Raw genomic sequence first — 57,671 nt, 5'->3', positions numbered from 1 at the left:
GATGAACAGCAGGAACAGCGGCTGGATCAGCATCTGCGCCAGGAAGGGCAGCAGCTCGCGCCCGGTGACGAAGAAGTCGCGGCCGAGCACGGCGAAGAACGCGCGGGCCTGGCCGGGGCTGCCGGCCTGGCCGGTCCCGGTGCCGATCCCGGGCTGCGGGGTGAGCGTCGTGGCGGTCATCGGAGGTCCCGTCCGGTGATGGAGATGAACACGTCTTCGAGGGTGGGCTTGCCGAACGAAATCCCGGTGACCTCGCACCGCTCGCGGCCCAGCACGGCCAGCACGCCGGGCAGCAGCGACGCCGGTTCCGCTTCGGTGTAGAGGCGGAACTGGACGGCGCTCTCGTCGGCCGCGGCCCGGCCGGTCGCGGCGAGCCGCTCGACCCGGACGACGGCGGGCACCAGCTCCAGCTCCTTGCCGACGGCTTCGGCGGGCGCGTCGGCCAGCGTGACGCCCACGGTGAGCGTCGTGTTGCCCGGCAGCGACCGGGTCAGCGCTTCGGTCGTGTCGAGGGCCAGCAGCTTGCCGTGGTCGACGATGCCGACCCGGTCGCACAGCTTGGCCGCCTCGTCCATGTCGTGCGTGGTGACGACGACGGTGACGCCCTCGGCCGTCAGCTCGGCGACGCGCTCGTGCACGAACAGCCGCGACTGCGGGTCCAGCCCGGTCGCCGGCTCGTCGAGGAACATCACCTTCGGCTTGTGCATCAGGGCCCGGGCGATCATCACGCGCTGGGCCTGGCCGCCGGACATCTCGTCCACCCTGGCCTTCGCCCGCGGGCCGAGGCCCATCCACTCGATCAGCTCGTCGGCCCGGCGGTGCCGCTGCGCCCGCCCCATGCCGTGGTAAGCGGCGTGGAACAGCAGGTTCTGCCGCACCGTCAGCGACTGGTCGAGGTTGTTGCGCTGGGGCACCACGGCCAGCACCTGGCGGGCCGCGGTCGCGTCCTTGACGACGTCGATGCCGGCCACCTCGGCCCGCCCGGACGTCGGCAGCGCGCGCGTGGTCAGCATGCTGACCGTCGTCGTCTTGCCCGCGCCGTTGGGGCCCAGCAGGCCGAAGACCTCGCCCGCGGCGATCGTGAAGCCGAGGCCGTCGACCGCAGGCCGTTCTGCTTTCGGGTACCTCTTCACGAGGTCCCGCACCACCACAGCGTCCTGCACGCTGGTCCTCCAGGAAATCACCGGGCGCGCGGCCCGGGAGGGATCGGAAAGTGCGCATACGGGTGTGGGGAAGGGCCGTGGTGCTGGGGGACAACCTCGGCCCTTCCCCACAGGCGGCTGGTTCGAGGAACCAGCGAGCCGGAAAGCGCGCCCGGGCCGCGGGGGCCCGGGCGCGAAGTCGTCAGGAGACGCGCTTGAGGTGCCGCTCGAGCTCGTCGGCCGCGCGGACGGCGCCGCCGGCCGCGCGCACCTTCGCGCCCATCGCCGCGACCGCGGACCGGATCCGCTCGTCGCCCGCGGTGGTCTGCACCGCTTCGCGCAGCAGCTCCGGAGTGGGCTCCTGGCCGGCCAGGCTGGTGCCCAGGCCGAGCTCGGCGACGCGCTGGGCCACCGCGGCCTGCTCGACGCTCTGCGGCAGCGACACCATCGGCGTGTCGAAGTACAGCGCCTCCATCGTCCCGCCCATGCCGGAGTGGGTGATGAAGGCCGAAGCGTGCTTCAGCACCGCCAGCTGCGGCACCGCGGCGTGCGCCTCGACGTTCGGCGGCAGCTCCCCGAGCTCCGCCTGGTCGAGCGTGCCGACCGACAGCACCACGTGCCAGTCCTCGCCCGTGAACGCCGCCACGACGGCCCGGAAGAAGTCCGGGCGGTCGTTGAACGCCGTGCCGAGCGAAACCAGCAGCACTGGCTTGCCGTCCGACGGCGGCTGCCAGTCGCCCTGGAACGTCCGGTCGCCCAGGCACGGGCCGATGAACGCGAAGTGGTCGTCGAACGTTTCACCGTGGTACTGGAACTCCTTCGCCACGAACGCGAGCGCGAACTCCTCGTGGCCGATGGCGAAGTCGGCGGGGGTGATCTCCGGGACGCCGTGCGCCGCGGTCAGTTCCGCGATCTTCTCGCGGAAGGCCACGCGGGCCGGGTGCTCCTCGCTGAAACCGTTTTCTTCCCCGAGGAACTTCGCCAGCGACCACTCGTCGTTGTAGGCGAAGGACGGGAACAGCTCCACCGCGGGCACGCCCCACTTCGCGGCGAGCACCCGCCCGGTCGCGTAGACCGTGCGGTCGTACAGGATCAGGTCCGGCACGTCGTCGGCGAAGGCCGCTTCGAACACCGGGATGGTCGCGGTGCTCTCCATGACCAGCACCAGCGGCAGCCAGGCGGCGAAGTCGGCGGGCGGGTCCTCGGTGCGCGGCTTCGGCGTCAGGGACGACTCGTAGCGCAGGACCCGTGCTCCCGTCGGTGCCACGAGGTCGGCGAACTGGTCCGTGGTGGCGAAAGTGACGCGGTGACCGCGGCGGACCAGCTCGGCGGCCACGTCCAGCGTCGGCATGACGTGCCCGTACGCGGGGATGTTCAGCAGCGCGATGTGTGCCATGGGAAAGCTCCTCGGAGTGCGGTGGTCGGCCGGGGGCCCTCAGGCACGCAGGTCGTGCTTGCGGGTGTAGTAGGCCATGAAGCCGATGAGCCCGCCGAGGACCACGATCCACTGCACGGTCGTCACCAGGTTGATGTCGTCGAGCGGCAGGGAGTAGGCGAGCACGACGCGGACGACCGCGTCGACGATCATGCCGACACCGAAGACCACCGTCAGCAGGCGCAGGCCGTGACGCATCTTGGGCTCGGTGTCCCAGCGGCGCTCCCAGACCTCGGCGCCGGCGCCACCCCGCTTGGTGCGGGCGATGCTGACCCCGGCGTGCAGGAAGAACGGCTTTTCGAAGAACAGCGTGATCAGCATCCAGACGCCGAACATGGCCGTGAGCCAGCCGTCCTTGGCGAAGAAGAACCGGGCGTCGCCGGAAATCAGGGAAACCGCGGTGCCGATGACCATCATCGTCACCATGAAGAGGCCGAGCCCGTCGATCTTGCGGTACCGGGCGAAGACGTACACGGTGCGGACGACGGGGACGATGCCACCGATGATCGCGGCGGTCAACAGCGGGACGCCGTTCTGGCGCAGGATGTAGTAGACGGCGAGGGGGACGATCAGGTCGAATGCGGCGGAAGCGAACAGCGCCAGCCGCGGGTTCCGGGGTTCCGCGTGGGACTGCGTGCCCGCTTGGGTGCGCTGGATGCCGGCTTCGTTCATTGCTGCTCCTGGGTCATCGCGAGTTCGGTCGCGTTTCCGGTGCCATTCGCTTGCGTCGTGGCGCCGCTTGCGTTGACAACGGTAGTGTCGCGGTGCTGGTCGGCGTGAGCCTGTTAGACCGAACATAGGGGTATGGCTGGCTATACCCCTATGTGTGGCCTAAGCCGATTGTCTCCCCCCTCGGGGCGCCGCAGACTGGGACGACCTCGAGTGCGAGCGGACCCGATCGGGCCGCCCGGAGGGGATGGGGGACGCGATGAGCCGACCAGGAACACTCTCCCGTGGAGAGTATGATCTGCCGATGTCGTCGATTCCCCAGCGGAGCGCATCGGCCGTCCGGCGCGGCTTCGCCGGAATGGCACGACTGGTCGTTCTCGTGCTGTTCGCGGCCGCGCAGGTGTGCGTTCTCACGCTGCCCGCGGCGATCTGGCTGCCGGAATACGTCGCGGCCGCGGGGCTGACCGTGCTGGTCGCCATTCCCGCGTGCCGGGTGCTGCCCGTCCTTTCCCGGAAAAGCGCGCCGTCGCTCTACGGCCGCGCGATCGAATCGCCTTACCTCCCGTTGCCGGTGCTGGAACGCACCGAAAACGGGTGGTACTGGAACGGCTACGACTTCCACCGGTCCCGCTGGGTCTCCCTGGCCCAGCGCCGCGGCCGCTGGTTCTTCACCGACCCGGCGACCTGGCGCGACCTGTGCTGGCTGGTGGTCAACCCGCTGACCGGCGGCGTGGTGGCGGCCCTGCCGGTCGCGCTCGCCGCGTTCGGGGCGTTCCTGCTGGTCTCGCCGCTGACCGCGCCGCACCTGGCGACCGGCGAGTGGTACTTCCCGCTGCCCATGGACACGCCGGCCGGGGTCGCCGGGACCGCCGTCGCGGGGCTCGCGCTGCTGGTGCTGGGCCTGGTGGCCGCGCCCGGCGCGGTCAGCCTGCACGAGGCCTGGACGCGGTGGCTGCTGGCGCCCGACGAGCGCACGCTGCTGGCGCGGCGGGTGGAGCGGCTCTTCGCGACGCGGGCCGCGGCCATCGACGCGCAGGCCGCGGAGCTGCGGCGGATCGAGCGCGACCTGCACGACGGCGCCCAGGCGCGGCTGATCGCGATCGGCATGTCGCTCAGCACCGCCGAGATGCTGCTCGACACCGACCTCGACGAGGTCCGGCGGCAGCTGGCGGGTGCGCGTGACCTGTCCGCGGCCGCGCTGCGGGAGCTGCGGGGGCTGGTGCACGGCATCCAGCCGCCGATGCTCGCCGACCGCGGCCTCGGCGCCGCCCTCGAGGACCTCACGATGGACGCGCCGGTGCCCACCGACGTCGAGGTCGGCCTGATCGGCAGGCCGGACGCGGCACTGGAGTCGGCGGTCTACTTCTCCGTGGCCGAACTGCTGGCCAACGCGGCCAAGCACGCGGCCGCCAAGCGGGTGCGGGTCAGCGTCACCCACCGGCCGGGCGTCCTGCGGGTCGTCGTCGCCGACGACGGCAAGGGCGGCGCCGACTTCAGCCGCGGCAGCGGGCTCGTCGGGGTCCAGCGGCGGGTCGCGGCGTTCGACGGCGTCGTGGAAATCGACAGCCCGGCGGGCGGCCCGACCGAAATCACCATCCTCATTCCGTGCGTCCTGCCATCAGCCGAACAGTAAACTGATATCGGGGGATCGAAATGCGTCGTGGGATCGTGGTGTGCCTGTTCGCTCTCGTCACTTCTTTTTCGGTGGCCGGGTGCGACCATTTGATCGATCTGGGCTGTGCGGATCGGTCGTGCCATTTCAACCTCGTCAGCGGTGGCAAGGTCGACCTCGGCGGGCAGGAACTGGAAGTGCAGAAGGTCGACAACAATTCCGTGACCTTCCTGTCGAACGGGATCAGCGTCTCGCTGTTCCAGGGGGTCGACATCAATTTCCTCGGGTACCACCTGCACCTCGGGGAGATCCGCGGCGGCGAAGCCAGCTTGGACGTCACCCGGAATTAGCCGGGAGTTCGTCTCGCGGCCGCTCTGAACCGGTGAAGGCCCTGGTCAAGACAGGGGTTACGGTCCGTGCTGTAGTCACCTAGGTTGGTCGTCAATTGGACCAACATGCGGTGGGGGCGACCCTTTCGCGGGTTTCTGGGGTGACTATGCGTAATGATCTTCTTCGTGCGCGACCACGGTTGCGCACGGCGGCGGTCGTCCTGGCCGGCGTACTCCTGACGTCCGGTCTGGCGGCGGCCGGCGCCGCGGCCGATCCGGCCGCGAAGTTCTCGCCGAGGGTGCGGAGCCTCGTCGGCGAGCTGACCCTCGACGAGAAGCTTTCCCTGGTGCACGGCGGCACGGACCCGAACAGCGTCGGCGAAGCGGGTTACGTGCCCGGTGTGCCGCGCCTCGGCATCCCGTCGCTGCGGCTGGCGGACGGCTCCGCCGGGGTGCGCGTCGACAAGCCGTCGGTCGTCATGCCGGCGCCGGTTTCGCTCGCGTCCAGCTTCGACGAGTCGCTCGCCACCCGCTACGGCGCCGGCGTCGGCCGCGAAGCCCGGGCGCTGGGCACCGACGTGCTGCTGTCGCCGATGGTGAACACCATCCGGATCCCGTACGGCGGGCGCAACTTCGAGACCTTCAGCGAGGACCCGCTGCTGACGTCGCGGATCGCCGCGGCGGAGGTCAAGGGCATCGCGGGCCAGGGCACCATCCCGGTGGTCAAGCACCTCGCCGGCAACAACCAGGAGAACGACCGGCAGACGATCAACGTCCAGATGGACGACCAGACGCTGCACGAGGTCGAGCTGCCCGGGTTCGAGGCGGCGGTGAAGGCCGGCGCCGGCGCGGTGATGTGCTCGTACAACAACCTCAACGGGCCGTCCGCGTGCGCGAACGGCGACCTGCTGACCGGGATCCTGCGGGAGCAGCTGGCGTTCAAGGGCTGGGTGATGTCGGACTGGCGGATGTCGCTGACGCCCGAGTCCCTGCCCAAGGGCCTCGACCAGGAGATGCCGGACGGCACGTACTTCGGCGACCAGCTCAAGACCGCGATCGGCGAAGGCAAGATCCCGCAGTCCGCTTTGGACACCGCGGTCGCGCGCATCCTCGGCCAGCTGGACCGGTTCCACCTGCTCGACAACCCGGCGCGCCCGGCGCGTGACCTGTCCGGCCTGACGGCGACCGCGCAGGACGTCGCCCAGGCCGGCGCGGTCCTGCTGCGCAACGAAAAGGCGGCGCTGCCGCTGAGCACCGCGAAGTCGGGCAAGGTCGCGGTGATCGGTTACAACGCGAAGACGCCGAAGCTCAACGGCGGCGGCAGCTCCCACGTGCTCCCGTCGGCCACGCCGGCCACCCCGCTGGACGTCATCAAGAAGCGCGCGGGCAGCACCACGACCTACACCACGGGCTACGACCCGGCGGGCGAGGTCGTCCCGGCGAACGCGCTGTCCCCGGCCTACACCCAGGGCGGCGGGCTGCCTGCCGGCTCGGAAGGCGTGTTCTACAACGGCACGATCACCGCGCCGGTCGAGGGCGACTACAGCATCCAGCTGCAGGCCACCGGCGGTGGCGGCTTCCTCCAGGTGGACGGCGCCGCGAGCGGCCTGTTCGGCGACTCCATCGCGACCGGCTACACCGGCATCACCGTGCACCTGACCGCGGGCCAGCACTCGCTGCTGCTCTACGGCTTTGCGGACTTCGTCAAGCCGCTGCAGGTGAACCTGCACTGGCTCACCCCGGTCGCGGCCACGGCCAAGATCGCCGAGGCGGTGGCGGCGGCCAAGCTGGCCACGACGCCGATCGTGTTCGCCTACGACGACAGCTCCGAGGGCCTCGACCGCCCGGACCTGTCGCTGCCGGGCTACCAGGACGAGCTGATCGACGCGGTCGCCACGGCCAACCCGCGCACGGTGGTCGTCCTCAACACGGCGTCCGCGGTGAAGATGCCGTGGCTGGCGAAGACGGCCGCGGTGCTGGAGATGTGGTACCCGGGCCAGAAGGGCGCGGAAGCGACGACGGCGCTGCTGTACGGCGACGCCAACCCGCAGGGCAAGCTGACCCAGACGTTCCCGGTGGACGAGGCCCACACGCTCGTCAGCGGCGAAGCCGGCCTGTACCCGGGCCAGGACGGCCAGGTGAAGTACACGGAGGGCGTCGACGTCGGCTACCGCTGGTACGCGGACAAGAAGGTGACCCCGCTCTTCCCGTTCGGCTACGGCCTTTCGTACACGTCGTTCGCCTACAGCGGCCTGACGGCCACGAACGCGTCGGACGGTGGTCTGGACGTGAAGGTGACGGTGCGGAACACGGGAACCCGGACGGGAACCGAGGTGGCCCAGGTGTTCCTCGGCCCGAGCCCGCAGGTGACGGCCCCGCAGGCCCCGACGGCGCTGGGTGGCTACGCGAAGGTGACGTTGACGGCGGGCGCGTACCGGACGTTGACGATCCACGTGGACCCGCGCCAGCTGAGCTACTGGGACTCGGCGGCGAAGGCGTGGAAGCGGGGAGGCGGGACGCGGTCGGTGAAGGCGGGTTCGTCTTCGGCGTCGCTGCCGCTGGGCACGCAGGTCGCGGTGAACTGACGCTGATCGGACGGCCGGTGCTCCCGAACAGGGGCACCGGCCGTTTCGTGTGCGCGCAGGTTGTCGTGAGAGTTCAAGAGCTGTCCTGTAAGTCATCGGAGCCAGAGCACGATGGCGGCGATGGTGAGTTCAGCCTGGTAGCAGGCGGCGCGTTTGGCGTAGCGGGGGCCAGGTCACGGAACTGCTCGAGTCGGTTGAAGCACCGTTCGACCACTTGTCCGTCAACTCACCGCGACCAGCCACCGGGCACAACTACCAGAGCCCGGCTCAACCACTTACAGGACACGCCCTCAGGAGGGTTCCAACCCTCCTGAACACTCACGACAACCTGCACGGCGACCGGGCCCACGCACACGGACGGCCGGCACCCTGGTTCGGGTGCCGGCCGTCCGGAAAAGGATCGTCAGCCGTTCGTCACCGGTAGGTGGCGGAGGCCTCGGATGATCGCCGAGCGCCGGCGGTCGGCCGGGCCCGTCTGACGCAGGTTCGGCAAGCGCGTTGCCAGGACCCGGAACGCCACGTCCGCCTCCAGCCGCGCCAGCGGCGCGCCCAGGCAGTAGTGGGAGCCGCCCGAGAAGGACAAGTTGTCCGGGGTGGTCGGGCGGGTGATGTCGAAAACGTCGGGACGAGACCACACGGCGGGGTCGCGGTTGCAGCCCGCCGTCAGGATCACCACCGCCGTGTCGGCCGGGATCACCGTGTCCCCGACCTCCACGTCCACTGTGGACACGCGGCTGGACTGCTGGACCGGGGCCTCGAACCGCAGGGACTCCTGCGCCGCCTGCGGGGCCAGGTCCGGGTCGGCCACCAGCTTGTCCCACTGGGCCCGCTGTTCCAGCATCGTCTTGACGCCGATGCCGATCAGGTTGACCGTCGACTCCGCGCCCGCCAGCGTCAGCAGCTGGCACATCGACACCAGCTCGTGCGTCGTGAGCCGGTCCTCGGCGCGGGCCGTGAGGAGCTTGCTGACCGCGTCGTCGCCCGGGTGGGCCAGGCGCATCTCCATCAGCTCGGTGAACAGCGCGTCCAGCTCGTCCAGCGACCGCTGCACGCCCGCGATGTGCTCCGCCGACGTGATCTCGTCGAAGATCGTGCCGAACTTCGGGCCGTGCTCCAGGTACCTGCTCAGGAACGGCTCGGGGATGTCGAAGATGGTCGCGACGACCGTGACCGGGATGAGGTCGGCGAACGTCGCCATCAGGTCGAACTCCCGGCTCGTGTCGACCCGGTCGAGCAGCTCGTGGCAGATCGCCGTCAGCTTGTCGCGGAACCCGAGGATCGCCTTGGGGCTCAGGAACGGCGTGGCCAGCTTGCGCAGCCGCGCGTGGTCGGCGCCGTCGGCCCCGAGCATCGAGTTGTCGAACGACGTGATGACCGGGCTGATCGGCTTGCCGTCGGACTTGAGCACGCCGAACCGCCGGTCGCGCAGCACCTTCGTGGCCGTCGCGTGGTCGACCGTCGTCCACGCGCCGAGCTCGCTGCGGTGCAGCGGGCCCTTCGCGCGGATCTTTTCGTAGAGCGGGTAGGGATCCTCCGGGCCGCGCAGCAGCAGCGCCAGGGGATCGCCGAGTTCGCCGAGGGTCCACAGCACCCGCATCTGGGTGGTCATGTCCTCGGCCGTCTGGACCGGCATCGCTTTCCTCCTACGCCTTTCCGGCGGTGATCAGCCCGGCGACACCGCGCACGGTCGGGGCTTCGAACACCTGGGAGATCCGCAGCTTGACGCCGAGGTCCCGGCTGATCCGGGAGCACAGCTGGGCGGCGGACAGCGAGTTGCCGCCCTGCCGGAAGAACGAGACGTCGCTGGCGATCGAGGGCACGCCGATGATCTCGCGCAGGAAGCCCGCCACCGCGGCTTCGGTGTCCGAAAGGGACTCGGCCACCGGGGCGGCCGAGGCGATCCGGCGGCTCGCCGCCAGCTCGGCCAGCGCCCGCCGGTCCAGCTTCCGGTCCTCCAGCACGGGCAGCCGCTCCAGGCGCTGCACCAGAGCCGGCACCAGATAGCCGGGCAGCCGCTCGGCCAGCCGGGTGCGCAGTTCTTCCTCACCCGGGGCTTCGCCGGAACCGGCGTAGAACAGGCACAGGTCCTCGTACGCGCCGTCGGCCCCGGTCACCGGCACGACCGCGCACGCGCCGACACCCGGTACGCGCCCGGCGTTGTGCTCGACGTCGTCGAGTTCGATGCGGTGGCCGCGGATCTTGACCTGGCGGTCCGCGCGGCCTTCGAAGTGCAGCAGCCCGCCGGCGGTCCAGCGCCCGAGGTCACCGGTGCGGTAGACGCGTTCCGGGCCGGACGGCAGGGCGAGCTCGACGAACTTGCGCGCGGTCAGCGAAGGGTCCTCGAAGTACCCGAGCGCCAGCCCCTTGCCACCCAGGCAGATCTCGCCGCTCTCGCCGACGTCGCACAACCGGTCGCCGTCGAGGATGTACGCCTGGGTGTTGGGGAACGGCAGGCCGAGCGGGACCGAATCCGGCGAGGTGCAGTCCTCGGGCCGGACGCGGTGGCAGGTGGCCGCCACGCTCGACTCGACCGGGCCGTACATGTTGTACAGCGGGATGTCCGGGTACGCCTCGAGGAACCGGGCCGCGTGCCGGGCCGAGAGCTTCTCGCCGCCGGTGCCGACGGCCCGCAGGCCGGCGAACGCGTCGAGGTCGTTGTCGACCATGCTGTGGAACACCGCGGTGGGCGGGAAGATCGTGGTGACGCCGTGGATCGCGACCAGGTCACGCAGTTTTGTCGCCAGCTCGAGGGTGTCCTCCAGCAGTACCAGGGTGCCGCCGTTGAACAGCACGCCCCACGAGTCGAGGCCGAAGGCGTCCCACGTCGCCGCGAGCGCCTGCGGCATCACCGCGCCGGAGTCCAGCGGCGTGAACAGCCAGTCGTCGAAGAGCCGCACGTTGCCGCGGTGCGCGGTCACCACGCCCTTCGGCGTCCCGGTGGTCCCGGAGGTGAAGAACACGGCGCACGCGTCGTCCGCGCCGACGTCGACCGCGGCCGGGCGGGCGCCGAGGATCGGTTGCGCCGGCGGTGACCACATCGACGGCCACCGGGCCCCGCGCTCGGCGGCCACCACCGGGCCGCCGAGGTGCTCGATCAGCTCCGCGAGCCGGGTCCGCGGCCAGCGCAGGTCCAGGGCCGCGTAGGCGGCACCGCACTTGAGCACGGCCAGCAGCGTCGCGAACAGCTCGGGGGAGCGGGGCAGCAGCACCGGCACGATCGAGCCGCGCCCGACCCCGCGCGCCTGCAGCTCGGCCGCGTACGCGTCGGCGGTCTCCGCCAGCTCCCGGTAGGTGATGTCGCGGCCCCGGTGGTGCAGCGCGGTGCGGGCCGGCCAGCGGTCCGCGCACCACTCGAACAGGCCGTGCATGGTCTCGGCCCGCTCGAACGGGCGGGGCGCCGGGTTGAAGGACGTCGTCATCGGGTGCTCCCGCGTTCGGTGATCAGCTCCGCCAGCGCGGCCGGCGTCGGGTGGGAGAAGGCGGCGGACAGCTTCAGCCGGACCCCGGTCTTCTTCTGGATCGACTGGACGAGCTGGGCGGCGAGCAGCGAGTGCCCGCCACTGGCGAAGAAGTTCGTGTCCTCGGTGACGTCGTTGCGCTTGAGCAGGGTCGCGAACATCGCCATGACGGCGGCCGTCGTGGCGTCCGGGACGACCTCGGCGGGCACTTCGGCCGGCGGCCCGGCGGTGGCGGCCAGTTCGGCGACCGCCGCCCGGTCCACCTCGTGCCCGGCGGTCTCGGGCAGCGCGTCGACCCGCAGGTACCAGGCCGGGCGTGCCCGCGGCGGCAGCGCCGTCTCGGCGTGCCGCGCCAGGTCGGCGGCCAGCTGCGGCTTGTCCGGCGCGTGCACCACGGCGACCAGCTCGGTCCCCTCGTCGGTGACCCGGGCGGTGACGGCCGCCGCGACGACGTCGGTGTACGCGGTCAGCGCGTCCTCCACCGTCGCCAGGTCGACGCGGGTGCCGCCGAGGAACAGCTGGCGCTCGCGCGGGCCGTGGACGTGCAGGGACCCGTCGGTGCGCCAGTGCGCGAGCACGCCGGTGGCGGTCCCGGCCAGCCGGAGCTCCCCGCGCACGCCCAGCGGCAGCCGCCGCCCGTCCGGGGCGACGACGTCGGCTTCGAGGCCCGCGACCGGCATGCCGTCGCCGAGCACCCAGCGTCCGGCGCCGGAGAACACGGTGTGGACGTCGGCTTCCAGCGCGCGCAGCGTGCGGACGAGCGGGGCGGGCGCGGGTTCGGCGCCGATCAGCGCGGTCCGGCCGCCGGCGGCTTCGCCGAGGTGCTCGACCACGCGGGACCAGACGGCGGGGGTGGCGTGCACGACGCCGGCGTCGTGGCGGGTGAGCAGGCCGGCGAGCAGCCGGCCGTCGGTGCGGGCCGCGTCGGGCGCCACGACCAGCGGGGCGCCGGTGGTCAGGGCCAGCAGCAGTTCGGCGACGGCGGCACCGGTGGCCGGGGAGGTCAGCCACAGCACCGGGCGCCCCGGCGGCACGAGCGCGGCGCTGTGCCGGGCGGCCGCGGCGAGTTCGCGGTGGGTCACGCCGATCAGTGCCGCGCTGTCCGGGGACACGGCCCCGGCGTCCGGCTCGACGGCGACGGTGACCGCGTACGAGATCGGCCGCCACGGGATCGAGGCGTGCGGCGCGGTTTCCGCCGCGCCCAGCACCAGCTTCGCGCCCGACACGACCTCGAGGACGTCGGCCTGGCCCGGGTCGGCCGTGGTCACGGTGGCGCCGGCCAGCCAGCCGCCGAGCACCGCGGCCGCGAGTTCGCGCCCGCGCGGGGCGACCACGGCGACCAGGTCGCCCGGCGCTGTCCCGGCGTCGGCCAGCAGGGTCGTGACGGCCGAAGCGGCCCGCCAGAGTTCGCGGTAGGACGTGGTGCCGTCGTCGGTGACGAGGGCGGGCGCGCCGGGGTTTTCCCCGGCGGTGCGGGCGATCGCGGTGAGCACGGTGTCCGGCGACGCCGGTTTCGCGGGCGCGTCCAGCACCCGGCGGTCGGTGGCGCCCCACGAGTCCAGCTCGCCCAGCGGCCGGTCCGGCGCACCCGCGGCCGCGACGAGCAGGGCGTCGTAGCGCTCCAGCAGCAGGCCGACGTCGTCGCCACCGAGTACTTCGGCGCCGTACACCGCCTTGACGCGGCTCTCGCCGGCCGAGGGCAGGATGACGAACTCGAGGTCGAACTTGCTGTGCCCCGGGTCGATTTCGGCGACTTCGGCGGGCGCGCCGCCGATGCTCGTGGCCGCCCGCCCGCCGAAGGGCAGGTAGTTGAACACGTGCCGGAACATCGTGGTGCGCCAGGAGGAATCGGCGCGCTCGACCTCGGGCAGCAGGACGTCCATCGGCACGTCCGCGTGCGCGATCGCCTCGAAGAACAGGTCGCGCACGCGGCGGCTGAACGTCCGGAACGTCTCGGCCGGGTCGATGCGCACGCGCAGCGGGACGATGTTGACGTGGTAGCCGATCGCGCGCTGGGCCTGCTGGCTGCGCACGTTCACCGGGAAGCCGACGGCGAGGTCGGGGCCGGCACCGTGGGCGTGCAGCAGCAGGTAGTAGGCGGCCAGCAGCAGGACGACGTCGGGGGCCTTGAGGTCCTTCTGCAGCGCGGTGACGACGTCCTTCGCTTCGGGCGAGAACGCGCGGACCAGCTGCTCGCCGCGCAGGGTCGGCTGGGCGCTTTCCTGGCCGCCGCACCACAGTTCGAGGCCGCTCGCGTCGAAGTCGCGCAGGTGCTCGCGCCAGAAGGCGAGGCTCGCCGGCTTCGGCTCGGACTCCGGCCACAGCGGGACGGGCTCGCTCGCGTCGGGGAGGTCCCCGGCGAGCACGGCGTCGTACGCGGCCGCCAGCTCCTCCAGGAAGATCGACATCGAGGTGCCGTCGAAGATCAGGTGGTGCACGGCCACGCCGACGGAGTCGTGCTCCGGGCCGTGGTAGAGGCCGACGCGCAGCAGCGGGGTGCCGTCGAGCGTGAACGGCCGCGTGATCAGCTCGCGCAGCCCGGCGTCGACGTCGGTGGTGTCCTCGCCCTCCAGGCGGAGCGGGAAGGACGGCAGCACCTCCTTCGTCAGCCGGGTGTCGTCGGCGTGGAAGACGGTCCGCAGCGCGTCGTACCGGCGCACCAGCCGCGTGACGGCTTCCTGCAGCACGGCCCGGTCGAGCCGGCCCGCCACCCGCAGCGCGACGCCCGGGACGTTGTTCACGCCTTCGCCGGGGACCAGCCGCTCCAGCAGCCAGAGGCCTTCTTCCTTGCGGGTCGCGGGGATCCGCGCGCCCTCAGTGGTCGGCATGTCCGGTCCCTTCGGGGAGGTCTTCGACGGTGGTGAAGGCGTGCGGGATCGCTTCGGCGGGCAGCCGCGCGGCGAGGTACGCGCGCAGCTCGGCGACGAACGTGCTCGTCTTGGCGGCCCGCGAAGGCGCGTTCGCGTAGGCGGTGAAGGGCAGCCCGGGCGTGGCGGCCGAGCCGGGCACGAGCACCGGCTCGCCGGCCCGGACGTAGACGACGTCGACCAGGCCCGGGCCCTCGGCGGACCAGGTCACCGCGGCCTGGTAGCCGCGGCGCTTGCCGATCTCGTGGAGGTCTTCGGGGTCCGGCGCGGTGACCGCGGCGGGGGTGCGGCCGGTGTCGAGCTTCGCCAGCTCGGCCAGCTCGCGCGCGACCCGGCCGTTCGGCACGCCGGTGATCCGCGCGGACGGCGGCCGGACGTCGCTGAGCAGCGCCTCCAGCGCGCCCGGGTCCCAGGCCGCGGTCAGCGCCGGCTCGACCGTCTCGGCGGGTTCCTTGCGCAGCACGGCGTCGTAGCGGTGCCGGCTGAGCTCGTTGTGGTGGTGGGCCCGCTTGAGCCGGACGTCCGCCGCCGCGATCCCGGGCAGCGTCGCGGCCAGCGCCGGGAAGAAGTCCGGGTCGACGAGCAGTTCCTTCTCTTCCAGCACGCTGTTCTCGACGATCTCGCGGGCCGACTCGGGCGCGGCGGCGAGCTCGTCGGCCAGCACCGCGGTCCGGAACGCCCGCAGCAGCCGCAGGTTCCGCACGTCGCCGACGAACACCGCGCCGCCGGGCGCGAGCAGCGCGGCCGCCTGCCGCAGCACGTCCGCGAGGTAGCCGATGTCCGGGAAGTACTGGATGACCGAGTTGATCACCACGGTGTCGAAGTGCTGGTCCGGCAGGCCGGAGAAGTCGTTGGCCTCGCGGTTGTGCAGCGTCACGTGGGCCAGTGCGGGGTCTTGGGCGACCTGGCCGGTGAGCGTCTCGACCACGGTGGCGGAGAAGTCCGTCGCCACGTACTCCTCGCACGACGGCGCGAGCTTGGCCATCAGCAGGCCGGTGCCGACGCCGATCTCCAGCACCCGGCGGGGCCGCAGCGACGTGATCCGCTCGACGGTCGCGTCCCGCCACTCCCGCATCTGCGCGAGCTCGATCGGCAGCCCGGTGTAGGTGCTGTGCCAGCCCACGAAGTTCTCCCCGAGCCCCCCGGACTCGGGGAGTTCGCCGTAGACCCATTCGTAGATCAGCTGCCACTCGTCGACGCGCTTGCGGTCGTCGCCGTCCTCGGCGACCGGGTCCCGCGGCACGACGTGGGCGACGAGCCGCCCGGTGCCGGGTTCGCGGGTCACGCGGGCGCGCGCGATCCCGGGGTGCCCGGCGAGCGCGGCTTCGGCTTGGCTTTCCGTGCCGGTGCCCAGACCGGTCGGTGACGTCGGCATCAGCTCTCCTGCTGGATTTCCGGAAGAAGGGGGGCGATCAGACGAGCAGGCCGCGGACGGCCTGCGCGACCTCCGGCTGGCTGAGCAGGCCGGAGTGGTCGATGTCGAAGCGGACTTCGCGCGCGCCGATCTCCAGCGCGCCGGGCAGTTCGGCCGAGCGGATCACGTCGACGCCGGCCAGGTCGGCGGGGACGGTCAGCTGCGAGGCCGCCACGAGGTAGGTCATGTAGCTGCTGAACCACGAGACCAGCTCCTCGGCGCGGTCGGCTTCCAGGCCGACGCGCTCGAAGGCGGTGCCGCCGACCTCGCGGTAGATGCGCACGAACTCCTTCGTGAGCGTCTCGAGGTCGTCGTGGGTCTGCTGCGCGGTCTCGCCGGCGGCGTGCGCGTCGCGGACCTCGTCGTCGGTGAGCACGGCCGCGAGGGCGTCCACCACGCGGAAGAAGCCGTAGTGGAGCACGGTGAACCCGGTCGCGGCGGTCGGGTCGAACAGCACGACCCGCGGCTTGTCCTGCCAGGTCGCGATCCGGTCGGCGATGGCCAGCGCGAACACGCTGGACGCGCAGTAGCCGAACACCGCCTTGACCTCGACGCCGCTGGCCCGCAGCTCGGTGGTCCACCGGTCGAGGTAGTCGTCGCCGTTCATGCCGGTTTCGTCGCCGACGGCGGGCGGCAGGCTCTCCCACACGCCGTAGGGCGTCTCGAGGTGGGTCGCGAGCTCGGCGAACCCCGCCTCCGGTCGCCCGGTGACCGTGAAATCAACCGTGATGATTACTTCCTTGTCGTCCGACTGCTCGTCGATCGGGTGCCATGAATGGAGTTCGGCCACGATTTCCCGCCCTGTCTTTAACTAGCGCAGTCCGGCAGAATAAAGATTTCCGCACGTTGAAGTTAGCAGCGGCCGATCGGGCCGGTAACCCCTAGCGCGCCCCTAAGCAAGAGGCTGGTGAGCAGCGGTTTCGGGGGGTTAGGGGTTGGAGCGGTCAGCGGCGTCGCCGTAGTGTTCGGCGAGGTTGGATAAACTCGGGAATGAGGGCGATCGATGGGTGCGGTAACGGTTCTGCCGGACGACGCCCGGTATGCCGATCTCGTGCGCGGGGTGAACCAGCGCTGGGTCGGCAAACCCGATTACGTCTGCGTGGCGACCTCCACCGAAGAGGTCGTGGCCGCGGTCGGCACCGCCGTCCGCGAGGGCAGGCGGATCGCGGTCCGCAGCGGCGGCCACTGCGTCGAGGCGATGGTCGGCGCCCCGGACGTCCAGGTGGTCATCGACCTTTCCGAGCTCAACCGCATCGACTTCGACCCCGGGCGCGACGCCTTCGCCGTCGAGCCGGGCGCGACCGTGGGCCAGGCCTACCGGACGCTGTACAAGCGCTGGGGTGTCACCATCCCGGCCGGCTCCTGCCCGAGCGTCGGCCTCGGCGGGCACATCGCGGGCGGCGGGTACGGCCCGCTGTCGCGGAAGTTCGGCTACGTCTCCGACCACCTGTACGCGGTCGAGGTCGTCGTGGTGGACGCCGACGGCACCGCCCGCGCGGTGGTCGCGACCCGCGACCCCGACGACGAGAACCACGACCTCTGGTGGGCCCACACCGGCGGCGGTGGCGGCAACTTCGGCGTGGTCACGCGCTACTGGCTGCGGATCCCCGGCGTGACCGGCGCCCCGAGCGCACTGCTCCCCACCCCGCCCGCGCGGCTGCTGGTGCAGCAGGACGTCTGGGTCTGGGACATGCTCGACGAAGCCGCGTTCACCCGCCTGCTGCGCAACCACGGCGACTGGTACGAGCGCAACAGCGCGCCCGGTTCGCCCTACGACGACCTCTACAGCGGCCTCTGGTGCGGCACGCGCGCTTCGCAGTTCGTCGCCATGTCGACCCAGATCGACAGCTCCCTCCCGAACGCGGCCGGCCTGCTCGACGACTACGTGGCCGCGATCCGCCGCGACCTCGGCGTCGCCCCGGCGCTGAGCAGCCGCCAGGAGCTGCCGTGGCTGCACTCGACGTCGTGGGGCGGCATCGCCGACAGCGGCGACCACACGCTGAGCTTCAAGATCAAGGCGGCCGACCTGCGCAAGCCCTGCACCGACGAGCAGGCCGGCAAGATCTACCGGCACCTGCTGCGCGAGGACTACGGCAACCACCGCGCCGGTGTGATGTTCGTCGGCTGCGGCGGGCAGATGAACGCCCTTTCGCCGGCCGACACCGCGATCGCGCAGCGCGACTCGATCCTCAAGCTCGTCTACTCGACGCACTGGGACGCCTCCGAGCAGCCCGAGGCGCACCTGGCGTGGCTGCGCGAGTTCTACGCGGACGTCTACGCGGGGACCGGCGGGGTGCCGGTGCCGGACGAGCGCACCAACGGCTCCTACGTGAACAACCCGGACTTCGACGTGCAGGACGAGCGGTGGAACCGCTCCGGGCTGGCCTGGCACGAGCTCTACCACCAGCACAACTACCCGCGGCTGCAGCGGGTCAAGGCGCGCTGGGACCCGGGCGACGTGTTCCGGAACCCGTTTTCCGTGCGTCTTCCTTGAGAGCCGGACGCCCGACCCCGGAGGTACACCAGTGGCCACCCCGACCCTGACGACCGAGCACGAGCACACCGGCAGCGGTCACGACGTCGTGCCCCTGATCGTCTCCGCCGACAGCAAGGCGGGCCTGCGGTCGAAGGCCCACCGCCTCGCGCGCTACCTCGCCGAGCACCCCGACACGCCGTTCGAGTCGTTCGCGCGCTCGGTCGCCGCCGAGGACACCGGCCGCGCGCACCGCGCCGTGCTGCTCTCCGGCGGGCGCGACGGCGGCCTGCGCGGGCTGGAGGCGCTGGCGGCCGGGCAGAACCCGCCCGACGTCGTGCGCGGCAGCGCCCGGCGCGCCGAGCGGGTCGTGTTCGTCTTCCCCGGCCAGGGTTCGCAGTGGCCGGGCATGGCGCTGGACCTGCTGGAGTGGTCGCCGGTGTTCGCCGGGGAGATCGCGCGCTGCGACGCCGCGCTTGCGGCGTTCGCCGATTGGTCCATTGTGGACGTCCTGCACGGCCGCCCCGGCGCGCCCACGCTGGACGACGGCGCCGACGTCGTGCAGCCGGTGCTGTTCGCGGTGATGGTGGCGCTGGCCGCCCTCTGGCGTTCGCACGGCGTGGAACCCGCCGCCGTCGTCGGGCACAGCCTCGGCGAGGTCGCCGCGGCCTGCGCGACCGGCGCGCTGTCCCACCAGGACGGCATGCGGGTGGCCGCGCGGTGGAGCCAGGCGCAGGCCACGCTGTCCGGCCGCGGCGACATGATCTCCGTCCCCCTGCCGGTCGCCGACGTCCGGTCGCGGCTGGCGGGCCGGGACGGGCTCGACATCGGTGCCGTGAACGCGCCGTCGTGGGTGGTCGTCTCCGGTGATTCCGGTGCGGTGGAGGAGCTCCTGGCCGACCTGACCGCCGAGGGCGTGCGGGCCCGGCGCATCCCGGTCGGGCTGGCCGCGCACTCGCGGCACATCGACGGCATCCGCGACCGGCTGCTGGCCGACCTCGCCCCGCTCGCGCCGTCGTCGACCGCCGTCCCGTTCCACTCGACGGTGACCGAAGGACCGCTCGACACCGCCGTCCTCGACGCCCGCTACTGGTTCCGGAACCTGCGCAACCCGGTCCGCTTCGACGAGGCCACCCGCGGGCTCGTCGCGCAGGGCCTCGGCGTCTTCGCCGAGATCAGCCCGCACCCGGTGCTCACGGTCGCGGTGCAGGACACGATCGACACGCTGGACGGCCGCGCGGTGGTGCTCGGCTCGATCCGCCGTCGTGAAGACGGCCCGCGCTCGTTCCTCGGCTCGCTCGCCGCGGCCTACGTGTCCGGCGTCGGCGTCGACTGGACGGCGGCCTTCCCCGGCGGCGCGGAGCCGGTGACGCTGCCGGAGTCCGGTTCGGACGCCACGGTCGCCGCCGCCGGCCTGCTGGCCGCCGGGCACCCGCTGCTCGGCGCGGCCGTCGAACTCGCCGAGGACGGCGGCTGGCTGTTCACCGGACGGCTGTCGGCCGCGCAGCAGCCGTGGCTGGCCGGGCACACGGTGTTCGGCCGGACCGTGCTGCCCTCGGCCGTGCTCGTCGAGCTGACCCTGCACGCCGCGTCCGAGCTGGGCTGCGCCCGGATCGAAGAGCTCACCCAGCACCTGCCGGTCGTCTTCGCCGAAGAGGCGTTGTGCCTGCAGGTGCGGATCGGCCCGGTCGACGACGCCGGGGCGCGCCGGATCGGCGTGTTCGCCCGGCCCGACTCGGTCGGCGCCGCCCAGGGCGGGCCGTGGACGCGGCACGCGACCGGGATCATGGCCGAGACCGCGGGCGCGGCGGGCGCGGCCGCGCCACCGGTCGAATGGCCGCCGCCGGGCGCGGTCGCCGAAGACGCTTCGATCGCGCGGGATCGCTTGCGGGCGCACGGGATCGAGCTCGGTCCCGAGTTCGGCGGGCTCACCGGCGCCTGGTCGCTCGACGGCGAGCTGTTCGCCGAAGTGGCGTTGCCGGTGCAGGCCGGGAGCGGTGCCGGGTACGGCATCCACCCCGCACTGCTGGACTCCGCGCTGCAGTCGGTCGCGTTGTTCCCCGCCGCGGCGGAGTCCGAGGGCTGGCTCGCGTCGTCGTGGAGCGGGCTGGCCCTGCACACGGCCGGCGCGCCGGCGCTGCGGGTCCGGCTGCGGGCCACCGGCCCGGACTCGGTGTCGGTGGCGGCCACCGACAGCGTGGGGCGCCCGGTCTTCTCCGCCGAAAACGTCGTGCTCGGGGCGCTGCCGGGGGAGTACGTCCGGGCTCCGCACGCCGAGCCGGTCACCCGCACCGCGCCCGAGGGCGGGTTCGCCGCGCGGCTGGCCGCGCTGCCGGAGCCCGCGCGGGCCGAACTGGTGCTGGACCTGGTCCGCGAGCACACCGCGGAGGTCCTCGGCCGGGACACCGCGGCCGGGATCGACGGCGACAGCGCGTTCAGCGAGCTCGGGTTCGAGTCGCTGACGGCGGTGGCGCTGCGCAACCGGCTCGCCGAGGCGACCGGGCTGAAGCTGCGCACCACCCTGGTCTTCGACTACCCGACCCCGGACGCGCTGGCGGGGCACCTGCTCGGCGCGCTCCGGCCGTCCACCGAGGACTCCGACGTGCTCGCCGGGCTCGACCGGCTGGAGCGGGCGCTGTTCGCGGACGCGGGCGGGCCGCCGCTGCACGGCCGGGTCAAGGTCCGGTTGCGCGACCTGCTGTTCCGGCTGGACGGCACGGACGAGGCGGGCGGCCCCGAAGCCGGGGACGCCCCGCTCGACGCCGCGTCGGACGACGAGATCTTCGCACTGCTCGACCGAGAGCTCGACCTGTCCTGAGACGGGGTCGGGCCACCGCCGCCACCAAGGCGCGTACAAGGCACGGAGTTGACGGCACATGTCGAACGAGGACAAGCTTCGCGACTACCTGAAGCTGGCCACCGCGGACCTGCGCCAGGCCAAGCAGCGGTTGCGGGACTTCGAGGCGCGGGAAACCGAGCCGATCGCGATCGTCGGCATGGGCTGCCGCTTCCCGGGCGGGATCGAGACGCCGGAAGCGTTGTGGCGGCTGGTGACCGACGGCGAGGACGTCATCGGCGAGCTGCCCGACGGCCGGGACTGGGACCTCGCGTCGCTGTACGACCCGGACCCCTCGCGGCCGGGCACGTTCTCCATGCGCGGCGGCGCTTTCCTGCACGACGCCGACCGGTTCGACGCGGGTTTCTTCGGCATCTCCCCGCGTGAGGCCCTCGCGATGGACCCGCAGCAGCGGCTGCTGCTGGAGACGTCGTGGGAAGCCCTCGAGCGCGGCGGCATCGACCCGCGGACGCTGAAGTCGAGCCGCACCGGCGTGTTCGTCGGGGCCATGCAGCAGAACTACGTGCCGAGCTCGCACAAGGTGCCCGAATCGGTCGAGGGGCACCTGCTGACCGGCACGATCACCAGTGTCGCGTCCGGCCGGATCGCCTACGTCCTCGGCCTGGAGGGCCCCGCGGTCACCGTCGACACCGCGTGCTCGTCCTCGCTGGTCGCCCTGCACTGGGCGGTGCAGGCGCTGCGCCGCGACGAGTGTTCGCTGGCGCTGGCCGGCGGCGTGACCGTGATGGCCACCCCGGGCATCCTCATCGAGCTCAGCCGGCAGCGGGCACTCTCCCCGGACGGCCGGTGCAAGCCCTTCTCCGCCGACGCCGACGGGTTCGGCGCCGCCGAGGGCGCCGGGATGCTGGTGCTGGAACGGCTTTCCGACGCCCAGCGCAACGGGCACCCGGTGCTCGCGGTCGTGCGCGGCTCGGCGGTCAACTCCGACGGCGCGTCGAACGGGCTCAGCGCGCCGAACGGTCCGTCGCAGGAACGCGTCATCCTCGACGCGCTCGCGAACGCCCGCGTGGCGGCGAGCCAGGTCGACCTGATGGAGGCGCACGGCACCGGGACGCCGCTCGGCGACCCGATCGAGGCGCAGGCGCTGCTGGAGACCTACGGCCGCGGCCGGTCGCCGGAACAGCCGCTGTGGCTCGGTTCGGTGAAGTCGAACATCGGGCACACCCAGGCCGCGGCGGGTGTCGCCGGGGTCATGAAGGCCGTCTTGGCCTTGCAGCACTCGACGTTGCCGAAGTCGCGCCACGCCGGGCGGCCGACGTCCGAAGTGGACTGGTCCGGCGGCACGCTGCGGCTGCTCGCCGACGACGTCGAGTGGCCCGAGCGCGACCACCCGCGCCGGGCGGCGGTGTCGTCGTTCGGCATCAGCGGGACGAACGCGCACGCGATCCTCGAAGCCGCGCCGCCCGCCGAAGTCCCCGGACCGGCTCCGGCGCCGGCGGTCGTCCCGTGGGTCCTTTCGGGACGCACCGCGGAAGCCTTGCGCGCGCAGGCGGCTCGACTGTCCGATGTGGACGGCTTGGGGCTGCCGGAGGTCGGTTACTCCTTGGCGGCGACGCGGGCGCGCTTCGAGCACCGGGCCGTCGTCGTCGGGCGCGACCGGGACGAACTCCTCCGCGGGCTCGCCGCGGTCGCCGCCGGTGCGCCGGACGACGCCGTGGTCTCCGGAGTGGCCGGGAAGCCGGGCAAGGTCGCGCTGGTCTTCCCCGGCCAGGGTTCCCAGTGGGCCGGGATGGCGCTGGAGCTGGCTTCTTCGGCGCCGGTGTTCGCGGCCCGGCTCGACGAATGCGCGGTGGCGCTGGCGTCCTTTGCGGACTGGTCGTTGCGGGACGTCCTGGCGGACGCGGACGCGCTCGCGCGGGTCGACGTCGTGCAGCCCGCGTTGTGGGCCGTCATGGTTTCGCTGGCGGAGCTGTGGCGGTCGTACGGCGTCGTGCCGGACGCGGTCGTGGGGCACTCGCAGGGTGAGATCGCGGCCGCCGTGGTGTCGGGCGCGCTGTCCCTCGAGGACGGTGCCCGCGTGGTCGCGTTGCGCAGCAAGGCGATCCTGGCGCTGGCCGGGCGCGGTGGCATGGTTTCGGTGGCCGCCCCGCGGGAGACCGTCGAGGCACTGCTGACCGACGGGCTGTCGATCGCGGCGGTGAACGGCCCGGCCGCGGTGGTGGTCTCGGGCGAACCCCGGGCCCTGGACGCGCTGATCGCGGCGTGCGAGGCCGATGGCGTCCGCGCCAAGCGGATCCCGGTGGACTACGCGTCGCACTCCGCGCAGGTCGAAGAGATCCGCGACGAACTCCTGAACGTGCTCGCCCCGATCACCCCGCGGACCGCCGGGACCGGCTTCTTCTCCACCGTGACCGGCGACTGGGCCGACGGCGCCGAGCTGGACGCCGGGTACTGGTACACCAACCTCCGCGGCACCGTGCTGCTCGACGACGCCGTCCGCGCGCTGACCGAGCGCGGGTTCGGGACGTTCGTCGAGGCGTCGCCGCACCCGGTGCTGACGATGGCCATCGGCGAGACCGCGACCGCGCTGGGCACCTTGCGCCGCGGTGACGGCGGGCTCGCCCGGTTCCAGCTGGCGCTCGGCGAAGCGCACTGCGCCGGCGTCGAGGTCGACTGGACCCCGGCGTTCCCCGGCGCGGGCCGCGTCGACCTGCCCACCTACCCGTTCCAGCGCGAAAGCTTCTGGCTGCACACCGAAGACGGCCACGGCGGCCGGGTCGCCCCGGCCGACGCGCGGTTCTGGGACGTCGTCGACCGTGCCGACCCGGCGGACCTCGCGGGCACCCTCGGCGTCTCCGTCGACACCCCGCTGGACGAGGTCCTCCCCGCGCTGGCCCAGTGGCGGCGGCGCCGGACCATCGAGTCCACTGTGGACGCCTGGCGGTACGGGATCACGTGGAAGCCCGCCGACCTGCGCGCCGCCACGCCGTCCGGGCGCTGGCTCGTCGTGCGCGGCGAAGACGGCTCCGGCCAGGACGTCGTCGACGCGCTGGCCCGCACCGCCGACGTCGAGACCCTCGTGCTCACCGACACCGGCCGGGCCGCGCTGGCCGAGCGCTTCGCCGGGCCGTACGACGGCGTCGTCTCGCTGCTCGCGAGTGACGAACGGCCGCACCCGGAGTTCCCCGGGAGCCCGGCCGGGTTGATCCTCACGCTCGTCCTCGCCCAGGCCCTCGGGGACGCCGGGATCGGCGCGCCGCTGTGGGTGCTGACCCGCGGCGCGGTCCGCACCGGTCCCGCCGACGAGCTGCCGGGCATCGAGCAGTCGCCGCTCTGGGGTCTCGGCCGCGTCCTCGCGCTGGAGCACGCCGACCGCTGGGGCGGTCTCGTGGACCTGACCGCGGAGCCGACCGCCGCCGAGCTGGACCAGCTCGGCCGGATCCTCGCCGCGGCCGGCGACGAAGACCAGCTCGCCGTACGGCCCGGCGGCGTCCGGGTCCGGCGGCTGCACACCGCGGGCAAGGGCGAGCAGGCCCGGCCGGCCCGGTGGCGGCCCGAAGGCACGATCCTCGTCACCGGCGGCACGGGCGCGCTCGGCACGCACGTCGCGCGCTGGCTCGCCGGGGAAGGCGCGTCGCACCTGGTGCTGACCGGCCGCCGCGGCCCGGACGCGCCCGGCGCCACCGCGCTGGCCGCCGAGCTGGAAGCCCTCGGCGCCCGCGTCACGCTCGCCCGCTGCGACGTCGCCGACCGCGACGCCCTCGCCGGCCTGCTGGCGGACCTCGACGAGCCGGTCCGCGCGGTTTTCCACGCCGCGGGCACGGTCGAGCTGCTGCCGGTGACCGAGACGACCCTGCCCGGGTTCGCCGAGGTCGTCCGCGCCAAGGTGGCCGGCGCCCGGCACCTCGACGAGCTGCTCGGCGACGACCTCGACGCGTTCGTCCTGTTCTCCTCGATCGCCGGCGTCTGGGGCAGCGGCGACCACGCCGGCTACTCGGCCGCCAACAACTTCCTCGACACCCTCGCCGAGCGGCGCCGGGCCCGGGGCGCGACCGCGACGTCGATCGCCTGGGGCGTCTGGGCCCCGACGGAGATCGAAGGCCAGGGCGGGATGTCCGAAGGCGTCGACACCGGGCAGCTCGCCCGGCGCGGCCTGCCGCTGATGGACCCGGCCACCGCGATCGCGGCCCTGCACGAAACCCTCGGCCACGACGAGACCTTCGCCGTGCTGGCCGACGTCGACTGGGCCCGGTTCCTGCCGGTGTTCACCGCCGGCCGCGCCCGGCCGCTCTTCGACGACCTGCCGCAGGTCAAGCGGCTGAAGGAAACCGCGAAGGCGCCCGCGGCGGAAGCACCGGCGCTGGCCGGGCAGCTCGCCGGGCTCTCCGGCGACGAGGCCGACCGGCTGCTGCTCGAGCTGGTCCGCGCCCAGGCCGCCGCGGTGCTCGGGCACGCGAACGGCGCCGCCGTCGAGCCGGACCGGCCGTTCACCGACCTCGGCTTCGACTCGCTGACCGCGCTGGACGTCCGCAACCGGATCGCCGCCGCGACCGGGCTGCGGCTGCCCGCGACGCTCGTCTTCGACCACCCGACGCCGCGGCGGCTCGCCGCGCACCTGCGGGACCAGGTGCTCGGCACGCGCACCGAGGCCGTCACCGCGACCCGGGTCGCGAACGCCGACGACCCGATCGCGATCATCGGCATGGGCTGCCGGTACCCCGGCGGCGTGCGGTCCGCCGACGACCTGTGGACCCTCGTCGCCGAAGGCCGCGACGCCATCTCCGGCTTCCCGACCGACCGCGGCTGGGACCTGGCGAAGCTGTTCGGCGGCGACGCCGACGAGCAGGGCACGTCGAGCGTCCGCCACGGCGGCTTCCTGCACGACGTCGCCGACTTCGACGCCGGCTTCTTCGGCATCTCGCCGCGCGAAGCGCTGGCCATGGACCCGCAGCAGCGGCTGCTGCTGGAGATCTCGTGGGAGGCGATCGAGCACGCCGGGATCGACCCGGCCACGCTGCGCGGCGAGCCCGCAGGCGTCTTCGTCGGCGCCAACTACCAGGACTACCACGCGCGGATGCGCGACATCCCGGACGGCCTCGAAGGGCACCTGCTCACCGGCAGCGTGTCGAGCGTGCTGTCCGGCCGGGTCGCCTACACCCTCGGCCTGGAAGGGCCCGCGCTCACCATCGACGCGGCTTGCTCGTCGTCGCTGGTGGCCTTGCACCTGGCCGCGCAGGCCCTGCGTCGCGGTGAGTGCTCACTCGCCCTCGCCGGCGGGGTCGCGGTGATGGTGACGCCGGCGTCGCTGACCGCGTTCAGCCGCCAGCGCGGCCTGGCCGCGGACGGGCGCTGCAAGGCGTTCGGCGCCTCCGCCGACGGCATGGGCATGGCCGAGGGCGCGGGCATCCTGCTGGTCGAACGGCTGTCCGACGCGCGGCGCCTCGGCCACCCGGTGCTCGCCGTGCTGAAGGGCAGCGCGCTGAACCAGGACGGCGCGTCGAACGGGCTCAGCGCCCCGAGCGGACCGGCGCAGCAGCGCGTGATCCGCGCGGCGCTGGCCGACGCCGGTCTGTCCACTTCGGACGTCGACCTCGTCGAGGCGCACGGCACCGGAACTGCGCTGGGCGACCCGATCGAGGCGCAGGCACTGCTGGCCACCTACGGTCAGGACCGCGAAGAGCCGCTGTGGCTGGGCTCGCTCAAGTCGAACATCGGCCACGCCCAGGCCGCCGCCGGTGTCGCCGGGGTGATCAAGACCGTGCAGGCGCTGCGGCACGGCCTGATGCCGCGGACGCTGCACGCGGAAACGCCGTCGTCCCACGTGGACTGGGAGAGCGGCGCGGTGCGCCTGCTCGACGAGCCGCGGCACTGGGACCCGGCCCGGCCGCGCCGGGCCGCGATCTCGTCGTTCGGCATCTCCGGCACCAACGCCCACGTGATCCTGGAGCAGGGCGACACCGTCGACGTCGAGCTGACGCCCGAGCCGGCGGTCGTGCCGTGGGTGCTGTCCGCGAAGACGCCGGAGGCGCTGCAGGCGCAAGCGATCGCGCTGCAGGGGTGTGCGGCCGAGCACAACCTGGCCGACCTCGCGTTCTCGCTGGCCACCTCCCGGACCGCCTTCCCGCACCGCGCGGTCGTCACCGGCGACCGGGACGCGCTGCTGGCCGGGCTTTCCGCGCTGGCGGAGGGCGTTCCGGCGCCGAACGTGGCCACCGGGGCCGCCGGCACCGGCCGGACCGCGCTCGTCTTCCCCGGCCAGGGCTCGCAGTGGGCGGGCATGGCCCTCGAACTGGCTTCGTCGTCGCCGGTGTTCTCCGCCCGGCTCGACGAGTGCGCGGCCGCTCTGTCATCCTTTGTGGACTGGTCGCTGCGGGAGGTCCTGGCCGACGCGGACGCCCTGTCGCGGGTCGACGTCGTCCAGCCCGCGTTGTGGGCCGTCATGGTTTCGCTGGCCGAGCTGTGGCGCTCGTTCGGCGTGGTGCCGGACGCGGTCGTCGGGCACTCGCAGGGCGAGATCGCGGCCGCCGTGGTGTCGGGTGCGCTGTCCCTCGAGGACGGTGCTCGCGTGGTCGCGTTGCGCAGCAGGGCGATCCTGGCGCTGGCCGGGGGCGGCGGCATGGTTTCCGTCGCGGCGCCACTGGCCGCGGTCGAAGCGCGGCTGACCGACGGGGTGTCGATCGCCGCGGTCAACGGCCCGGCCGCCGTCGTCGTCTCCGGTGAGCCCGCCGCCCTGGACGCGCTGATCGCCGCGTGCGAGGCGGACGGCGTGCGTGCCAAGCGGATCCCCGTCGACTACGCGTCCCACTCGGCGCAGGTCGAGCAGCTGCGCGGCGAACTCCTCGACGTGCTGGCCCCGATCCGGCCGCGCACCGGCGACATCGCGTTCTTCTCGACCGTCACCGGCGCCTGGATCGACGGCGCCGAGCTGAACGCCGAATACTGGTACACGAACCTCCGCGAGACCGTCCGGCTCGACGTCGCCGTCAGCACGCTCGCCGCGGAAGGCTTCGGCACGTTCGTCGAATCCTCGCCGCACCCGGTGCTGACGATGGCGATCGGCGAGGCCGACGGCGTCGAGGCGCTCGGTTCGCTGCGCCGCGACGACGGCGGGTACGAGCGGTTCCTGCGGTCGCTCGGCGAGGCCCACGTGCGCGGGGTCGTCGTGGACTGGACGCCCGCGTTCCCCGGCGCCCACCGCGTCGACCTGCCCACCTACGCCTTCCAGCGCCGCCGCTACTGGCTCGACGCGGGTGTCGCCCCGCAGCCGGCCGCCGACCCGGTGGACGCCGCGTTCTGGGCCGCCGTCGACGGCCTCGACCTCGACGCGGTCGCCGGCACGCTCGACGTGGGCCCGGCCAGCACCCTGGCCGAAGTCCTGCCCGCCCTGACCCGCTGGCGTGAGCGCGCCCGCGCCGCGTCCGAAGTGGACTCGTGGCGCTACCGCGTCGAGTGGAAGCCCGTCGCCACGCCGTCCGCGCCGGAACTGTCCGGACGCTGGCTGGTCGTCGTCCCGGAGGGCCACGACGACGCCGGTGTCCCGGCCGCCCTCGCCGCGCACGGTGCCGAGCCCGTCGTGGTCTCGGAGTTCACCGGCGCGGAGGGCTGCGCCGGGGTCGTGTCGCTGCTCGCGCTCGACGAAACCCCGTCGCCGGAGGCGGACTTCCTGCCCGCCGGCGCCACCGCGAACCTCGCGCTGGCCCAGGCCATGGCCGACGGCGAGACGCCGTTGTGGCTGCTGACCCGCGGTGGGCTCGACCGCCGTCCGGCGCAGGCCATGACGTGGGGCCTGGGCCGCGTGATCGGCCTGGAACTGCCCGCGATCTGGGGCGGCCTGCTCGACCTGCCCGCCGAACCGGACGCCGCGACCGCGGGCCTGCTCGCCGCCGCACTGTCCGGTGTGGACGATGAGGACCAGGTCGCGGTCCGCGAGTCCGGGCTGCTGGCCCGGCGTCTGGTCCGCGCTCCCTTCACCCCGCCGGCCGAGCGCTGGAAGCCGCGCGGCACGGTCCTGATCACCGGCGGCACCGGTGCGCTGGGCGCGCACGTGGCCCGCCGCCTCGCCACCGACGGCGCCGAGCACCTGGTGCTCACGAGCCGCCGCGGTCCGGCCGCGCCGGGCGCGGCCGACCTCGAAGCCGAACTGACCGCGCTCGGGACGCGGGTGACGATCGCCGCGTGCGACGTCGCCGACCGCGAGTCGCTCGCCGCGTTGCTGGCGGACCTCGGCGAGCTGGTGCGCGCGGTCGTGCACGCCGCCGGGCTGCCGCAGGCCACGCCGGTGCGCAAGACCACCGCGGCCGAGTTCGCCGACGTCGTCGGCGGCAAGGTCGCGGGCGCCCGGAACTTGGACGAGCTGCTCGGCGACGACGTCGACGCCTTCGTGCTCTTCTCCTCGAACGCCGGTGTCTGGGGCTCCGGCGGCCAGGGAGCGTACGGCGCGGGCAACGCCTACCTCGACGCCCTCGCCGAGCAGCGCCGCGCCCGCGGGGCCGCCGCGACCTCGGTGGCCTGGGGTTTCTGGGGCGGCGGGGGCATGGCGGGCGACGTCGAGCTGGAAGAGCAGCTGCGCCGCCGCGGGCTCCGCGAGATGGCACCGGAAGCCGCGGTGGAGGCGCTCTGCCAGGCCCTCGACGCGCGGGAGGTCTTCCTCGCCGTGGCCGACGTCGACTGGGCGCGGTTCGCGCCCGGCTTCACGCTTTCGCGGCGGCGCCCGCTGATCGAAGACATCCCCGAGGTCCGGGCGCTGCTCGAGGCGTCCGACGAGCCGGAGACCGAGCGTCCGGCGCTGGCCCGCCGGGTCGCCGAACTCGGCGAAGCCGAAGCCCGCCGGCTGCTGCTGGACCTCGTCCGCGCCCAGGCCGCGTCGGTCCTCGGACACGACTCGGCAACGGCGGTTCCGGCCGGGCGCGCGTTCCGCGAGCTGGGCTTCGACTCGCTGACCGCGGTCGAGGTCCGCAACCGGATCAACGCGGCGACCGGGCTGACGTTGCCGGCGACGCTGGTGTTCGACCACCCCACGCCGGCCGCGCTCGCCGACGAGCTGCGGCGGTTGTTGCTGGGCCGCAACGAGACCGCGGTGGTCACGTCGGCCGCCGCGACCGACGAGCCGATCGCGATCGTCGCGATGGGCTGCCGCTTCCCCGGCGGCGTCCGTTCGCCGGAAGACCTCTGGCGCCTGGTCACCGACGGCGTCGACGCGCTGACGGCGTTCCCGGCCGACCGCGGCTGGGACCTGGCTTCCTTCGGTGACGCGGACTTCGCCGAAGTCGGCGGGTTCGTGGCCGGCGCGGCGGAGTTCGACGCGGGCTTCTTCGGCATCTCGCCGCGCGAGGCGCTGGCGATGGACCCGCAGCAGCGCGTGCTGCTGGAAACGGCGTGGGAGGTGTTCGAGCGCGCGGGCGTCGACCCGGCTTCGCTGCGCGGCAGCGCGACCGGTGTGTTCGTCGGCGCCAGCAGCTCGGGCTACGGCTCGAACCTCGAACAGGGACCGTCCGGTTCGGAGGGTTACCTGCTCACCGGCGAGGCCCCCAGCGTGATGTCCGGGCGGCTGTCGTACACGTTCGGGCTGGAGGGCCCGGCCGTCACGGTGGACACCGCGTGCTCGTCGGCGCTGGTCGCGATGCACCTGGCGAGCCAGGCGCTGCGGCAGGGCGAGTGCTCGCTGGCACTGGCCGGCGGCGTGGCGATCATGGCCAAGCCGATGGCGTTCCTGGAGTTCGCCCGCCAGCGCGGTCTCGCCGCGGACGGCCGCTGCAAGCCCTTCGCCGACGCGGCCGACGGCACCGGCTGGGGCGAAGGCGTCGGCCTGATCCTGCTGGAGCGCCTTTCGGACGCCGAGCGCAACGGCCACCAGGTCCTCGCGGTGGTCCGCGGTTCGGCGGTCAACCAGGACGGCGCGTCCAACGGCCTGAGCGCCCCGAACGGCCCGTCACAGCAGCGCGTCATCCGCGCCGCACTCGCCAACGCGGGTCTGTCCACTTCGGACGTCGACGCGGTCGAGGCCCACGGCACGGGCACCCGCCTCGGCGACCCGATCGAGGCCCAGGCCCTCCTGGCCACGTACGGCCAGAACCGCGAAGAGCCCCTGTGGCTCGGCTCGGTCAAGTCCAACCTCGGGCACACGCAGGCGGCGGCCGGCATGGCGGGCGTCATCAAGACGGTCGAGGCCCTGCGCCACGGCGTCCTGCCGCGAACCCTGCACGTGGACACCCCCTCGTCCCAGGTGGACTGGACGACCGGGTCCGTCGAGCTACTCACCGAACCCCGCGAGTGGCCGGAGCGCGATCGTCCCCGCCGGGCCGCGGTCTCGGCGTTCGGCGTGAGCGGCACGAACGTCCACACCATCCTCGAACAGGCCCCCGCCGGTCAGCCGCACCCCGAGCCGGAACCCACGGACGCGTTGCTGCCCCAGGTGTTCTCCGCCCACGACGCGGCCGCCCTGGACACCCTCATCAGCCACCTCCCGGACGCGAACCCGGTCGACCTGGGCTTCTCCCTGGCCACCACCCGAGCCCGCCTCGAGCACCGCGCCGTGCGCCTGGGCGAGGACATCATCACCGGCACGTCCGACCCGGACGCCCTGCTGGCGGTGCTGTTCACCGGCCAGGGCGCCCAGCGAGCCGGCATGGGCCAGGGCCTCTACGCCCGCTTCCCGGCCTACGCCGCCGCCTTCGACGCCGTGCTCGCCCACTTCGACCCCCCACTCCGCGAGGCCTTCGACGACGCTGAGCTGCTCAACCGCACGGAGTTCACCCAGCCGGCGTTGTTCGCCGTCGAGGTCGCCCTCTACCGCCTGGTCGAGTCCCTCGGCATCCGCCCGGACTTCGTGGCGGGTCACTCGATCGGCGAAATCTCGGCCGCCCACGTGGCCGGTGTCCTGTCCCTCGAGGACGCCTGCCGCCTGGTCTCGGCGCGCGCCTCGCTGATGCAGGCTCTCCCGCCGGGCGGCGCGATGGTCTCGATCGCGGCCCCCGAGTCCGAGATCGCGCTGACCGGCGGCGTCTCCATCGCCGCGGTCAACACCCCCGAGTCGGTGGTCATCTCCGGCGAGGAAGCCGCGGTCCTGGACATCGCCGCGGAATTCGCCGCGCGGGGCGTCAAGACCAAGCGCCTCACGGTGAGTCACGCGTTCCACTCGCCGTTGATGGACCCGATGCTGGAGGAGTTCCGCGCGGTCGCCGAGTCCCTCACGTACCACCCCGCGGCGATTCCGGTGATCTCGAATGTGAGCGGTGCTCTCGCCGAGCCGTTCACCGCCGACTACTGGGTCCGTCATGTCCGCGAGGCGGTCCGCTTCGCCGATGGCGTCGCCACCCTCAAGTCCGAGGGCGCCCGAATCTTCCTGGAGCTGGGTCCCGACGGGGTGCTCAGCGCGATGGTCGACGGAACCGCGATCAGTGCTCTGCGACGAGAGCGGGATGACGAGAGAGCACTGCTCACAGCGTTGAGCACTGTTCACGTCCACGGCGTGGACGTCGACTGGGCCGCGTTCTTCCCCGGCGGCCGCCGCATCGACCTCCCGACCTACCCGTTCCAGCGCGAGCGCTACTGGCCGCGCGCCGGAGCGGCCCGGGGCGACCTCGGCGCCGTCGGCGTGGGCGCGCTCGAACACCCGCTGCTCGGCGCCGCCGTCGACCTCGCCGGCGACGAAGGCACCGTCCTCAGTGGACGCCTCTCGCTGGAAACCCACCCGTGGCTGGCCGGGCACGCGCTGGCCGGGACCGTCCTGGTTCCCGGCACCGCCCTGCTCGAACTCGTGGTCCAGGCCGGTGACCAGGTCGGCTGCGACGTCGTCGACGAGCTGACCTTCGCCGCGCCCCTGGTGCTGCCCGCCCGCGGCGCGGTCACCGTCCAGGTCTCGGCCGGCCCAGCGGACTCCGCCGGCCGCCGCCCGATCGCCGTCCACTCCCGGCACGCCGACGCCGACTGGACCCAGCACGCCACCGGCGGCGTCAGCCAAGCTGCACTTTCACGTGAAAGTGCCGTTGAGTGGCCGCCCGCGGGGGCCGAGCCGGTCGACACCACCGGGCTGTACGCGCGGCTCGCCGCGATGGGCTTCGTCTACGGCGAGGCCTTCGGCGGCCTCACCCGCGTCTGGCGCGACGGCACCGACGTGTTCGCCGAAGTCGCGCTGCCGGAACCGTTCGACGCCACCGGGTTCGCGATCCACCCGGCCCTCCTCGACGCCGCCCTGCACCCGCTCGGCCTCGGCATCGTCACCCCCGACGACGGCGCGGCCCGGATCCCGTTCTCCTTCACCCGCGTCGCGGTGCACGCCACCGGCGCCACCGAGCTGCGGGTCCGGCTGAGCCCGGCGGGGGAGAACGCCGTCGCGCTCACCGCGTGGGACACCACCGGCGCTCCCGTGGTGACCGTCGGGTCGTTGCTGCTGCGCCCGGTCGCGCCCGCCGCGGCCGCCGTCCCCGACACGCTCTTCGAGCAGGCCTGGACCGAGGTCACCGCCGACCCCGGCGCCGCCCGCGAGGAACTCGTGTTCGCCCGGGTGACCGGCGACGACGTCCACGAAACCGCCGCCTGGGTCCTGGAGAAGCTGCAGGCCTGGCTCGCCGAAGAGCAGGCCGGCAAACTCGTCGTCGTGACCCGCGGCGCGGCCGACGGCGCCCTCGCCGCGGCGGCCGCCGCCGGGCTGGTGCGGTCCGCGCAGTCGGAGCACCCCGGCCGGTTCCTCCTCGTCGACGTCGACGACGACCCGCGCTCCGAAGCGCTGCTGTCCACTGTGGATGCGTTCGGCGAACCGCAGCTGACGCTCAGGGAAGGCGTCGCGACCGCGCCCCGGCTGGTCCGCGCGACCGGCATGCCGCTGACACCGACCGGCGACTCGTGGCAGCTCGTCACCACCGGCGGCGGCACCACCGACAGCCTGACCCTGGCCGAAGCGACCGAAGCGCCGCTCGACCCGCGTGACGTCCGGATCGAGGTCCGCGCGGGCGGCCTCAACTTCCGCGACGTGCTCATCTCCCTCGGCATGTACCCGGACCCCGCGGCCCGCCTCGGCTCCGAAGCGGCGGGTGTGGTCGTCGAGATCGGCACCGACGTCCGCGACCTCGCCGTCGGCGACCGCGTCTTCGGCCTCGTCGACGACGCCTTCGCGCCGCGGGCCACCGCCGACGCGCGCCGCCTGGCCCCGATCCCGGCCGGGTGGACGTTCGCCGAGGCGGCCACCGTCCCGGTCGCGTTCGTCACCGCCTACTACGGCCTGTTCGACCTCGGTGGCCTCGAAGCGGGCCAGTCGGTGCTCGTGCACGCGGCCGCCGGCGGCGTCGGCATGGCCGCGGTGCAGCTCGCGCGCTGGAAGGGCGCCGAGGTGTTCGCGACGGCGAGCGAGGGCAAGCACGCCGCGCTGCGCGAGCTCGGCCTCGACGACGCCCACCTGGCCAGCTCCCGCACCCTGGACTTCCGCGAGAAGTTCGCCGCGGGCGTCGACGTCGTCCTGAACTCGCTGACCGGCGCGTTCACCGACGCTTCGCTGGAGCTGCTCAAGCCCGGCGGGCAGTTCGTCGAGCTGGGCAAGACCGACGTCCGCGAAGGCCCGGGTTACCACACCTTCGACCTCGGCGACCCCGGCGCGGACCGGATCGCCGCCATCTTCGCCGACCTGCTGGCCGCGTTCGGCCGCGGCGACTTGACGCCGTTGCCGGTGCGCGCCTGGGACCTCGGCCGCGCCGCCGACGCGTTCCGGTTCGTCAGCCAGGCCAAGCACATCGGCAAGAACGTCCTCACCCTGCCGCCTCGCGAACCCGCCGGCACCGTCCTCGTCACCGGCGGCACCGGCACGCTCGGCGCGGCGGTGGCCCGGCACCTCGCCCGCCGCCCCGGCGTGCGGCGGCTGGTGCTCGTCGGCAGGCGGGGCCTGGACGCACCCGGCGCCGCCGGGCTCGTCGACGAACTGACCGCGCTCGGCGTCGAGGTGGTCGTGGCCGCCGGCGACGTGGCCGAGCCCGGTTTCGTGGCGGACGTGCTGCGGGCGATCCCCGCCGGGCAGCCGCTGATCGGGGTGGTGCACGCGGCCGGCGTACTGGACGACGGCGTGCTCGAAGCGCAGACACCGGCACGGGTTTCCGCCGTGCTCCGCGCCAAAGTGGATGGTGCGGAGGCGCTCGACAGGCTTACCCGGGACCACGACCTGGCCTGGTTCGTCCTGTTCTCCTCGGTCGCCGGGATCGTCGGCGCGGCCGGGCAAAGCGGCTACGCGGCGGCGAACAGCGCCCTCGACGCGCTGGCCGCGCGACGGCGTTCCCGCGGCCTGCCCGCGGTTTCGCTCGCGTGGGGCCAGTGGGACCTGTCCAGCGCGATGACCGGCAAGCTGGGCGAGCGCGACCGCGGCCGCATCGAACGCGCCGGCATCCGGCCGCTGTCCACAGCGGACGCACTCGCCGCGATGGACGCCGCCATCGGGCTCGGCCGCCCGGTCGCCGTGCCGATGCGCGTCGACCTCGCCGCCCTGCGCGCCGCCGAAGACCTCGCCCCGCTGTGGCGCGGGCTCGTGCGCACGCCGGTCCGCCGCAGCGCGCGGACCGCCGTCACCGACGACGGCTGGGCCGCCCAGCTCGCCGGCCTCGGTGCCGGGGAGGCGCGCGAAAAACTGCTGGACCTCGTCCGCAAGCACGTCGCCGCGGTGCTGGGGCACGCGAGCCCCGACGCGATCGACGCCGCGAAAGCTTTCAAGGACAGCGGTTTCGACTCGCTGACCGCGGTCGAGCTGCGCAACCGGCTCGCCACCGCGACCGGCCGCACGCTGCCCGCGACGCTCGTCTTCGACTACCCGAACCCCGAGGTGCTGGCCGGCTTCCTGCACGGCGAACTGGCCGGCGGGGCCCCCGCGGCGGTCAAGGTCGTCCCGACCCGGAACCGCACGGACGACCCGATCGCCATCGTGGCGATGAGCTGCCGCTTCCCCGGCGACGTCGATTCGGCCGACGCCCTGTGGCGCCTGGTCGCCGAGGGCCGCGACGCGATCGGCGGCTTCCCGGCCGACCGCGGCTGGCCGGTCGACGAGCTGTACCACCCGGACCCGGCGCACCCGGGCACGTTCTACGCCTCCGGCGGCGGCTTCCTGCCCGGCGCCGCGCAATTCGACGCGGGCTTCTTCGGAATCTCGCCGCGTGAAGCCCTCGCCATGGACCCGCAGCAGCGGTTGCTCCTGGAAGTTTCGTGGGAGGCGTTCGAACGAGCGGGAATCGAGCCGGGCACGTTGCGCGGCAGCAACACCGGCGTGTTCGTCGGCGCGGCCCACTCGGGCTACGCCGCCGGTCCGACGTCCGCCGCGGAAGGCGTCGAAGGGCACCTGATGACCGGCAACGCGGGCAGCGTGCTGTCCGGCCGGGTCGCCTACCACCTGGGCCTGGAGGGCTCGGCGGTCACGGTGGACACCGCGTGCTCGTCGTCGCTGGTGGCGCTGCACCTGGCCGGCCAGGCCCTCCGCCAAGGTGAGTGCGACCTCGCACTGGCCGGCGGCGTCGCGATCCTCGGCACGCCGGACATCTTCGTGGAGTTCAGCCGCCAGCGCGGCCTCTCCCCGGACGGCCGCTGCAAGGCCTTCTCGGACGACGCCGACGGCACGGGCTGGAGCGAAGGCGCGGGCATGGTCGTGCTGGAGCGCCTGTCCGACGCCCGCCGCAACGGCCACGAGGTCCTCGCCATCCTGCGCGGTTCGGCGGTCAACTCCGACGGCGCTTCGAACGGCCTGACCGCACCGAACGGTCCCTCGCAGCAACGCGTGATCCGAGCCGCACTGGCGAGCGCAGGTCTGTCCACTTCGGACGTCGACGCGGTCGAAGCCCACGGCACCGGGACGACCCTCGGCGACCCGATCGAGGCGCAGGCGGTACTGGCGACCTACGGCCAGGACCGCGAGGAACCACTGTGGCTGGGCTCCTTGAAGTCCAACCTGGGCCACACCCAGTCGGCGGCGGGCGTGGCCGGCGTGATCAAGATGGTCATGGCCATGCGCCACGGCGTGCTCCCGAAGACGCTGCACGTGGCTGCGCCTTCGTCCCGGGTGGACTGGGAGGCCGGAGCGGTCGAGCTGCTCACGGAGCAGCGTGCTTGGCCGGCGACCGGACGCCCGCGCCGGGCCGGGATCTCGGCGTTCGGCATCTCGGGCACCAACGCGCACGCGATCCTGGAACTGCCCGCCGAACCGGCTCCGCCGGCGGCCGCGGTACCGGAGCCGCCGGTGGTGGCCTGGGCACTGTCGGCCAAGAGCGAACCGGCGTTGCGCGCCCAGGCCCGCAAGCTGGCGGCCGCCGTCGCGGATGCTTCCCCGGTGGCGGGTGCGCTGCCCGGCCGCGAGCCGGCGGACCCTTCCCCCGCGGCGATCGCGGGCGCCCTGCTCGCCCGCACCCGCTTCGAGGACCGCGCGGTCGTGCTCGGCGGCAGCCGCGACGAACTGCTCTCCGGCCTGCACGCGCTGGCCGCCGGGAAACCCGCACCCGGGCTGGTCCGCGGCACGGCGTCGGCCGGCAAGCTCGCGGTGCTGTTCACCGGACAGGGTGCGCAGCGAGCCGGCATGGGCCGCGAGCTGTACGACCGCTACCCGGTCTACGCGGCGGCGTTCGACACGATCTGCGCCGAGTTCACCGTGCCGGTCCGCGACGTCGTCTTCGGCGACGCCCCGGGCCTGGACGAGACCGGCTTCACCCAGCCAGCGCTGTTCGCCGTCGAGGTCGCGCTCTACCGGCTCTTCGAGTCGTGGGGCGTCCGGCCGGCGTTCGTCGCCGGGCACTCGATCGGCGAGCTGGCCGCGGCGCACGTCGCCGGCGTGTTCTCCCTCGAAGACGCGTGCTTGCTCGTCTCGGCGCGCGCCGCGCTGATGCAGGCCCTGCCGAAGGGCGGTGCGATGGTGTCGATCGCCGCACCGGAAGCCGACGTGCTGCCGCTGCTGAGCGACCGGGTTTCGATCGCGGCGATCAACGGCCCGGCGTCCGTCGTCATCTCCGGCGACGAGCCCGAAGTCCTCGCTGTGGCCGCGCAATTCGCGGACCGCGGCGTCCGGACCAAGCGCCTCAGCGTCAGCCACGCCTTCCACTCACCGCACCTCGACCCGATGCTCGACGAGTTCCGCGCGGCCGCCGACAAGGTCACCTACCACCCGGCGGAGATACCGGTGATCTCGAATGTGAGCGGTGCTCTCGCCGAGCCGTTCACCGCGGACTACTGGGTGGACCACGTGCGGCAGGCCGTCCGGTTCGCGGACGGCGTCGCGACGCTCGAAGCCCGGGGCGCCCGCTTCTTCCTGGAGCTGGGCCCGGACGGCGTGCTCAGCTCGATGGCCCGCGACAACGTGTCCGAGAACGTCGTGGTGGTCCCGTCGCTGCGGCGCGACCGCCCGGACGGAACGGCGGCGCTGACCGCGCTGTCGACGCTGTTCGCGAACGGCGCGCCCGCGGACCTCTCGGCGGTCTTCGGCCCCGCCGGGCGCGTGGCCTTGCCGACCTACGCCTTCCAGCACGAGCACTACTGGCTCGAGCCGGCCACCCCGGCCCCCGCGGCGGACACGGCGTTCTGGTCGGCGGTCGAACGCGAGGACGTCGGCGAACTGGCCGGCGCACTGGCGATCGACGAGGCCCAGCGCGCATCCCTGACCGCGCTGCTGCCGGCGTTGTCGACTTGGCGACGTCAGCGCGACGAAGAGTCCGTCGTGGACTCCTGGCGCTACCGGGTCACCTGGGAACCGGCCCGCGAGACCGGCGCGCGGCCGGCGGGCACCTGGCTGCTGGCCGTTCCGGCCACGGAAACCACGCTCGGCGACCGGATCGCGGCAGCACTCACCGCGAACGGCGTCGCGCTGACCCGGCTCGACGACCCGGCCCCCGAGGCCCTGGCGGAAGCCGCCGCGACGGCGGACGCCGTTCTGTCGCTGCTCGCGTTGGCCCCGGGAGCCGGCACCGTCCCGGCCGGGGTGGCGGCAACACTCGCCCTCCTCCGCGCCGCCCCCGGCACTCCCGTGTGGACAGTCACCCGCGGTGCCGTCACGACCGGCGCCACCGACGACGCCCCCGACGCCGTCCAAGCCCAGGTCTGGGGCCTCGGCCGCACCGCCGCCCTCGACCGCCCAGCCGGCTGGGGTGGTCTCGTCGACCTGCCCGCGAACTTCACCCCCCGAACCGGAGAACTCCTCGCCCAAGCACTGGCCGACCCGGCCGAAGACCAGGTCGCCGTAAGGGAAACCGGCCGGCTCGCCCGGCGACTCACCCCGGTCACCGGCGCCGCCACCGCACGCCCGTGGCAGCCCCGCGGCACCGTGCTGGTCACCGGCGGCACCGGCGCGCTGGGCGCCCACGTCGCCCGCTGGCTGGCCACCGCCGGAGCAGAACGGATCGTCCTCACCAGCCGCCGCGGCCGCCAGGCGCCCGGCGCGGAAGACCTCCTGACCGAGCTGACCGCCTTGGGTGCCAAGGCCACGATCGCAGCCTGCGACGTAGCCGACCGAACCGCGCTGGCCGAGGTCCTCGACGACATCGGCGAAGACCTCACGGCAGTCGTCCACGCGGCCGGCACCGGGGGAGCGACCCCGCTCGACGACGCCGACCTCGCGCCGTTCGCGGACATCCTGGCCGCGAAGGTGGCCGGCGCCGAAAACCTCGACGCCCTCCTCGGCGACACCGAGCTGGACGCCTTCGTCCTGTTCTCGTCGATCGCCGGGATCTGGGGCAGTGGCGGCCAGTCCGCCTACGCCGCCGCCAACGCCCACCTCGACGCCCTCGCGCGACGCCGCCGGGCCGGGGGCCGGACCGCGACCGCGCTCGCCTGGGGCCCGTGGGCCGACGGCGGCATGGCGGCCGACCACGACGCCGAGGACTACCTGCGCCGCCGCGGCCTGCGGACCCTGCGCCCCGCCCTCGCCGTCCGCGCGCTCGCCGGTGCGGTCGGGCGCGACGAAACGACGCTGACCCTGGCCGACGTCGACTGGGAGCGGTTCGTCCCCGCGTTCACCTCGGCGCGGCCGAGCGCGTTGCTGCTCGGCGTGCCGGAAGCGCGGCGCGCAGGGGAGACCGAGCCGGTGGCCGACGGCGACCTGCGAGACGAGCTGGCCGAGCTGGACCCGGCGGAGGCCGAGCGGACGCTGCTGGGCTTGGTCCGCACCGAGGCGGCGGTCGCGCTGGGGCACCGCGGTGCCGACGCCGTCCCCGCGGCCCGGCCGTTCACCGAGCTGGGCTTCGACTCCCTGACCTCGGTCGAGTTCCGCAACCGCCTGGCGGCCGCGGCCGGCGTGGCCCTGCCCGCGACGGTCGTCTTCGACCACCCGACCCCGGCGGCACTCGCCGCGCACCTCCTCGAGGTCCTGCGGCCCGGCGCCGCGGCCGACCCCGAGGAAGCCCGGATCCGGGCGGCGCTGGCCACCGTGCCGCTGGCGAAGTTCCGCGACGCCGGCCTGATGTCGGCGCTGCTGGAGCTGGCCGGCCTCGAAGACGCCACCGACGCCGGCGACGACCTGGACGAACTGGACGCCGAAGCGCTGGTGCGGCTGGCGCTCGACGGTACCGATTCCCGATGACCCACCCCTGGAGCTGAAACCATGGCCACGCCTGAGAAGGTGCTCGACGCGCTGCGCGCCTCCGTCAAGGAGGCCGAGCGGCTGCGGCGGCAGAACCGGCAGCTCGTCGAGGCCGCGACCGAGCCGGTCGCCATCGTCGCGATGGCCTGCCGGTTCCCCGGTGGCGTGCGCTCGCCCGAGGGGCTGTGGGACCTGGTGGCCCGCGGTGGTGACGCCGTCACGGCGTTCCCCGCCAACCGCGGCTGGGACACCGCGACGCTGTTCGACGAAGGCCGCCCGGGCACCACGTACGCGCGAGAAGGCGCTTTCCTGCACGACGCCGACCTCTTCGACGCCGACTTCTTCGGGATCTCGCCGCGAGAAGCCCTCGCCATGGACCCCCAGCAGCGGCTCCTGCTCGAGACGTCCTGGGAGGCCTTCGAACGCGCCGGCATCGACCCGGCTTCGGTGCGGGGCAGCCGGACCGGGGTGTTCGTCGGCTCCAACGGCCAGGACTACCTCACCCTGTTGCGTTCGTCGGCCGAGGACGTCGAGGGCTACCTCGGCACCGGCAACGCGGCGAGCGTCGTTTCCGGGCGGCTGTCGTACCTGTTCGGGTTCGAAGGCACGTCGCTGACCGTCGACACGGCGTGTTCGTCGTCGCTGGTCGCCCTGCACCTCGCCGTGCAGGCGCTGCGGCAGGGCGAGTGCGACCTGGCCCTCGCCGGCGGCGCGACGGTGATGGCCACCCCCGGCACGTTCGTCGAGTTCAGCAAGCAGCGCGGGCTCGCCCCGGACGGCCGCGTCAAGGCGTTCGCCGAGGCCGCCGACGGCACCGGCTGGGGCGAAGGCGTCGGAATGCTCCTGGTGGAGCGCCTTTCCGACGCCCGGCGCCACGGCCACGAAGTCCTGGCCTTGGTCCGGGGATCGGCGGTCAACTCCGACGGCGCGTCCAACGGCCTGACCGCGCCGAACGGCCCGTCCCAGCAACGCGTGATCCGCGCGGCCCTCGACAGCGCCCGCTTGTCCACTTCGGACATCGACGTCGTCGAGGCGCACGGTACGGGAACCACCCTCGGCGACCCGATCGAAGCGCAGGCACTCCTGGCCACCTACGGCCAGGACCGTTCGACGCCGCTGTGGCTCGGTTCGGTGAAGTCGAACATCGGGCACACCCAGGCTGCGGCGGGTGTCGCCGGGATCATCAAGATGGTCATGGCGATGCGGCACGGAGTCCTGCCGCGGACGTTGCACGTCGACGCGCCATCGTCGCATGTGGACTGGTCGGCGGGCGCGGTCGAACTCCTGACCGAGTCCCGCGAATGGCCTTCGGACGACCGGCCTCGGCGAGCCGCGGTGTCGTCGTTCGGGGTCAGCGGCACCAACGCGCACACGATCCTGGAAGCCGTTCCGCCCGCCGAGCCGGTGCCTGCCGGGACACCGGTGGGCACCCTCACGCCGTTCGTGCTGTCGGCGAAGACCCCGGAAGCCCTTCAGGCGCAGATTTCCCAGCTCGACGCGGTGACGGCCGACCCCGTTGACATCGCCCGCACCCTGGCCACCACCCGGACGGCGTTCGAGCACCGCGCCGTCGTCCTCGAACCGAAGCTGATCACCGGCGAGGTCCGCGAGGATTCCCGGCTGGCGGTGCTGTTCACCGGCCAGGGCGCGCAACGGGTCGGCATGGGCCAAGACCTCTACGCCCGTTTCCCGGCCTACGCCGAAGCTTTCGACGCCGTCCTCGCCCACTTCGACCCCGCACTCCGCGACGCCCTCACCGACGCCGAACTCCTCAACCGCACCGAGTTCACCCAGCCCGCGCTGTTCGCCATCGAGGTCGCGCTCTTCCGCTTGGTCGAGTCGTTCGGCATCCACCCGGATTTCGTGGCGGGGCACTCGATCGGCGAGATCTCCGCCGCGCACGTTGCCGGGGTCCTGTCCCTCGAAGACGCGTGCCGTCTGGTCGCCGCGCGGGCGTCGCTGATGCAGGCCCTGCCCACTGGTGGCGCGATGGTCTCGATCGCGGCCCCCGAGTCCGAGATCGTGCTGACCGAGGGCGTCTCGATCGCCGCGGTGAACGGTCCCGAGTCGGTCGTCATCTCCGGCGACGAGGCCGCCGTGCTGGCGATCGCCGCGCAGTTCCCGAAGACCAAACGCCTCACCGTCAGTCACGCGTTCCACTCGCCGCTGATGGACCCGATGCTCGAGGACTTCCGCGCGGTCGCCGAGACGTTGAACTACCGCTCTGCGACGATACCGGTGATCTCGAATGTGAGCGGTGCTCTCGCCGAGCCGTTCACCGCCGACTACTGGGTCCGTCACGTCCGCGAGGCCGTTCGCTTCGCCGATGGAATCGCGACCCTCGAAGCCGAAGGCGTCCACACGTTCCTGGAGCTGGGACCGGACGGAGTCCTCAGCGCGATGGTGCCGGGCACGGCCTTCCCGGTCCTGCGACGTGACCGCGACGAGGAACGGACCCTGCTCGCCGCCCTCGCGGGGGTGTGGGTCAACGGCGGCGCCGTCGACTGGGCCGCCTACCTGCCCACCGGCCCGCGGATCGACCTGCCCACCTACCCCTTCCAGCGGGAACGCTTCTGGCCCACGCCCGCACCGCAGACCGACGTCGACGTCCCCGCGCTCGCCGCCGAACTCGGCCTGCCCGAAGACACCCTGCGCCCCGCCATCGCGGCCGTGCGGCGACGCCGTGAAGAGGCCACGGCCGCGGACGCGTGGCGCTACCGGGTCACCTGGACACCGCTGACCGCCACCGACGTCCCGGTACCGCAGGGCGACTGCCTCGTCATCGACCCGTCCCCGCAGCTGGAAGCCGTCCTCGAGAACTGGAACGGCCGGGTCTTCCGCCTCGACGGCCCTATCGGTGACATCGATCCGGTCGCCGTGTTCAGCGGTGCCGGGCTCGAGCGGACCGTCGACCTCCTGCGTGAACTCGGCGACGCCGGGATCGACGTCCCGCTGTGGTGCGTCACCGCCGGAGCCGTCCGCGTCACCGGAACGGACCCCGCGCCGGACCCCGACCAGGCCGCGATCTGGGGCCTCGGCCGCGCGGCCGCACTCGAACTGCCGGAGCGCTGGGGCGGCCTGCTCGACTTGCCGTCCACTGTGGACGAAGACGTCGCGGCACGGTTCCTGGCACTGCTCAGTGGCGACGAGGACCAGGTCGCCGTGCGCGCGGAGGGCAGCTTCGGACGGCGGCTGGAGCCCGCCGAGCCGGTCGCCGCTCCCGCGTGGACCCCGCGTGGCACGGTCCTCGTCACCGGCGGGACCGGCGCGCTGGGCGCCCAGGTCGCCCGCCGTCTCGCCCGGGACGGTGCCGACCACCTGGTGCTGGTCTCCCGCCGCGGCGCCGACGCACCCGGCGCGGCCGAGCTGGCCGACGAGCTGGGCGTGCGGGTGACGTTCGCCGCCGGCGACGTCGCCGACCGGGAGTTCCTGGCCGAGCTGATCGAGCGGGTCAGTCCCGGGCTCACCGCCGTCGTGCACACCGCGGGCGTCGTGCGGTCCGCGCTGCTGTCCGAAGTGGACAGCGCCGCGGTCGCCGAGCAGTGGGCGGCCAAAGCGACCGGCGCCCGCCACCTCGACGAACTCCTCGCCGACGCCGACCTCGACGCGTTCGTCCTGTTCTCCTCGATCGCCGGGGTGTGGGGCAGCGGGCAGCAGGGGCTCTACGGCGCCGCAAACGCTTTCCTCGACGCGCTCGCCGAAGGCCGCCGCGCCCGCGGGCTGGCCGCCACGGCCGTCGCGTGGGGACCGTGGGCCGACGGCGGGATGGCCGCCGACAACGACGCCGAGGACTACCTCCTCCGCCGTGGTCTGCGCGCACTGGAGCCGGGCGTGGCCGTCACGGCGCTCCTGCGGGCCGCGGGCGGCGACACGAACGTCACGTTCGCCGACGTCGACTGGCCCCGGTTCGCCGCCGCGTTCACCTCCCGGCGGCCGAGCCCGCTGCTGGCCGGGATCCCGGACGCCGTCCCCGCGCCGGAAACCTCAGCGACCGGTGGTCTCGTCGGCCGGCTGCGCGGGCTGACCCCGGCGGTCGCCGACGAGGTGCTGCTGCAGCTCGTCCGTGACCAGGCCGCCGCGGTGCTCGGGCACACGAGCGCGGCCGCCGTCGCGCCGGACCGCGCGTTCCAGGAGATCGGCTTCGACTCGCTGACCGCGATCGAGCTGCGGGACGCCCTGCGCGCGGAGACCGGGCTCGCCCTGCCCGCGACGCTCGTCTACGACTGGCCGACGCCGGCCGCGCTCGCCGGTCACCTGCGGGCCGGCGTCCTCGGCGACGCCGTCACCGAAACCACCACGACAACGGCCGCGGCGGCCGACGAGCCGATCGCCATCGTCGCGATGAGCTGCCGGTACGCGGGCGGGATCGCGTCGCCGGAAGACCTGTGGCGCCTGGTGTCCGGCGGCGCGGACGCGGTCTCCGGCTTCCCCGCCGACCGCGGCTGGGACCTCGAAAACCTCTACGACGCCGACCCCTCGCGGCTCGGCTCGGTCAGCGTCACCGAAGGCGCTTTCCTCGACGCGGCAGGCGGTTTCGACGCCGGGTTCTTCGGCATCTCGCCGCGCGAGGCCCTCGCGATGGACCCGCAGCAGCGGCTCCTGCTGGAGCTGACGTGGGAGGCGTTCGAGCGCGCGGGCATCGACCCGGCTTCGGTCCGGGGGAGCCGGACCGGCGTGTTCGCCGGCACCAACAGCCACGACTACACGACGCTGCTCCTCGGCTCGGCCGACACCCTCGAAGGTCACATCGCGACCGGCAACGCGGCGAGCGTCGCCTCGGGCCGGCTCGCTTACACCTTCGGCTTGGAGGGCCCGGCCGTCTCGGTCGACACGGCGTGCTCGTCTTCGCTGGTCGCGCTGCACCTGGCCGTCCAGTCGCTGCGGCTCGGCGAATGCTCGATGGCGCTGGCGGGCGGCGTCACGGTGATGGCGACGCCGGGTACGTTCGTGGAGTTCAGCCGCCAGCGCGGCCTCGCCGCCGATGGCCGCTGCAAGGCGTTCGCCGAGGCCGCGGACGGCACGGCGTGGGGCGAAGGCGCGGGCCTGGTCCTGCTCGAACGGCTCTCGGACGCCGAGCGCAACGGACACCGCGTGCTGGCCGTGGTCCGCGGCTCGGCGGTCAACTCCGACGGTGCGTCCAACGGCCTCACCGCGCCGAACGGCCCGGCCCAGCAGCGCGTCATCCGCGCGGCACTGGCCGATGCCGGTTTGTCCACTTCGGACGTCGACGTGGTCGAAGCCCACGGCACCGGAACCACTTTGGGCGACCCGATCGAGGCCCAGGCGCTCCTGGCCACCTACGGCCAAGACCGTGAGACGCCGTTGTGGCTCGGCTCGGTCAAGTCCAACATCGGCCACACCCAGGCCGCGGCGGGCGTCGCCGGCGTGATCAAGATGGTGATGGCGATGCGGCACGGCGTGCTGCCGCGGACGCTGCACGTCGACGCGCCCTCGTCGCACGTGGACTGGACGGCGGGTGCCGTCGAGCTGCTGACCGAGTCGCGCGAGTGGAGAGCCGACCGCCCGCTGCGGGCCGCGGTCTCGTCGTTCGGCATGAGCGGCACCAACGCGCACACCGTACTGGAAGCCGTTCCCCAGCAAGAGCTTTCGCCTCTGGCTGAGTCAGGCCCGGTTCCGTGGGTGCTCTCGGCTCGTTCGGCCGAGGCCCTGCGCGGCCAGGCGCAGGCTCTGCTCGGGGTGGCCGGTACTCCGGCGGACATCGGCTTCTCCCTGATCGCCACCCGGGCTTCCCTGCCGCACCGCGCCGTCGTGACCGGCGACTTCGCCGAGGGTCTGACCGCGCTGGCCGAGGGCACCCCGGCGGCGAACGTCGTCACCGGCGTGGCCGGGGCGCCGGGCAAGGTCGCCTTGGTCTTCCCCGGTCAGGGCTCCCAGTGGGCCGGAATGGCACTCGAACTCGCGGAGTCTTCGCCGGTCTTCGCTGCCCGCCTCGACGAGTGCGCGGCTGCGCTGGACTCCTTTGTGGACTGGCAGCTCCGTGACGTGCTCGCCGACGCGGAGGCGCTGAGCCGGGTCGACGTCGTGCAGCCCGCGTTGTTCGCGGTGATGGTGTCGCTGGCGGAGTTGTGGCGCTCGTTCGGCGTGGTCCCGGACGCCGTCGTCGGCCACTCCCAGGGTGAGATCGCCGCCGCGGTGGTGTCCGGTGCGCTGTCCCTTGAGGACGGTGCCCGCGTGGTTGCTCTGCGGAGCAAGGCGATCCTCGCGCTGGCCGGCCGTGGCGGAATGGTCTCGGTGGCCGCCTCCCGCGAAGCCGTCGAAGAACGGCTGACCGACGGCCTCTCGATCGCCGCCGTCAACGGCCCGGCCGCGGTCGTGGTCTCCGGCGAGCCGCGGTCGCTCGACGAGCTGATCGCCTCCTGCGAAGCCGACGGCATCCGCGCCAAGCGGGTCCCCGTGGACTACGCGTCGCACTCGGCGCAGGTCGAGCAGCTGCGTGACGAACTCCTCGACGTGCTGGCCCCGATCGCTCCTCGCGTGGGCGAGATCGCCTTCATCTCGACGGTGACGGGGGAGTGGAACGAAGAGGTCGACGCCGAGTACTGGTACACCAACCTGCGCAGCACCGTCCGTCTCGACACGGCGATCGAGCGGTTGAAGAGCGAGGGCTTCGGCACGTTCGTCGAGGCCTCGCCGCACCCGGTCCTGACGATGGCGCTGGGCGAAGACGTTGTGGCGCTGGGAAGTCTGCGCCGCGACGACGGGGGATTGACCCGCTTCCACACCGCGCTGGCCGAGGCGCACGTCCACGGGGTCACCGTCGACTGGACCCCGGCCTTCCGGGACGCCCGGGTCGTCGACCTCCCGACGTACGCCTTCCAGCGCAAGCAGTACTGGCCCCGACCGGCCACCCGCACCGGCGACGCCTCCGGGCTCGGCCTCGGCGTCGTCGAGCACCCGCTGCTCGGCGCCGCGGTCACCCTCGCCGAGGAAGACCGGCTCGTCCTCACCGGACGGCTCTCCCGGCAGACGCACCCCTGGCTCGCCGACCACGAGGTCCTCGGCACCGCGCTGCTGCCCGGCACGGCGTTCGCCGAACTCGCCATCCACGCGGGCGACCACACCGGCTGCGGCACCGTCGAAGAACTCACCCTCGGGGCGCCGCTGGCCGTGCCCGCCACCGGCGGCGTCCAGCTCCAGCTCGTCGTCGAGGCGCCGGGCGAGGACGGCCGTCGCGCCCTGACCATCAGCTCCCGCCCGGACCGTCCCGGCGCCCGCTGGACGCGGCACGCCCAAGGCGTCCTGGCCCTCGACGCCCCGGAAGCCGAGCTCCTGCCCGACTGGCCGCCCGCCGGCGCGGAGGCGCTCGACGTCGAGGCCCACTACACCGCGCTCGCCAACGCCGGTTACCACTACGGACCCGCCTTCCGCGGCCTGCGCGCCGCGTGGCGCCGCGACGGAGACGTCTTCGCCGAGGTGGAGCTGCCGGGAACCGACGCGTTCGCCGTGCACCCGGCCCTGCTCGACGCCGCCCTGCACGCACTCGGCCTCGGCGGGTTCTTCCCCGACGACGGCCAGGCCCGCCTCCCGTTCGCGTTCACCGACGTGAGCCTGTTCGCCACCGGGGCGAGCGCCCTGCGCGTGCGGCTGAGCCAGGCGGGTCCGAACGCGGTGTCGGTCGTGGCCACCGACCCGGCAGGCAACCCGGTGGCAAGCATCGGCTCGCTGGCGTTCCAGGTCGCGTCCACGGTGGACGACGTGCCGGACGCCCTCTTCCGCACCGAGTGGACACCGGTCACCACGACCGGCGAAGCGCCCGGATTCGCGTGGCTGACCGGATCCTTGACGGACCTCGCCGAGGTGCCGGCCGCGGTGGTCCTGCCGGTCACCGGCGCCGACCCGCACGCCGTCGCGGCGCACGTCCTCGCGACCGCGCAGGAGTGGCTGGCCGACGACCGGTTCGCGGCGGCCCGGCTGGTGGTGCTCACCACCGGCGCGCTCGCCGCCCTGCCCGGCGACCCGGTACCCGCGTTGGCGCAGTCCCCGGCGTGGGGCCTGATCCGTTCGGCCCAGTCGGAAAACCCCGGCCGCTTCGTGCTCCTCGACCTCGACGACCGTTCCGACGCGGCCGCCGCCATCGGCACCGCGCTGGCGTCCGGGGAACCGCAGTCGGCCGCCCGCGCGGGGACAGTGCTCGTCCCGCGCCTGGCCCGCCCGGCCACGGAACTGAAGCTGCCCGGCGCTGGGCAGGCACGCCCGGAACTGGCCTCGCCCGGCGCCTGGCGCGTCGGCACCACCGGCACCGGCACCCTCGACGGCCTCACCACCCTCCCGGCGCCGGAAGCCGAAGCCGCACTCGGGCCCGACGAGATCCGCGTCGAGGTCCGCGCGGCCGGCCTGAACTTCCGCGACGTCCTGATCACCCTCGGCATGTACCCGGGCCAGGCCCTGATGGGTGGCGAGGCCGCCGGCACCGTCCTCGAAACGGGCGAACAGGTCCGCGGCCTGACCGCCGGCGACCGCGTGACCGGCCTGTTCACCGGCGCACTCGGCGCGATCGCGGTCACCGACCACCGCCTGGTCACCCCGATGCCGGACGGCTGGAGCTTCGCCGAAGCCGCATCGATCCCCGTCGCGTTCGCCACCGCCTACTACGGCCTGTTCGACCTCGGCGGCCTCGAAGCGGGCCAGTCCGTACTCGTGCACGCGGCCGCCGGCGGCGTCGGCATGGCGGCCGTCCAGCTCGCCCGCCACCGCGGCGCCGAGGTCTTCGCGACCGCGAGCACCGGGAAGCACGACGTGCTGACGGAAATGGGTCTCGACGCCATCCACATCGGAGACTCCCGGTCACTGTCCTTTGAGGACCACTTCCGCAAGGTGACCAACGGACACGGCGTCGACGTCGTGCTCGACGCCCTCGCCGGCGAATTCGTCGACGCCTCCCTCCGGCTGCTGCCCCGCGGCGGACGGTTCGTCGAGATGGGCAAGGCCGACCTCCGCGACGCCGCCGAAGTCGCGCGGGTCCACGAAGGCGTCCTCTACCGGGCGTTCGACCTGATCGAAGCCGGACCCGAACGCCTGCAGGAGATCCTGCGTGAACTGGCCGGGCTGTTCGAAGCCGGCGCACTCACCCCGCTGCCGCGGCGAACCTGGGACCTGCGGCAGGTGCCGGAGGCGTTCCGGTTCATCAGCCAGGCCCGGCACGTCGGCAAGAACGTCGTCACGCTGCCGCGCTCGCTCGACCCGGCCGGCACCGTGCTCGTCACCGGCGGCACCGGCACGCTCGGCGCCCGCGTCGCGCGCCACCTCGTGACCGCGCACGGCGTCCGGCGGCTGCTGCTGGTCAGCCGCCGCGGCCCGGACGCGCCGGGCGCGACTGAACTCGCGAACGACCTGACCGCGCTGGGCGCCGAGGTGACGATCGCCGCGTGCGACGCCGCCGATCGCGACGCACTGGCCGAGCTGCTGGCCGGCCGCACGCTGACCGGCGTCGTGCACACGGCGGGCGTCCTCGCCGACGGCCTGCTCACCGGCCTCGACCCGGCCCGCCTCGACGAGGTGCTGCGGCCCAAGGTCGACGCGGCCGTCAACCTGCACGAGCTCACGCGGAACATGGACCTGGCGCTGTTCGTGCTCTTCTCGGCCGCCGCGGGCGTGTTCGGCACGGCCGGGCAGGGCAACTACGCGGCCGCCAACACCGCGCTCGACGCACTGGCCGCGCACCGCCGCGCCCTCGGCCTGCCGGGTGTCTCCCTGGCCTGGGGCCTGTGGGCGGAGGCCAGCGGCATGACCGGCCACCTCGGCGCCACCGACCTGGCGCGGATGTCGCGGGGCGGCATGACCGGGCTGTCCGACGCCGACGGGCTGGCGCTGTTCGACGCGGCCATCGCCCGCGGCGAGACCTTGGCGATCCCGGCCCGGCTCGACCTCTCGGCGTCGAACGGTCCGGTGCCGCCGCTGCTGCGCGGGCTCGTCCGCGCCACCCGCCGCGCCGCCACCACGACCGCGTCGAGCGACGGCGGACTGACCGCCCGGCTGCAGACGCTGCCCGCCGCCGAGCGCGACCGGCGGCTGCTGGAGCTGGTCCGCGACCACGTCGCCGCGGTGCTCGGCCACGACACCGCCGACGAGATCGAACCCGGCCGCTCGTTCGCCGAACTCGGCTTCGACTCGCTGACCGCCGTCGAGCTGCGCAACCGGCTCGGCGCCGCGACCGGGCTGCGCCTGCCGGCGACGCTGGTGTTCGACCACCCGGCGCCGGCGGCGCTCGTGGCCCTGCTGCGGACCGAACTGTTCGGTGCCGCCGCGGAACAGCCGACCCAGGTCGTGACCGCCGCATCCGGCGACGACCCGGTCGTCATCGTGGCGATGAGCTGCCGCTACCCGGGTTCGGTCGCGTCGCCGGAGGACCTGTGGTCCCTTGTGGACGGTGGCGTCGACGCGATCACGCCGTTCCCCGCCGACCGCGGCTGGGACCTCGATGGCCTGTACCACCCGGAACCCGGCACGCCCGGCCGCATCTACACGCGCAACGGCGGTTTCGTCCGCGACGCCGACCGCTTCGACCCGGAGCTGTTCGAGATCGCGCCGCGCGAGGCGCTGACCATGGACCCGCAGCAGCGCCTGCTGCTCGAAGCGACGTGGGAAGCCTTCGAGCGCGCCGGCATCGACCCGACGTCGGCCCGGGGCAGCCGGACCGGCGTGTTCATCGGCGCGGCGACGTCCGGCTACGGCACGGGCGCGGCGACCGACGGCCTCGAAGGGCACCTGATGACCGGCGGGACGTCGTCGGTGGCGTCGGGCCGGCTGTCGTACGTGTTCGGGCTGGAGGGCCCGTCGCTGACGGTGGACACGGCGTGTTCGTCGTCGCTGGTGGCGTTGCACCTGGCGGTGCAGGCCCTGCGGCGCGGCGAATGCGACCTGGCGCTCGCCGGCGGCGTGACGGTGATGCCGACCCCCGGCGTCCTGCTCGCGTTCAGCCAGCAGCGCGGTCTCGCCGAAGACGGCCGGATCAAGGCGTTCGCCGAGGGCGCGGACGGCACCAGCATGGCCGAAGGCATCGGTATGCTGCTGGTGGAGCGCCTCTCGGACGCGCGGCGCAACGGTCACGAGGTGTTGGCCGTGGTGCGCGGTTCGGCGGTGAATTCGGACGGCGCGTCGAACGGCCTGACGGCGCCGAACGGCCCGTCGCAGCAGCGGGTCATCCGCGCCGCGCTGGCCGACGCGGGCTTGACTCCGTCCGAAGTGGACGCGGTGGAAGCACACGGCACCGGCACCAAGCTCGGTGACCCGATCGAAGCGCAGGCGCTGCTGGCCACCTACGGTCAGGACCGGTCGACGCCGCTGCTGCTGGGTTCGGTGAAGTCGAACCTGGGGCACACCCAGGCCGCCGCCGGGGTCGCGGGCGTCATCAAGATGGTGATGGCGATGCGCAATGGTGTGCTGCCGCGGACATTGCACGTCGACACGCCTTCGTCGCACGTGGACTGGACGGCCGGAGCGGTGGAGCTGCTGACCGAGCCGCGCGAGTGGCCGTCGGACCGTCCCCGGCGGGCGGGAGTTTCGTCGTTCGGCATCTCCGGCACCAACGCGCACACGATCCTGGAGCAGGCACCGGACGCCGTCACCGAGGATCGCGCGCCGGTTTCCGGTCCGGTGCCGTGGGTGTTGTCGGCGAAGAGCCCGGCGGCACTGCGGGCGCAGGCCGCCCGCCTGCACGGATTCCTCGGCGACGAGGTACCCGCCGACGTCGCGCTGAGCCTGGCCACCACCCGCGCCGACCTCGGCCACCGCGCCGCGGTCGTCGGCGAGAGTGCCCCCGATCTCCTGGCCGGACTGTCCGCGATCGCCGACGGCGACCCGGGCGCCCTCACCGGCACCGGCACCCCCGGCCGCTTGGCGGTGCTGTTCACCGGCCAGGGCGCGCAGCGGGCCGGGATGGGCCGCGAGCTGTACGCCCGGTTCCCGGTGTTCGCGGCAGCGTTCGACGAGGCCTGCGCCCTGCTCGACACCGACGTGCCGCTGGCCGAGGTGATCGAGACGGATCTGCTCGACCGGACCGGCTACGCGCAGCCCGCGATCTTCGCCCTCGAGGTCGCGCTGTTCCGGCTCGTCGAGTCGTGGGGAGTCCGGCCGGACTTCGTGGCCGGGCACTCGATCGGCGAGCTGGCCGCCGCGCACGTCGCGGGCGTGCTCTCGCTGCCCGACGCGTGCAAGCTGGTCACCGCCCGCGCAACCCTGATGCAGTCCCTCCCCGAGGGCGGCGCGATGGTGGCAATCGCCGCTCCGGAGGCCGAGGTCCGGGCCGCACTGGCCGGTGACCGGGCCACGCTGGTCGGCGAGCGGGCCGAGCCGGCAGACGAGGCCACGCTGCCCGGCGGCCGGGCCGAGCTGGCTGACCAAGCCACGCTGACCGGCGACCGGGCCGAGCTGGCCAACCAGGCCACGCTGACCGGCCACCGGGCCACGCTGGCCAACCAGGCCACGCCGATCGGCGAGCGGGCCGACCTGGCGGACGAGGGCACGCTGACCGGCGACCGGGCCGAGCTGGCTGACCAAGCCACCCTGACCGGCCACCGGGGCGCGCTGGCCAACCAGGCGACGCCGACCGGCGACCGGGCTGAGCTGGCCGACCGGGCTGAGCTGGCTGGGGATCGCGCCGAGCTGACCAGTGGCTGGGCTGAGCCGGCTGCCGACCGGGCTGAGCATGCCGGTGACCGGGCCGGGAAGACCGGCGCCGGTGCCGCACTGCCCGGCGATCGAGCCGAGCAGGTCGGCAACCGGGCCGACCGGGCCGGCGACCGTGTCGGCATCGCCGCGGTCAACGGTCCCCGCAGCACCGTCATCTCCGGCGACGAAACCGCCGTGCTCGCCATTGCCGCCGAGTTCGCCGCCCGTGGGGTCAAGACCAAGCGGCTCCGCGTCAGCCACGCCTTCCACTCGCCGCTCATGGACCCCATGCTCGCCGACTTCCGCGCGGTCGCCGAAACCCTCACGTACCACCCGGCGCAGATACCGGTGATCTCGAATGTGAGCGGTGCTCTCGCCGAGCCGTACACCGCGGAGTACTGGGTGCGCCACGTGCGCGAAGCCGTCCGGTTCGCCGATGCCGTGCACACGCTCACCGAGCAAGGCGCGAGCACGTTCCTCGAGCTCGGCCCCGACGGCGTGCTGTCCGCGATGGCTGCCGAGAGCACTGATCTCCCTTCGGTCCCGACGCTCCGCGACGGCGAGAACGAGCCCCGTGCGCTGGTCGCGGCGTTCGCCCGCCTCCGCGTCGCCGGCTTCCCGCTCGACACCGCCGCCCTGCTCGAAGGGGCCCGAAGGACCGCGCTGCCGACCTACGCCTTCCAACGGTCGCGGTTCTGGCTCGAACCCGCGGCAAAGACCGAAAGCGACAGCGGCTTCTGGGCCGCAGTCGACGCGGGCGACCTCGGACTCGACGACCAGGCCATGGCGGCGCTCGACCGCTGGCGCTCATCGTCCACAGTGGACACCTGGCGTTACCGCGTCACCTGGCGACCGCTCGCCGAGACCACGGGACGCCTGACCGGCCGCTGGCTCATCCTCGGCACGAACGAGCTCGCCGAGCAGGTCGCCCAGGCACTGAAAGCGCACGGCGCCGAGCCGATCATCGAGTCCGGCCGCCGCGAAAGGGCCGCGTTGACGACCCTGCTCCGCGACCACGCCGACGTCGAAGGAGTCGTGTCCCTGCTGGCGATCGAACAAGACGCGGAGACCGGGCTCGCCGCCAACCTGGTGCTCACGCAGGCTTTCGCCGACTCCGGCATCCCGGCCCGCCTGTGGTGCCTCACCCAGGGCGCGGCCAAGGACGTCACCCAGCCCGGCCAGGCCACGACCTGGGGCTTCGGCCGGATCGCGGCCCTCGAGCTGCCGTCCGGCTGGGGCGGCCTCGCCGACCTGCCCGAGACGTTCGACGCGGCGGCCGGAGCCCGGCTCGCGGCCGTGCTCGCCGACGGCACCGAGGATGAGGTCGCCCTCCGCCCGGACGGCGTCTTCGCCCGCCGGCTCGCGCCCGCCCCGCCCGGGGAGACGCGGGATTGGCGCCCGCGCGGCACGGTGCTGATCACCGGCGGCACCGGCGCGCTCGGCGCCGCGGTCGCCCGTGAACTCGCCGCCACCGGAGCCGAACACCTCGTGCTCACCGGCCGTCGCGGCGCCCAGGCACCGGGCGCGGCCGAGCTGGCCTCGGAGCTGTCCGCCCTCGGCGTCCGCGTCACCCTCGCCACCTGCGACGCGGCCGACCGGGATGCGCTCGAGAAGGTCATCGCGGCCATCCCGGCCGACCTGCCGCTGACCGCGGTCGTGCACGCGGCCGGCACCGGCCAGAACGGCCCGCTCACCGCGATCACGCCCGGGGAGGTGACCGCGGTGCTGGCCGGCAAGGTGGCCGGCGCCCGGCACCTCGACGAGCTGACCCGCGACCGCGACCTCGACGCGTTTGTCCTCTTCTCCTCGATCTCCGGCGTGTGGGGCAGCGGCGAGCAGGCGGTTTACGGTGCGGCGAACGCGTTCCTCGACGCGCTCGCCGAAGAACGCCGCGGCCGCGGGCTCACCGCGACCGCGATCGCGTGGGGCCCGTGGGCCGAATCCGGGATGGCGGCCGACGACGGCGCGGTGCGGATGCTGCGCGGGCGCGGCCTCCCGCCGATGGAACCCGCGCTCGGCGTCACGGCCTTCCGCCGGGCGCTCGCGGCGGACGACACCGCCGTCGTGGTCGCCGACGTCGACTGGGCCAAGTTCGCGCCGGTCTTCACCGCGGCCCGGCCCCGGCCGGTCCTGGCCGACCTCCCGGCGGTGCGCGCCGTGCTCACCGAGGCCGAGCCCGAGGAGACCGGGTTCGCTTCGATGTCCATTCAGGACCGGCCGAAGGCGCTGCTCACCCTGGTCCTCGACCAGGTCGCGGGCGTCCTCGGACACTCGGTGCAGGCGATCGGGCCGGAACGCGCTTTCAAGGAGCTCGGCTTCGACTCGCTGATGGCGGTCGAGCTGCGCAACCGGCTCGCCACCGGAACCGGGCTGAGCCTGCCGGCGTCGCTGGCTTTCGACCACCCGACCGCGGCCGACCTGGCCGAGGAGCTGGACCGGCGGCTGGGCGGCGGCGAGACGGGCGGCGTCCGGCTCCTCGACGAGCTCGACCGGCTGGAAGCCGCCTTCGAAACCGTCACCGAGTCCGAATTGGACGGTATTTCCGCGCGCGGCGAGGTCACCGCGCGCCTGAAGGGTTTCCTCGCGCGCTGGAGCGACCTGTCCGGCGAGACCGGCGGCACCGACCTCGGCGGCGCCAGCGACGACGAGCTCTTCGACTTCATCGACAACACCTTCCGGACCTCGTGAAAGACAGTGGGGCGGCCATGGCCAACGAGCAGAAACTCCGTGACTACCTCAAGTTCGTCACGGCCGATCTGAAGGACACCCGCGACCGGCTCGCCGACGTCGAGGCCCGGGACCGGGAGCCCGTCGCGATCGTGGCCATGAGCTGCCGCTACCCCGGCGGCGTCGGCTCGCCCGAAGACCTGTGGCAGCTGGTCGAATCCGGCACCGACGCGATCGGCGGCTTCCCGGCCGACCGCGGCTGGCCCGCTGGTTCGTTCCAGGGCGGTTTCCTCTACGGGGCAGGCGAATTCGACGCCGGTTTCTTCGGCATCTCGCCCCGCGAGGCCCTCGCGATGGACCCCCAGCAGCGGCTGCTGCTGGAGACGTCGTGGGAGCTGCTGGAGCGGGCCGGGATCGCGCCGAAGTCGTTGAAGCGCAGCAGTACCGGTGTGTTCGTCGGCGGCGCGGCTTCCGGTTACGGCACGTCCGCGGGTGACGACGAGGAGGTCGCGGGTTACCTGCTCACCGGGACCGCGGGCAGCGTGCTGTCCGGGCGGCTGTCCTACCACCTCGGGCTGGAGGGGCCGTCGGTCACGATCGACTCGGCGTGCTCGTCGTCGCTGGTCGCCCTCCACCTGGCCGCGCAGGCGTTGCGGCGCGGTGAATGCACCCTGGCGATCGCCGGTGGGGTGACCGTGATGGCCACCCCGGGCACGTTCGCCGAGTTCGACCGGCAGGGCGGCCTGGCGGCGGACGGTCGCTGCAAGGCGTTCGCCGACGCCGCCGACGGCACCGGCTGGGCCGAGGGTGTCGGCATGCTGCTGGTCGAACGGCTGTCGGACGCGCGGCGCCTCGGCCACCCGGTCCTGGCGGTCCTGCGCGGTTCGGCGGTCAACTCCGACGGCGCGTCGAACGGCCTCACCGCCCCCAACGGCCCCTCCCAGCGCCGCGTCATCACGGCCGCACTCGCCGCGGCGCGACTGTCCACATCGGACGTCGACGTCGTCGAGGCGCACGGCACGGGTACTTCGCTCGGCGACCCGATCGAAGCGCAGGCGCTGCTCGAAACCTACGGCCAGGACCGCTCGACCCCGTTGTGGCTGGGGTCGGTGAAGTCGAACATCGGGCACACGCAGTCGGCGTCCGGGGTGGCGGGCGTGATCAAGATGGTCATGGCGATGCGACATGGCTTGCTGCCACGCACTTTGCACGCCGAGGAACCGTCGTCGCAAGTGGACTGGTCCGCCGGTGCGGTGGAACTGCTGACTTCGGCGCGGGAATGGATTGTTGATCGGCCGCGCCGGGCGGCGGTGTCGTCGTTCGGGATCTCCGGGACGAACGCGCACGTGATCCTCGAAGAGGGGGAGTCCGAGGCGCCTTCGTCGACCGCGGTGACGGGTCCGGTGCCGTGGCTGATCTCGGCCCGCGGCGCGGACGCTTTGCGCGCACAGGCCGCGGCGCTCGTTCCCGTTGCTGACGCAGGCCTCCCGGACGTGGGCGCGGCATTGTTGAAGGGGCGTACGGCGTTCGAGGACCGGGCCGTCGTGGTCGGTGCCTCGGCTGAGGAGATGCGGGCCGGGCTGGAAGCCCTGGCTTCCGGGGGAAGTTCTCCGAACTTGGTGCACGGCAGCGTGGTGCCGGGTGCGCTGGCGGTGCTGTTCACCGGCCAGGGTGCGCAACGGGTCGGTATGGGCCGCGGTCTCTATGCGCGTTTCCCCGTCTTTGCCGAGGCTTTCGACGCCGTGCTCGCCCACTTCGACCCCTCGCTTCGCGAGGCCTTCGACGACGCTGAGCTGCTCAACCGCACGGAGTTCACCCAGCCGGCGTTGTTCGCCGTCGAGGTGGCGCTGTTCCGCTTGGTCGAGTCGTTCGGCGTCCGCCCGGATTTCGTGGCTGGCCACTCGATCGGCGAGATTTCGGCCGCCCACGTCGCCGGCGTCTTGTCCCTGGAGGACGCTTGCCGCCTGGTCTCGGCCCGTGCGTCGCTGATGCAGGCCCTCCCCGCCGGTGGCGCGATGGTCTCGATCGCCGCCCCCGAGTCGGAGATCACCCTGACCGAGGGCGTCTCGATCGCCGCGGT

Annotated in this window: 17 protein-coding genes (1 of these 17 running past the window's edge); 8 read left to right on the top strand and 9 right to left on the bottom strand. The window is 73.5% G+C overall.

Annotation, left to right across the window (positions count from 1 at the left end):
* From AB0B33_RS25405 to AB0B33_RS25390, 4 genes are all read right to left on the bottom strand, one after another.
* Positions 1–180, bottom strand: partial view of an ABC transporter permease gene (locus AB0B33_RS25405; RefSeq protein WP_360776240.1) — the 5' end (the start) only. 657 nt of this gene lie to the left of the window's left edge; only the first 180 of its 837 coding nucleotides appear in the window; it begins with the start codon at positions 178–180; the stop codon falls past the left edge of the window.
* A complete protein-coding gene (locus tag AB0B33_RS25400) occupies positions 177–1,163 on the bottom strand; it encodes an ABC transporter ATP-binding protein (RefSeq protein ID WP_247020454.1) in 987 nt (328 codons plus the stop codon). Before AB0B33_RS25400 ends, AB0B33_RS25405 begins: the two co-directional genes overlap by 4 nt.
* Positions 1,164–1,344: 181 nt before the next feature.
* On the bottom strand, positions 1,345–2,538 hold the full coding sequence (locus AB0B33_RS25395) for a macrolide family glycosyltransferase (RefSeq protein ID WP_360776236.1): 1,194 nt from the start codon (positions 2,536–2,538) through the stop codon (positions 1,345–1,347).
* Between the two features lie 39 nt (positions 2,539–2,577).
* Positions 2,578–3,249 (bottom strand): VC0807 family protein, encoded by a 672-nt coding sequence (locus AB0B33_RS25390; protein ID WP_360776233.1) that lies wholly within the window; start codon positions 3,247–3,249, stop codon positions 2,578–2,580.
* A gap of 301 nt (positions 3,250–3,550) precedes the next feature.
* On the opposite strand from AB0B33_RS25390, the gene AB0B33_RS25385 reads away from it, so the two are divergent.
* The 3 genes from AB0B33_RS25385 (at position 3,551) to AB0B33_RS25375 (ending at position 7,772) form a co-directional block, all read left to right on the top strand.
* A complete protein-coding gene (locus tag AB0B33_RS25385) occupies positions 3,551–4,879 on the top strand; it encodes a histidine kinase (protein ID WP_360776230.1) in 1,329 nt (442 codons plus the stop codon).
* A gap of 20 nt (positions 4,880–4,899) precedes the next feature.
* On the top strand, positions 4,900–5,208 hold the full coding sequence (locus AB0B33_RS25380; protein ID WP_247020460.1) for a hypothetical protein: 309 nt from the start codon (positions 4,900–4,902) through the stop codon (positions 5,206–5,208).
* A gap of 179 nt (positions 5,209–5,387) precedes the next feature.
* On the top strand, positions 5,388–7,772 hold the full coding sequence (locus AB0B33_RS25375) for a glycoside hydrolase family 3 C-terminal domain-containing protein (protein WP_360776226.1): 2,385 nt from the start codon (positions 5,388–5,390) through the stop codon (positions 7,770–7,772).
* 403 nt (positions 7,773–8,175) lie between these two features.
* Here the strand turns inward: AB0B33_RS25375 and AB0B33_RS25370 are convergent, their stop codons facing one another.
* Genes AB0B33_RS25370 through AB0B33_RS25350 form a run of 5 tightly spaced genes read right to left on the bottom strand, consistent with a single transcriptional unit; the run spans position 8,176 to position 16,301 of the window.
* Positions 8,176–9,405, bottom strand: coding sequence for a cytochrome P450 (locus tag AB0B33_RS25370; protein ID WP_360776223.1), 1,230 nt, complete (start codon positions 9,403–9,405; stop codon positions 8,176–8,178).
* Positions 9,406–9,415: 10 nt separating this feature from the next.
* Positions 9,416–11,191 (bottom strand): non-ribosomal peptide synthetase, encoded by a 1,776-nt coding sequence (locus AB0B33_RS25365; RefSeq protein ID WP_360776220.1) that lies wholly within the window; start codon positions 11,189–11,191, stop codon positions 9,416–9,418.
* Positions 11,188–14,058, bottom strand: a complete 2,871-nt coding sequence (locus tag AB0B33_RS25360; RefSeq protein ID WP_360776217.1) for a condensation domain-containing protein — start codon at positions 14,056–14,058, stop codon at positions 11,188–11,190. The genes AB0B33_RS25365 and AB0B33_RS25360 overlap by 4 nt, the downstream gene beginning before the upstream one ends.
* The gene (locus AB0B33_RS25355; RefSeq protein WP_360776214.1) at positions 14,045–15,472 is read right to left on the bottom strand and encodes a methyltransferase; all 1,428 of its coding nucleotides are present in this window, start codon (positions 15,470–15,472) and stop codon (positions 14,045–14,047) included. The genes AB0B33_RS25360 and AB0B33_RS25355 overlap by 14 nt, the downstream gene beginning before the upstream one ends.
* A 37-nt stretch (positions 15,473–15,509) precedes the next feature.
* Positions 15,510–16,301 (bottom strand): hypothetical protein, encoded by a 792-nt coding sequence (locus AB0B33_RS25350; protein WP_360776211.1) that lies wholly within the window; start codon positions 16,299–16,301, stop codon positions 15,510–15,512.
* Positions 16,302–16,514: 213 nt separating this feature from the next.
* Between AB0B33_RS25350 and AB0B33_RS25345 the strand changes: the two genes are divergently transcribed.
* The 5 genes from AB0B33_RS25345 to AB0B33_RS25325 all read left to right on the top strand — a co-directional run.
* Positions 16,515–18,005: an FAD-binding protein gene (locus AB0B33_RS25345; RefSeq protein ID WP_360776208.1), complete on the top strand. Its 1,491-nt coding sequence runs from the start codon at positions 16,515–16,517 to the stop codon at positions 18,003–18,005.
* A 31-nt stretch (positions 18,006–18,036) separates the two neighbouring features.
* Complete coding sequence (locus tag AB0B33_RS25340) at positions 18,037–20,802, top strand: acyltransferase domain-containing protein (protein ID WP_360776205.1); 2,766 nt, start codon at positions 18,037–18,039, stop codon at positions 20,800–20,802.
* Between the two features lie 58 nt (positions 20,803–20,860).
* A complete protein-coding gene (locus AB0B33_RS25335) occupies positions 20,861–40,297 on the top strand; it encodes a type I polyketide synthase (RefSeq protein WP_360776202.1) in 19,437 nt (6,478 codons plus the stop codon).
* 21 nt (positions 40,298–40,318) lie between these two features.
* A complete protein-coding gene (locus AB0B33_RS25330; protein WP_360776199.1) occupies positions 40,319–55,612 on the top strand; it encodes an SDR family NAD(P)-dependent oxidoreductase in 15,294 nt (5,097 codons plus the stop codon).
* Positions 55,613–55,629: 17 nt separating this feature from the next.
* Positions 55,630–57,671 (top strand): type I polyketide synthase (locus AB0B33_RS25325; protein WP_360776196.1); only part of this gene is annotated, 2,042 nt, incomplete at its 3' end.

Origin of the sequence: Amycolatopsis sp. NPDC049159 (assembly GCF_040648295.1) — a bacterium.
In the GTDB taxonomy this organism is placed as follows: Bacteria; Actinomycetota; Actinomycetes; order Mycobacteriales; family Pseudonocardiaceae; genus Amycolatopsis; species Amycolatopsis pretoriensis_A.
The sequence above is the reverse complement of the archived record's forward strand: the minus strand, read 5'-3'. Positions and strand labels throughout refer to the sequence as shown.

What these genes read in the sequence shown, in the direction of transcription:
- AB0B33_RS25395 (WP_360776236.1), bottom strand. Translation starts at nt 2,538, where the DNA reads ATGGCACACATCGCGCTGCTGAACATCCCCGCGTACGGGCACGTCATG.
- AB0B33_RS25390 (WP_360776233.1), bottom strand. Translation starts at nt 3,249, where the DNA reads ATGAACGAAGCCGGCATCCAGCGCACCCAAGCGGGCACGCAGTCCCAC.
- AB0B33_RS25385 (WP_360776230.1), top strand. Translation starts at nt 3,551, where the DNA reads ATGTCGTCGATTCCCCAGCGGAGCGCATCGGCCGTCCGGCGCGGCTTC.
- AB0B33_RS25380 (WP_247020460.1), top strand. Translation starts at nt 4,900, where the DNA reads ATGCGTCGTGGGATCGTGGTGTGCCTGTTCGCTCTCGTCACTTCTTTT.
- AB0B33_RS25370 (WP_360776223.1), bottom strand. Translation starts at nt 9,405, where the DNA reads ATGCCGGTCCAGACGGCCGAGGACATGACCACCCAGATGCGGGTGCTG.
- AB0B33_RS25365 (WP_360776220.1), bottom strand. Translation starts at nt 11,191, where the DNA reads ATGACGACGTCCTTCAACCCGGCGCCCCGCCCGTTCGAGCGGGCCGAG.
- AB0B33_RS25360 (WP_360776217.1), bottom strand. Translation starts at nt 14,058, where the DNA reads ATGCCGACCACTGAGGGCGCGCGGATCCCCGCGACCCGCAAGGAAGAA.
- AB0B33_RS25355 (WP_360776214.1), bottom strand. Translation starts at nt 15,472, where the DNA reads ATGCCGACGTCACCGACCGGTCTGGGCACCGGCACGGAAAGCCAAGCC.
- AB0B33_RS25345 (WP_360776208.1), top strand. Translation starts at nt 16,515, where the DNA reads ATGGGTGCGGTAACGGTTCTGCCGGACGACGCCCGGTATGCCGATCTC.
- AB0B33_RS25335 (WP_360776202.1), top strand. Translation starts at nt 20,861, where the DNA reads ATGTCGAACGAGGACAAGCTTCGCGACTACCTGAAGCTGGCCACCGCG.
- AB0B33_RS25330 (WP_360776199.1), top strand. Translation starts at nt 40,319, where the DNA reads ATGGCCACGCCTGAGAAGGTGCTCGACGCGCTGCGCGCCTCCGTCAAG.